Here is a 55543-nt window from a genome sequence, read left to right as displayed (position 1 = left end):
TTGGCGCCCATCATGCACTGGGCGCGCTTGCCGGCTTCGCTGGCGCGACGGTAGATATGGGTGCCGACATGGGTGGAACCGATGAAGGAGACCGCCTTGATATCCGGATGGTCGCAGATCATGTTGGCCACGTCCGGGCCGCCATGCACCACGTTGAGCACGCCCGGCGGCAGGCCGGCCTGGTTGGCCAGTTCGACCAGGAACAGCGACGAGGTGGGGTCCTGTTCGGAGGGCTTCAACACGAAGGTATTGCCGCAAGCCACGGCGATGGGGAACATGAAGCAAGGCAGCATCACCGGGAAGTTGAAGGCGGTGATGCCGGCCCCCACGCCCAGCGGCTGGTACAGGGTGTAGACGTCCACCCCGCCGGCCACGTTCTCGGCCAGTTCGCCAAGCTGCAGGGAGGTGATCGAGCAGGCGTGCTCCACCACTTCCAGGCCGCGCATGACTTCGCCTTCGGCGTCCGGCAGGGTCTTGCCGTGTTCACGGGTGATCAGTTCGGCCAGCGGGGCGATGTTCTCGCGCAGCAGTTGCTGGAACTTGAGCATGATGCGCATGCGCTGCGCCAGCGAGGTATTGCGCCAGGTCTTGAAGGTTTCCTTGGCATTGGCGACGGCGCGATCGACTTCTTCCTTGGTGGCGAAGGGCACGCGGGCCACCACTTCCTGGGTGGCCGGGTTCAGCACGTCGCGCCACTCCTTGGAGGTGGACTGCACCTTTTCACCGTTGAGGTAGAGGGGAACGTTGGGGATATTGGCTTGGCTCATTGCAGTTTCCAGTGTGAAGAGGTGGGAGAGGTGAGGAGAGCACGGCCGGGAGCAGCGCTCCCGGCTTGAACGATTACTGCTTGACCAGCGGGCAGGCCGCATCCATCGGACGGAAGGCCTGCTGCGCCGGGATCACCGACAGCAGTTTCAGGTAATCCCAGGCGCCCTTGGATTCGGCCGGGGTCTTGACCTGGTACAGGTACATGTCGTGGATCACGCGGCCATCGGGACGGATGGAGGCATTGCGCATGACGGCGTCGGAGATCGGGATCTCGCGCATCTTCTGCGAAACCACCTTCCAGTCGGAGGTCTTGGCGGCAGAGCGCGCCTTCAGGAACTGATAGACGCTGGAATAGACACCGGCCTGCACCATGGTCGGCTTGATGTTCTTGAACTGCGATTCGAAGCGTTTGGAGAAGGCGCGCGTCTGATCGTCGTAATCCCAGTAGAACCCATCGGTATAGACCAGCCCCTGTGCCGCCTCCAGGCCCAGCGCATGCACATCCGACAGGAACACCAGCAGCGCCACCAGACGCTGGTCCTTGCCGCCGATGGCGAACGAGCGCGCCTGCTTGATGGCGTTGACCACGTCGGTGCCACCATCGGCCAGGCCGATCACCTGTGCCTTGGACGCCTGCGCCTGCAGCAGGAAGGACGAGAAGTCCGAGGCGTTCAGCGGATGGCGCACCGAACCCACCACCGTGCCGCCATTGGCCTTGACCACGTCGGAGGCATCCTTCTCCAGCGAGTGGCCGAAGGCATAGTCCACCGTCACGAAGTACCAGGACTTGTTGCCCAGCTTGGTCAGCGCCGCCGCTGCACCAGCGGCCTGGGAGTAGGTGTCAAACATCCAGTGGAAGCCGTTGGGTGCACATTCGGCGGTGGTCAGCGCACCGGTGGCCGGGCCGCTGTACATGGCGATGCCGCCCTTGTCCTTGATCAGCTTCTGCACTGCCAGCGCGACCGAGGAATTGGTCAGGTCGGCGATGGCCTCGACCTTGTCGCGATCCAGCCATTCGCGGGCACGGGTCACGCCCACGTCGGGCTTGTTCTGGTTGTCAGCCGAGAGCACCTCGATCTTCATGCCCTTGCATTCGTTCTTGAGGCAATCCTCCACGGCCATCTTGGCCGCCACCACCGAGCCCTGGCCGCCCATGGCCGAATACGGGCCGGACATGTCGGTCAGGACACCGATCTTGACCGTGTTGGCATCCTGCGCCATGGCATTGGTGACGGGCGCCACGCTGGCCACCAGCGAAACGGTACAGGCCACCGCAGCGGCCGAGAGGGAACGGCCGAAAGCGTTCTTGCGCATCTTGTCTCCTTGATCTTGTGATTGTTGTCGGCCTGCCCGGTGGGTATCGATGCGCTCGATATCCCGATGCCGGACCTTGCCGTGATCCTCCTGCCGCCTGGCGACCTCTGCACCACTTGGGTGCCATTGCGGCCCCGCTATTCTGCATGTGCGTATTTATCGATACAATAACCACAAAGACAAAACGCTTTTGCATCAATGCAAATCCAAGATCAGGAAAAGCCATGGAGACGAGATGCTGGACTGGGACAATCTGAGGGTCTTCCTCGAACTCACGCGCAGCCAGGGGCTGGTGGATGCGGCCAAGAAATTGGGCATCGACCACTCCACCGTCTCGCGCCGGATGAAGCGCTTAGAGGAACAGGTCGGCAGCCAGCTGTTCGACCGCAACAACCACGGCTACAAGCTGACCGCCGACGGCTATCGGCTGGTGCAATACGCCGAACAGGTGGAAAGTACCCTCTACGCTGCCACCGAGGAACTGGGCGGCCACAACAGCAAGCTCTCCGGCCAGGTACGCCTGGGTGCCACCGAAGGTTTCGGCACCTACGTCCTGGCGCCGCACATTGCCCACTTCTGCGCCCGCAATCCGCATATCACGGTGGACATGCTGCCCATGCCGCGCTTCGTGAACCTGTCCAAGCACGAGGCCGACATCAGCGTCTCCATCGAGCGTCCCTTGTCGGGTAATTACGTGGTCACAAAACTGTCCGACTATGTCCTGAAGCTTTATGCTTCACGTGAGTACCTGGCCCAGCACCCGACCATTCACACCGTGTCTGATCTGGCGCAACATAACTTCATCGGCTACATCGACGATCTGGTCTTCAGTGAAGAATTGCGCTACAAGGATACGGTGGCGCCGGACGCCTTCCGCGCCTTCCGCAGCACCAGCGTGGTGGCGCAGTACACGGCGGCCTGCGCCGGGCGCGCGCTGGCGATCCTGCCCTGCTTCCTGGCCCAGCAATCCGAGCAACTGGTGCCGGTGCTGCCCGATGAGATCGCCATCACGCGCACCTTCTGGCTGGTGGCCTCCAGCGAGCAGCGGCATGTGGCGCGGGTCTCGGCGCTGTGGAGTTATCTGCGCGAATGCGTGGAGCTGAACCGCGACTTCCTGATGGGCCAGTCGCGGCAGATGCGCTGGCTGGACTCGCCGTAGATCGACAAGACATCCGTTCCAACCCGGCCGCTGCGCGCCCTCCCCGCGCCCGGCGGTCCTTCCCCCAAGGAGATGATGATGGCTGCAAAGAAGATCCTGCTGTTGACCGGCGATTTCGCCGAAGACTATGAAACCATGGTGCCCTTCCAGGCGCTGCAGATGGTGGGCCACACCGTGCATGCGGTCTGCCCCGGCAAGAAGGCCGGCGACAAGATCAAGACCGCCATCCACGACTTCGAAGGCGACCAGACCTATACCGAAAAGCCCGGCCACCAGTTCGCCCTCAACGCCAGCTTCGACGAGGTCAGCGCGGCCGGCTACGACGCCCTGGTGGTGGCCGGTGGCCGCGCCCCGGAATACCTGCGCCTGAATCCCAAGGTGATCGAACTGGTGCAAGCCTTCGCCAAGGCCGACAAGCCCATCGCCGCCGTCTGCCACGGCCCGCAGGTGCTGGCTGCCGCCGGCGTGCTGGAAGGCAAGAAGGTCTCGGCCTACCCGGCCTGCGCACCGGAGGTGAAACTGGCCGGTGGACACTTCGCCGACATCGCCGTAGATGCCGCCATCACGGATGGCAAGCTGGTCACCGCCCCGGCATGGCCCGCCCACCCGGCCTGGCTCGCACAATTCCTGCAGGTGCTGGGGACACGCATCGAACTCTGAAGACAGCTGTAGCCGTGACGAAAGCGCATCCCGCGGGCTGCGCTTTTTTCATGTCCAACGAAAGATCATTCGCATTTCCAGATGAGCAATTATGAGGAAGAAGATCGGTGATGAACAAGGCTTCATTCCACAGGGAAAGATTGCCAGAATGAATTTTACTCACGTTTTGACATATCGCAATCAGTCCCAGGCGGTGGGTGTCGCGTTCGCGTTATAAAGCTAGCCTTTCTCGTTGCACGGCGTGCAACCGGAAACGCGTCTGCAAGTTCGGCAGGCGACACCCACGCAGCTGGAGAACAAATCAGATGATCGTCGTGCACATCCTGGACGGCTGACCCGGCCACCCACCAGGCGTGTCCCTGCCTGATCCGACCCGACGGATCGCCGAAGCACCGGACCACTCATTCCCATTCACACCCACGCCGTCCACAGGCCCATCCGGCCCGCGGACCGGGCATCGCTTTGCCATTGCCATCGCCATTGCCATCGTCTTACGCCCATGAAGATCAACGACTTGCCCCAGGACCTGGTCCCTCGTGTCGACCAAGGTGCCTCCCCATCCCTCGATCCGTCCCACGATCTGCCCCACCACCGCATCAGCCAGGCCAAGCCGCCCGTCCTGCTCCATCCAAAGGCCGGCCTCATCGGCACGGCGGCCGATGACGAAGCCGGGTACCCCTTCCCGGCCCAGGCCACGCTCATGTCCAGTACCGACACCAGCAGCGTGCTGACCTATGCCAACTCCAGCTTCGTCGACATCAGCGGCTTTTCCCGCGACCAGTTGATTGGCCAGCCACACAATATCGTTCGCCATCCCGACATGCCGCGTGAAGCTTTCGCCGACATGTGGGCCACCCTGCGGCAGGGGCAGGCCTGGACCGCCGTGGTCAAGAACCGCCGCGCCGACGGCCATCATTACTGGGTCCGCGCCAACGTCGCGCCGATCCGCCGGGGTGGGCAGATCCGCGGCTTCCTGTCGGTGCGCACCCGTCCCTCGACTGCCGAAATCAGCGCGGCGGCGGCACTCTATCGCCGCTTCCGCGAGGGCCGCGCCCAGGGGCTGCACTTCTGCCAGGGCCTGGTGGTCCGCCGGGGATTATGGTCGTGGACGCGGCTGGGCCAGCTCATGCCGGTACGCTGGCGCATCCGGCTGGCCCTGGGCGCTGTTGCCGTGACGGCAATCGGGGCCCAGGGCCTGCTGAATGCACCGCTGCTGCCCCTGGCGGTGAGCCTGCTGCCCGCACTGGGCGTGGCCGGCTGGTGGCTGGAACGACGCCTGGCTGCGCCGCTGGCGCTGGTACTGCAACAGGCCAAGGCGGTCGCCTGCGGCCAGCCGGCCCAGACCCAGGGCCTGGACCGCATCGACGAGATCGGACAGCTGCTGCGCGCGGTCAACCAGGCCGGGCTGAACCTGCGCGCCCTGATCGACGACGTTTCCGCCCAGCTCGCCGGACTCGATCAAGCCAATCACCAGATCGCCGACGACAACGCCGACCTGCGCCAGCGGACCGCCGCCACCCATGCCCATCTGCAGCAGACCGCCGCGGCAGCCGAGCAGATGTCGGTGGCAGTACGGCATAGCGCCGATACGGCTCAGGCCGCCCATGCCCAGGCGCAACAGACCAGCGAGGCGGCCGCGCAGGGGCGCGAGATCGTGATGCAGGTGGTGCAGACCATGCACGAAATCGCCCAGTCCTCGACCCAGATCGGCGAGATCAATGGCCTCATCGATAGCATCGCCTTCCAGACCAACATCCTGGCCCTGAATGCGGCCGTCGAAGCCGCCCGCGCCGGTGAGGCCGGACGCGGCTTTGCCGTGGTGGCAGCCGAAGTGCGCACCCTGGCCCAGCGCAGCGCCAACGCCGCGCATGAGATCAAGGCCCTGATCAGCCAGAGCGTGGCCAAGAGCCAGGCCGGCGCCACCCGCGCCGAACAGGCAGGCGCCGCCATCGACGGCATCGTCAGCGAGGTGGATGGCATGCGCAGCCTGATCGGCGATATCTCCAGCAGCGCGATCGAACAAAGCCAGGGTGTGGCCCAGGTCAGCGAATCGGCCCTGATGCTGGACCGCATGACCCAGCAGAACGCCGACATGGTCGAGCACTCCGCCGCCGCCGTGGCCGCCATGCAGGAACGCATGGCCACCTTGCGCCAGGCGATCAAGGTGTTCGAGCACGACTGACTCCCCTCCCCGCCCCCTCTGCAGCCCTCCCCAGGCTGGCGGCGGAACCGCTAGAATCGCGGTTCCGCTGCGTTTTTCGCCGATGGCACAATATCTGCGGCGCTGGCCCGTCTTCAGGGCATGCAGCCCATTTCCCTACTCTCCCCGATGAGCGACCAGGACCGCGAGATCACCGCCACCGTCATGCGCGAGCGCAGCCGGCTGGGTGGTTTCATCCGCCGCCGGGTGGCCGACGCGGGCGAAGCCGAAGACATCCTGCAGGAAGTGTTCTATGAGTTCGTCCAGGCCTACCGCCTGCCGGAGCCTATCGAACAGGTCAGCGCCTGGCTGTTCCGGGTGGCGCGCAACCGCATCATCGACCGCTTCCGCAAGAAGAAGGAAGAACCGCTGCCCGAGTCCCGCGATGCCGAAGACCTCGACGGCGCCGACCAGGCCTGGCGACTGGACCTGCTGCTGCCGGCCAGCGAAGACGGACCGGAGGCGGCCTATGCCCGCGCCGCCCTGATCACTGCCCTGCAGGAAGCGCTGGAGGAATTGCCCGAGGCACAGCGCGAAGTCTTCATCGCGCACGAACTCGATGGCAAGAGTTTCAAGGAAATGGCTGCCGACAGTGGCACCAGCCTCAATACCCTGCTGGCGCGCAAGCGCTACGCCGTCCTGCACCTGCGTGAACGCCTGCAGGCGGTCTATGACGAATTGGAGATGTAATGGAACACATGGAAGACAAGCAGACCGATCAAGGACCGGATCACCGCCCCCGGCGTCACCGTGGCGGTCGTGGCTGGTGGCTGGGCAAGCTGGCGCTCTGCGTGCTGATCCTGCCGCTGCTGGGCGGGGTGGTGATGCTGCTCTGGAACTGGGTGATGCCGCCGATTTTCCCCGGGGTCAACCCGATCGGCTTCTGGCGCGCGCTGGGCCTGCTGGCCTTGTGCCGGATACTGTTCGGTGGTTTCCGGGGCCGCCACGGCGGCTGGCAGGAGAAGCGCCGCTTCATGCGCGCACACTGGGAAGCCATGACACCCGAAGAACGTGAACGCTGCGGACGTCGCGGCCGCATGTTCTGCCGTGGTCGCGACGAACGCTGAACCCGGCCGTAAAGGACAAACGACTAGCGATTACCAGCGACCCACGAAGGCGTCCCCTTCTCCAGGAAGGCCCGCAAACCCTCCCGTCCCTCGTCCGATGCGCGCAGGTCGGCGATGACTCCGGCGGTGTATTCCGACAGCGCCGGCGTGACCTGCAGGGGATTGGCCACCTGCACCAGTTGCTTGGCCGCGCGCATGGCCTGCGGCCCGTTGGCCAGCAAGGTATCGATCAATTGCAGCACCTTGCCGTCGAGCTCGGAGGCCAGCGTCACTTCGTGGACCAGGCCGATGGCAGCGGCGCGCACGGCGGAAAAACGCTCGCCCGAGACGAAGAAGCGCCTGGCCTGCGACACCCCCATCTTGGCGATCACATAGGGGCTGATGGCCGCTGGCGCCAGGCCCAGCTTGACCTCCGAGAGCGCGAAGAAGGCCGCTTCCGACGCCACCACGATATCGCAGCACGACACCAGCCCCACGCCCCCGCCCATGACCGCGCCCTGCACCTTGGCCAGGGTCGGCGCCGGGAAGCCGTTGAGGGTTTCCATCAACAGCGCCAGTTTGCGGGCGTCGCGCAGGTTGTCCTCGCGCGAAGCATCGGCCATGCGCCGCATCCAGGCCAGGTCGGCACCGGCCGAGAAGGATTTTCCGGTCGAGCTCAGCAACAGCAGTCGGGTGCGTGGATCATCGCGGGCCTGGGTGATCAGGTCGATCAGCAGCGCGATCAACTGGTCGTCGAAGGCGTTGTGCACGTCCGGCCGGTTCAGCGTGAGCGTGGCCAGGCCACGGGAATCGATGTCGAGATGGGCTGCGCTGCTCATGGGGGCTCCTGTGATCTGTCTGACCTTGCATTGGTGACGAAGGTCAGGGTGCGGGGAGGATAGCGCAAAAAAGGGAGAGTGAATGTTATGGCGGAGACAAATGCGTGCGGGCGGGGCTAGGGGGGTGGCGCGGGCTTTGGTTGACTGGGTTGGCCTGGATTGCTTTCGGTGCGCGTTCAGTCGTCGGCTAACGCTCGCTGCGCGAGCGAGGGATTCGCCCACGTGCCGCGGGCCCGGTTTCGCTTGCAAGCGAAACCCTTCGAATCCCCCCCGCGATGTGCTCAAGCACATCGCTAGGTGCCGCCAAACAAAAAAGCCCGCTTGCGCGGGCTTTAGTTGACTGGGTTGGCCTGGATTGCTTTCGGTGCGCGTTCAGTCGTCGGCTAACGCTCGCTGCGCGAGCGAGGGATTCGCCCACGTGCCGCGGGCCCGGTTTCGCTTGCAAGCGAAACCCTTCGAATCCCCCCCGCGATGTGCTCAAGCACATCGCTAGGTGCCGCCAAACAAAAAAGCCCGCTTGCGCGGGCTTTAGTTGACTGGGTTGGCCTGGATTGCTTTCGGTGCGCGTTCAGTCGTCGGCTAACGCTCGCTGCGCGAGCGAGGGATTCGCCCACGTGCCGCGGGCCCGGTTTCGCTTGCAAGCGAAACCCTTCGAATCCCCCCCGCGATGTGCTCAAGCACATCGCTAGGTGACGCCAAACAAAAAAGCCCGCTTGCGCGGGCTTTTCTATTTGGCGTCCCCTGGGGGATTCGAACCCCCGTACTCACCGTGAAAGGGTGATGTCCTAGGCCTCTAGACGAAGGGGACAAAACGGTACTGCAATTCACTCGACATCAGCTTCCACTAATTCACCCCACATATCTGTGGGTCGCTGGTGGAGGTAAGCGGGATCGAACCGCTGACCTCTTGCATGCCATGCAAGCGCTCTCCCAGCTGAGCTATACCCCCTGCGAAAGGAAAAGTCCCAAACTCCGGACTATCCAACCTCAAGGTAGACTGATCGGTCAGATCAGGCTACTTACTACCTGGCGTCCCCTGGGGGATTCGCCCACATTCTGCGGGCCGCGGAATCGCTTGCAAGCGATTCCCTTCGAATCCCCACGCGATGTGCTCAGCACATCGCTGGACTTCTATAGCCCGACGGCAATCGGACTATTTTTCTACCTGGCGTCCCCTGGGGGATTCGAACCCCCGTACTCACCGTGAAAGGGTGATGTCCTAGGCCTCTAGACGAAGGGGACAACGTACTGCTTCATACCTGTGCTGCTTGCTGGGTGACAGCACAGATATCAGAATCTGGCGTCCCCTGGGGGATTCGAACCCCCGTACTCACCGTGAAAGGGTGATGTCCTAGGCCTCTAGACGAAGGGGACAAGCAGGTACTTCAATTCACTTCTACATCTCAAGCTTCGCCTGAAATATCACCGCAAAACATCTGCGGGTCGCTGGTGGAGGTAAGCGGGATCGAACCGCTGACCTCTTGCATGCCATGCAAGCGCTCTCCCAGCTGAGCTATACCCCCGTTGCGAAGAAGCGAGATTATGCAATACCTATTTTCAAAAGACAACATCTTTTTGAAGAATTATTTCCTTTTCTCAAACATATGCCGCCAAACGTGCCTGAACAGCCTCACGGCCGAACAATTGCAGCACGGCGTCAATGGCCGGGGTCTGCAATTGACCGGCGACGATCAGGCGCAAGGGCATGGCCAGCTGCGGCATCTTGATGCCGTGGGCGGCCAGGACTTCCTTGATCATCGGGGCGATGGCTTCCTTGGTCCACTCCACCGTGGCGACACGCTGGGCGAAGTCGGCCAGGGCCGGCTTGATGGCATCGGTGATGTGCTGGGCCACCAGCGCTGCGTCGGGGGCCGGCTGGCGGTAGAACATCAGGGCCGCAGCGGCGATTTCGTTGACCGTATTGGCGCGATCCTTCAGCAAGCCGATCACGGCCGCCAGGTCGGGCGCGCCTTCGAAGACGGCGCCCTGCGCTTCCAGCAGCGGGCGCACCAGGCCGGCCAGGCGGGTGTTGTCGGCCAGCTTGATGTAATGGTTGTTGAGCCAGTTCAACTTTTCCGGGTTGAATTGCGCCGGGGCCTTGGTCAGGTGGTCCAGGTCGAACCATTCGCAGAACTGCTGCATCGAGAAAATCTCGTCGTCACCGTGGCTCCAGCCCAGGCGGGCCAGGTAGTTCAGCATGGCTTCGGGCAGGTAGCCCTGGGCCGGGTAGTCCATCACGCTGACCGCGCCGTGGCGCTTGGACAGCTTTTCACCATCGGCGCCCAGGATCATGGGGACATGGCCGTATTCAGGCAGCGTGCCACCCAGGGCCTTGAGGATGTTGATCTGGCGCGGCGTGTTGTTCACATGGTCGTCGCCACGGATGACGTGGGTGATCTTCATGTCCCAGTCGTCCACCACCACGCAGAAGTTGTAGGTCGGGGTGCCATCCGGGCGGGCGATCACCAGGTCGTCCAGCTCACGATTGGAGATGGTGATGGGGCCCTTGACCACGTCGTTCCAGCTGACCTCGCCGTCCTGCGGGTTCCTGAAGCGCACCACCGGCTTGCGCTCTGCGGGGATGGCCGGCAGGGTCTTGCCCGGCTCCGGGCGCCAGGTGCCGTCGTAACGCGGTTTTTCGCCGGCGGCGCGCTGGCGTTCGCGCATGGCTTCGACTTCCTCGGGGGTGCAATAGCAGTGGTAGGCCGTGCCCTGCGCCAGCATCTGGCCGATCACTTCGCGATAGCGATCCATGCGCTTCATCTGGTAGAACGGACCTTCGTCATGCTCCAGGCCCAGCCATTGCATGCCCTCGATGATGGCCTGCACCGCTTCCGGGGTGGAACGCTCGACGTCGGTATCCTCGATGCGCAACACGAAGGTACCGCCGAAGCGACGGGCATAGGCCCAGGAGAACAGCGCCGTGCGGGCGCCGCCCAGGTGCAGGTAGCCGGTGGGACTGGGAGCGAAACGGGTACGTACTTGAGTGGCAGTCATGATCGGGAATGAAAAACCAAAACGGCCTTGGCACGCCAAAGCCGTACAACGGTCAGGGATGGAATCGGAAAGGCGTCATTTTAACGCCTTTGCAGGCGGGCACGCCATGCCGGCGGCCCGCCCGGGAGGCTCAACCGGCAACGCTCAGTCGTTCTGCACCACGATGCTGGGGAACTTGCTGGACATGTCGCGCGCCTTCTCGGCCACCTTCACGGCCACCTTACGGGCGATGGCCTTGTAGATCTCGGCCACCTTGCCCTGCGGATCGGCCACCACGGTGGGGGTGCCGGAGTCGGTCTGCTGGCGGATTTCCATGGTCAGCGGCAAGGCGCCCAGGAAGTCCACACCGAAGTCGGCGCACATCTTCTCGCCGCCACCCACGCCAAAGATGGGCTCGGCATGGCCGCAGTTGGAGCAGACGTGCATGCTCATGTTTTCCACGATGCCCAGGATGGGGATGCCGACCTTCTCGAACATGCGCAAGCCCTTGCGCGCATCCAGCAAGGCGATGTCCTGGGGCGTGGTCACGATCACGGCGCCGGTGACCGGCACCTTCTGCGACAGCGTCAGCTGCACGTCGCCGGTGCCGGGGGGCATGTCAACGATCAGGTAGTCGAGGTCGCGCCAGTTGGTCTGGTCCAGCAGTTGCTGCAGGGCCTGGGTGACGATGGGGCCGCGCCAGACCATGGGTTCGTCGGGGTCGATCATGAAGCCGATGGAGGAAACCTGCAGGCCGTGGTTTTCCAGCGGCTCCATGGTCTTGCCATCCTTGGTTTCGGGCTGGCCGGAGATGCCCATCATCATGGGCTGGGAGGGGCCGTAGATATCGGCATCCAGGATGCCTACGCGCGCGCCCTCGGCCGACAGCGCCAGTGCCAGGTTCACGGCGGTGGTGGACTTGCCCACGCCGCCCTTGCCGGAAGCCACCGCAATGATGTTCTTGACGTTGCTCTTGAGCTTGATGCCGCGCTGCACCGCATGGGCCACGATCTTGAAATAGACGTTGGCTTCCACGCCGGTCACACCGGGCAGCTTGCCCAGCGCCTCTTCAACCCGCTGGCGCATCGGTGCGACCTGGCTGGCCGCCGGGTAACCCAGTTCCACGTCCAGCAGCACGCGGCCGCCCTCGACGCGGATGTTGCGGGCTTCCTTGCCCCGGATCAGGTCACGGCCGGTATTGGGGTCGATCACCTGCAACAGGGCCGCCTTGATCTCTTCCACGGTAATGCTCATTGTTTCTCCTTGCTCAGAACCCGCAAGTCTAAACCAATCGGGCCCGAGCCGCCCCGGCGCGGGATCAAACCGGGGGCCGCACCACTGCCCCCCAGGCAAGCCCAAGCCATTGCAATGGAGCAACTACTGCGCCCAAGGGCCGCTGGCTGATAGAATGCCCCTCTTTCATGGCAGTTTCCGGCTGCCTCAATCAACCCTCTTGCATCGTCCGTATCGCCAATGAGCACTTCAGCACCTCGCCAACTCTTCGTCACGACCGCACTCCCCTACGCCAACGGCGCTTTCCACATCGGCCACATCATGGAATACATCCAGGCCGACATCTGGGTCCGGTTCCAGCGAATGCAGGGCAATGAGGTGCATTTCGTCGGCGCCGACGATGCCCACGGTGCGCCCATCATGATCGCTGCCGAGAAGGCCGGCATCACGCCGCAGCAGTTCGTGGCCAACATCGCCGCCGGTCGCAAGCAGTATCTGGATGGCTTCCACATCGCCTTCGACAACTGGAGCTCCACCGACAGCCCCGAGAACCACGAACTGTCGCAGGAGATCTACCGCGCCCTGCGCGACCAAGCCCAGCTGATCTCGACCAAGACCATCGACCAGTTCTATGACCCGGTCAAGAACATGTTCCTGCCGGACCGCTACATCAAGGGCGAATGCCCCAAGTGTGGTACCAAGGACCAGTACGGCGACTCCTGCGAGAACTGCAGCGCCGTCTATGCACCGACCGACCTGAAGAACCCGTACTCGACGCTGTCCGGCGCGACCCCGGTGATGAAGTCCTCGGAACACTTCTTCTTCAGGCTGTCCGACCCGAAATGCGTGGAATTCCTGCGCGAATGGGCGCTCGACAGCAACCGTCTGCAACCGGAAGTGGCCAACAAGGCCCGCGAGTGGCTGGACGGCGAAGGCGGCCTGGGCGACTGGGACATCAGCCGCGACGCCCCCTACTTCGGCATCGAGATTCCCGATGCACCGGGCAAGTATTTCTACGTCTGGCTGGATGCGCCCATCGGCTACCTGGCCTCGCTGAAGAACTACTTCGTCAAGACCGGCCGTGATTTCGACGCCTTCATGGCCGATGACAAGACCGAGCAATACCACTTCATTGGCAAGGACATCACCTACTTCCACACCCTGTTCTGGCCCGCCATGCTCAAGTTCGCCGGCCGCAAGACGCCCAACAACGTCTTCGCGCACGGCTTCATCACCGTCAGCGGCGAAAAGATGTCGAAGTCGCGCGGCACCGGCATCTCGCCGCTGCGCTACCTGGACATCGGCATGAACCCGGAATGGCTGCGCTACTACATCGCCGCCAAGCTGAACGCCAAGGTCGAGGACGTGGATTTCAACCCGGATGACTTCGTCGCCCGCGTCAATGCCGACCTGATCGGCAAGTACGTCAACATCGCCAGCCGTGCTGCAGGCTTCATCGCCAAGCGCTTCGAAGGTCGCGTCTCCACGCAATGGGCGACCGCCGACGACGCCTTCCTGGGCAAGCTGCGCGGCGTGGCCGATGAAATCCGCAGCCTCTACGAACAGCGCGAATACGGCAAGGCCCTGCGCCTGGTGATGGAACAGGCCGACGCCATCAACGCCTATGTGGACGCCAACAAGCCCTGGGAGCTGGCCAAGGACAGCAGCAAGGACGCGCAACTGCACGAAGTCTGCAGCCGCCTGCTGGAAGCCTTCCGCATCCTGACCATCTACCTCAAGCCGGTGCTGCCGCAACTGGCCGCCCAGGTGGAAGCCTTCTTCAAGGTCCAGCCCTTCCAGTGGAGCGACGTGACCACGCCGCTGGCCGACGGCCACGTCATCAATGCCTACTCGCACCTGATGCAGCGCGTCGATCCCAAGATGCTGGATGCCCTGTTCGAGGCGCCGGAAGCCCCTGCGGCAGCGCCTGCAGTCGAAGAGAGCGCCATCGAAGAACTGGCCCCGGAAATCTCCATCGACGACTTCGCCAAGATCGATCTGCGCATCGCCAGGATCGTCAACTGCGAAGCCGTGGAAGGCTCCACCAAGCTGCTGCGCCTGACCCTGGATGCCGGCGAAGGCCGCACCCGCAATGTCTTCTCCGGCATCGCCTCGGCCTACAAGCCGGAAGAACTGGTCGGCAAGCTGACCGTGATGGTGGCCAACCTGGCGCCGCGCAAGATGAAGTTCGGCATTTCCGAAGGCATGGTACTGGCAGCCTCGGCCAAGGATGAAAAGGCCAAGCCGGGCATCTACGTGCTCAACCCGTGGCCGGGCGCCGAGCCGGGCATGCGGGTGCGCTGAGCATCAATCGCACCGGATCGCCCGCACTGGAGGAGACAGCCTATGGATTTCCTGATACGTGAAGCCACATCGGAAGACGCCACCCTGATCGCCGACCTGACCCGGCATAGCTGGGCCAACAAGGTGGCGCCCACTTCCTCCGGCCACCGCGAGGCGGCCGACCATGTGGTGGAAGACCTGCAGCACGGCGGCGCCTTCATCCTGCTGCGCGGCGAAACGCCGGCCGGTTCGGTGCGCTGGCTGCCGCTCGATACCGAGAGCGACGTCTGGGAAATCCGCCGCATGGGCATCGCCCCAGCCTTCCGCGGCGAGCGCCTGTCACAGCATCTGATGGAAGCCCTGATTCACCGCGCCCAGTCGGCCGACGTGCGCGAGCTGCGCCTGGCGGTGCGCACCGACCAGGCGCAACTGGTGGACCTGTATGCGGCCTTCGGTTTCGAGATCGCACCGGAACTGGAGTACACCCGCGCCAATCCGCACGAGGCAGCGCCGATCGTGATGCGCCGGGTGATGCGGCACTAGGGCCTCACCGAAGCACTCCCGCCCTCTCCTCCCGAACAAGCGACGCCCTGGTGCGTCGCTTTTCTTTTGCACTGCCCCTCCCTTATCCCTTCCCCCGGCTCCGCTCCACCAAACCCAGCCCGGAACAGATGTTCATCAAGCCGTAACAATCGCTCGCTACCATCGTGAAAACGTTGTCAGGCGGCCGTCCCGCCTGGCCTGCCGGGGGTGGGTCGGGTGCATGGTCCGTTTCTTCACTTTTTCGCATTTTCGCTCTCCAGAAAAGAACAATGGCCCAAGCGGATCGACAGGAAACCGCCTACATGGCGGTGCGCGTGGCGCGCCTCTACTATTTCCAGAACATGACCACGGCGGCCATTGCCGACGAGATCGGCACCTCGCGCGCGACCGTCTCACGCCTGCTGTCCTATGCGCTGGACCGGGGCCTGGTGGAAATCCGCGTGCACGACCCGCAGCAGGTCTCCGGCAGCCTGGAAGCCGCCCTCGCCCACCACTACCGCCTGCGCTCCATCCAGGTGGTACCGGTGGCCGCCGCCGCCACCGAGAAGGAGACCCTGCAGCGCGTGACCTGCCATGCCGCCGCCTACGTCAATTCGCTGGTGACGCCGGGCACCGTCATCGGCCTGGCCTGGGGCACCACGGTGGCGCAGATCGCCGACCAGTTGCTGCCGCGCCATGTGCATGATGTGGACGTGGTGGCGCTCAATGGCTCCGGCAGCGGCGCCAGCTTCATCAACAGCTTCAGCGAATCCATCGTCTCCCGCTTTGCCCAGAACTACGGCGCACGCGCCCATCACCTGCCGGTACCGGCCTTCTTCGACTATCCCGAGACGCGCAGCGCGCTGTGGCGCGAAAAGAGCATCAAGGCCATCCGCGACCTGCAGGAACGCGCCTCCATCCTGCTCTTTTCCATCGGCGCCGAAGCCACCGGCAGCTACATCCACACCGCCGGCTACCTGGGCGCGGACGAGCGCCGCATCCTGCGTGAAGACGGTCTGGTGGGCGACATCGCCACGGTCTTCTTCCGCGCCGACGGCAGCTGGCGCGACGTCGCCTTCAACGGCCGCAACAGCGGGCCGGACATGGACTGCTTCGCCCGCGCCGCCCATGCGCTGTGCGTGGTCTCCGGCACCGGCAAGCTGCCCGGCCTGAAGGCGGCACTGCGGGGCGGCTTCATCAACGAGCTGATCATCGACGAAACCAGCGCACGCCTGCTGGTCGATCAGATCCGCAGCGGCGCGGCGGCGGCCTGATCGCCCGGCCTGCATCTTTAGTCCATCACCAGGAACAGCACATGGCAGCGATTTCCCTGCGCGGCGTCGGCAAACACTGGGGCCAGGCCCAGGCAGTCAAGGACATCGATTTCGAGGTGAAGTCGGGCGACTTCACGGTCCTGCTGGGGCCGTCCGGTTGCGGCAAGTCCACCACCCTGCGCCTGATCGCCGGGCTGGACAAACCCAGCAGCGGCAGCATTCATATCGACGGCCAGGATGTGACGCAACTGGCACCGGCGCAGCGCAAGATTTCCATGGTGTTCCAGTCCTATGCGCTGTTCCCGCACCTGACGGTGCGCGACAACATCCTGTTCGGCGTGCGCGTGCGCAAGGAGCCGCGCAGCAACCATGCGGCGCGCCTGCAGCGCGTGGCCGACCTGCTCGGCCTGAGCCACCTGCTGGAACGCCGCCCGGCACAGCTGTCCGGCGGCCAGCAACAGCGTGTGGCACTGGGGCGGGCCATCATCGCCGATGCCCCGGTCTGCCTGATGGACGAGCCGCTGTCCAACCTCGACGCCCAGTTGCGCCAGGAAATGCGGCGCGAAATCCGCGCCCTGCAGCAGCAACTGCAGATGACCATGATCTACGTCACCCACGACCAGACCGAAGCCATGAGCATGGCCGACCAGGTGATCCTGCTGCGCGAAGGCCACATCGAACAGGACGCGCCCCCGGCCGAGCTGTATGCCCGGCCCGCGACCGCCTTCGCCGCCCGCTTCATCGGCACGCCGCCGATGAATCTGCTGGCGCTGGCGCCGCATCCCCAGGGCATGGCCATCAGCGGCAGCACGGTGCTCATCCCCGCCGCCGGCCAGTTGCCGCTGCAGCTGGGTCTGCGTCCCGAGCACATCCGCCTGGCCGACCAGGGCGTGCCGGCGCAGGTGGAGACGGTCGAGTATTTCGGTGCCGACACCATCGTGGGTGCGCGCATCGGCGCGGCCGCCCTGCTGGTGCGCGCCCCCGGCCAGCACCGGCTGGCCATTGGCGAGACCGTACACCTGGCCTGGGATGAACGTGACCAGACCTTCTTCGAAGGCGACAGCGGCCGACGCCGCCCCTGAACCAACGACCGATTTCCGCAGCAAGCCAACCTTCCACCTCATGGAGATGCATCATGCGTAGAACCTTCCTCAAGTCCCTGGCCGCACTGGCCGTCAGCGCCGCTTTCAGCGCCCCGGTCCTGGCCGCCAACCCGGTCGAGATCAGCTTCTATTACCCGGTCGCCGTCGGCGGCGCAGTGACCAAGACCATCGACAGCATGGTGGCCGACTTCGAAAAGGCCAACCCCGACATCAAGGTCAAGGCCATCTATGCCGGCACCTACCAGGAAAGCATCGTCAAGGCGCTGACCGCCTTCAAGGGCGGCACCCCGCCGACCCTGGCCGTGCTGCTCTCCACCGACCTCTTCACCCTGATCGACGAGAACGCCATCGTTCCCATCGACAGCCTGGCCAACAGCGCCGAAGACAAGAAGTGGATCGACGGCTTCTACAAGGGCTTCATGGAAAACAGCCAGACCGAAGGCAAGACCTGGGGCATTCCCTTCCAGCGCTCGACCATCGTGATGTACTACAACAAGACCCTGTTCAAGGAAGCCGGCCTGAACCCCGAGAAGGCACCCGCCACCTGGAATGAGATGGTGGACGCCGCCAAGAAACTGACCAAGCGCGACGCCGCCGGCAACGTCAGCCAGTGGGGTGTGAAGATTCCTTCCACCGGTTTCGGCTACTGGATGTTCCAGGCCATGACGGCCTCCAACGACACCATCCTCATGAACAGTGCCGGCACCAAGACCTATTTCGACAAGCCCGGCGCGGTGCAGGCCCTGCAGCACTGGGTTGACCTGGCCGCCCGCGACAAGGTGATGCCGGCCGGTGCCATCGAATGGGGCACCACCCCCAAGGACTTCCTGGAACAGAAGGCCGCCATGGTCTGGACCACCACCGGCAACCTGACCAATATCCGCACCAACGCCAGCTTCCCCTTCGGCGTGGCGATGCTGCCGGGCATCAAGCATCCGGGCAGCCCCACCGGTGGCGGCAACTTCTATGTCTTCAACAAGACCTCCCCGGCCGAGCAGCAGGCGGCGATGAAGTTCATCCGCTTCGCCACCGAACCGGCGCGCGCAGCCCAGTGGTCGATCGCCACCGGCTACGTGGCACCGCGCCAGGACGCCTGGGATACGCCGGAAATGAAGAAGTACCTGCAGGACGTCCCGGCCGCCGATGTCGCCCGCGAACAGATGAAATATGGCGTGGCCGAACTCTCCACCCACGACAACCAGCGCGTGACCAAGGCCCTGAACGACAACCTGCAGGCCGCGCTGTCCGGCACCAAGACCCCGGACGCGGCCCTGAAGGACGCCCAGCGCGAAGCCGAGCGCATCCTGCGCGCCTACGGTCGCTAAGCGCCGCCTGCACAAGGCCTGCCGATGAAACGCCTGCCCTCCTCCGTGCTGCCCTGGCTGCTGCTGTCGCCGGCGATGGTGCTGCTGATCGCCTTCACGCACTATCCGGCGCTGGCGACCCTTTGGCACAGCTTCTTTTCCACGCCCAAGGGAGCGCGACCGTCGGTCTTCGTCGGCCTGGACAACTACCGGCTCATGGTCGAGGACCCGGTGTTCTGGCAGGCCTTGTGCAACAACCTCTGGTTCGCCCTGGGGACCATCCCGGTGGCGATCGCCCTGGCCATCCTGATGGCGCTGTGGGTCAACGAGAAACTGGCCGGGCGCGGCGTGCTGCGCCTGGCCTATTTCACCCCCACGGTGTTGCCGATGATCGCCGTGGCCAATATCTGGCTGTTCTTCTACACGCCGCAGTACGGCCTGCTGGAGCAGATCACCGGCGCGCTCGGCCTGCCCTCGCACAACTGGCTGGGCAATCCGCATAGCGTGCTGGCTGCGCTGATGGTGGTGGCGATCTGGAAGGAAGCCGGCTTCTTCATGATCTTCTACCTGGCCGCGCTGCAACAGATTTCGCCGGTGCTGGCCGAGGCGGCCGCGCTGGAGGGGGCATCGCGCTGGCAATACTTCTGGCGGGTGCAATTCCCGCTGCTGATGCCGACCACCCTGTTCGTGCTGATCAACGCCCTGATCAATGCCTTCCGCCTGGTCGACCACATCGTGGTCATGACCCGCGGCGGCCCCGACAACGCCAGTTCGCTGCTGCTGTACTACATCTATGAAGTCGGCTTCGCCTTCTGGGATTCGTCCTACGCGGCGGCCCTGACGGTGGTGTTGCTGGCCTTGCTGGGCCTCATCGCGCTGGTGAAATTCCGCATTCTCGACCGGAGGACCCACTACCAATGAACGCACCCGGCTCCCCCTTCGGCCAGCACTACCGCGTGCTGGAAACCCTGTCCGCCTGGGTGCTGGCGCTGCTGTGGCTGTTGCCGCTGCTGTATGCGCTGTGGACCGCCTTCCACCCGGCTGCCTACGCCACCCGCTTCGTGCCGGACGCGCCGCTGACCTTGCAGAACTTCGTCAATGCCTGGCAATCAGCGCCGTTCCTGCGCTATTTCCTCAATACCTTCCTGCTGGTGACGATGATCCTGGCAGCCCAGGTAGTACTGGCCACGCTGGCCGCCTATGCCTTCGCGCGCTTCACTTTCCGTGGCAGTAATGTGATGTTCATGCTGGTCTTGCTGCAATTGATGGTGATGCCCGACATCCTCATCGTGGAGAACTACCAGACCATGAACCTGCTGGGCCTGCGCGACACCATCCTTTCCATCGGCCTGCCCTATTTCGCCTCGGCCTTCGGCATCTTCCTGCTGCGCCAGACCTTCAAGACGGTGCCCCGTGAACTGGATGAAGCGGCCACCGTGGAAGGCGCCTCGGCCTGGCAGATCCTGATGCAGGTCTATGTACCGCTGGCGCGGCCGATCTACATCGCCTTCGGGCTGGTATCGGTGAGCACGCACTGGAACAACTTCCTGTGGCCGCTGATCGTGACAAACTCGGTGCAGTCGCGGCCGCTGACGGTGGGCCTGCAGGTGTTTTCCTCCACCGACCAGGGGGTGGACTGGTCCATCATCACCGCCGCCACGCTGATGACCTCGGCACCGCTGCTGCTGGCCTTCCTGCTGTTCCAGCGGCAGTTCGTGCAGTCGTTCATGCGGGCGGGGATACGCTGATCGGCTTCAGTGGCCCGATATCTCCGAAATCGACATCCGCACCACCTTCCGGGTGGTCATGTCGAAATGGACGTTGAAGAGGCGATCCTCGTGGACGTAGTGGTACTTCCAGTCCCACACTTCCTCATTCTTGCGGGCAAACTGCACCACGCTGCGCGGGCGGCCGAACTGGCGGCGGATCTGCTCGGCGCTCATGCCCGGGCGGATGGTGTCGAAATGTTCCTGGGTCAAGACCTGGGTGTAATCGACCAGGGTGCCGGAGGCGCCGATGGCGAACATCCAGGTGCGGATGCCTTCCGGCCCCTTGGGATATTCCAGCGTGCGGGCGCCGTTGCCGTCGTCCCAGATGGTATCGGGCTGGCCCATGACGCCGCGCACGTCGGCCTCGCTGGAAATGCCCTTCTGCAGCTTGTCCAAACCGAACTCCTGGATGGGATTGCCGTTGCGGTCGCAGCCAAACATTGCCAAAGCAGCAAGAAAAGCACCAAATTTGCCGGCATGGCGACGCAAGCGTATGAATAAGGGTTCACGCATAGGTATTTGATTATCCCTGATGAAGACAAGGTAAAATACGGCCTCTGTGTAACATTTGGCCTGAAAATATCATGCTCTTCGGAAAAAAGACCACCTACGTATCTGAGATCACCCAGTTCATCGACGAACTGAAGACGAAGAACCCGAAGCTGGAAGAATCGCAGCGCGACGGCCGCGCCCTGCTGTGGGACAAGGAACCGCTGGACCTGGACAAGTCCGCCCGTGAGAAGGCCTCGCGCGTGGCGCAACAGCCCTACGTCTACCAGAGCCACTAAGCTTTTCGCATGACGGCTCAAGCAGGTGGCGCCGAATCCGCCGGCCAGGCCGGCGCGGAACCCAGCGCCGACGCCATCGACATCACCCCCGCAGGACAACAGGACAGCACGCCCGATGTGATCGACGGCGTGGCATTGGCACGTCTGTATGGCGAACCGCTGTTCCAGCTGCCCAATGACCTCTACATCCCGCCAGATGCGCTGGAGGTGTTCCTGGAAGCCTTCCAGGGGCCGCTGGACCTGCTGCTGTACCTGATCCGCAAGCAGAATTTCAACATCCTCGACATCCCGCTGGCGCAGGTCACTGCCCAGTACCTGGAATACGTCGAACAGATCCGCAAGCAGAACCTGGAACTGGCCGCCGAATACCTGCTGATGGCGGCCATGCTGATCGAAATCAAGTCGCGCATGCTGCTGCCGGCCAAGAAGGCCGAGCCCGGCGAGGAACCCGAAGACCCGCGCGCCGAGCTGGTGCGCCGCCTGCTGGAATACGAGCAGATCAAGCTGGCCGCCCAGGAACTGGACCAGTTGCCGCAGGTCGGCCGCGATTACGTACGCACCCAGGTGCATATCGAGCAGACCGTGGTCACCCGCTGGCCCGAGGTCAACATGGACGACCTCAAGGCGGTCTGGGCCGATATCCTCAAGCGCGCCAAGCTGACCCAGCACCACCACATCAGCCGCGAGGAACTGTCGGTGCGCGAGCACATGACCGGCATCCTGCGCCGCCTGCAGACGGCGCGCTTCGTCGAGTTCTCGGACCTGTTCGATCCTTCGCGCGGCGTCCCGGTGGTGGTGGTCAACTTCATCGCCCTGCTCGAGCTGGCCAAGGAGACGCTGATCGAAATCACCCAGGCCGAAGCCTTCGCCCCCATCTATGTCAGACTGTCGTACTCGCCCAGCTAGGCTGGCGAGGATCACTGACATCCCCGGGCAGCGCACACATGGCAGCCGCGCCGTCCGCCCCGCAACCAGAGACTCCGCATGAAAATCATTTCCTCCATCGAAGAACTCCGTGACCACCTGCGCGGCCAGTTGCGCACCGCCTTCGTGGCGACCATGGGCAACCTGCACGAAGGCCACCTCTCGCTGATGCGCCTGGCGCGCACCCATGGCGACCCGGTGGTGGCATCGATCTTCGTCAATCGCCTGCAGTTCGGCCCCAACGAGGACTTCGACAAGTATCCGCGCACCTTCCAGGCCGACGTCGAGAAGCTGGAGAAGGAAGGCGTCTACGTGCTCTTCGCGCCGACCGAAAAGGACATGTATCCGGAGCCGCAGGAATACCGCGTGCAGCCGCCCAACGACCTGGGCAACATCCTGGAGGGCGAGTTCCGTCCCGGTTTCTTCACCGGCGTATCGACCGTGGTGATGAAGCTGTTCTCCTGTGTGCAGCCACGCGTGGCGGTGTTCGGGAAGAAGGATTACCAGCAGCTGATGATCGTGCGCAACATGGCGCGCCAGTTCGCCCTGCCCACCGAGATCGTCGGCGCCGAGACCTATCGTGCCGAGGACGGCCTGGCGCTGTCGTCGCGCAATGGCTACCTGTCGCCGGCCGAACGCGCCGAGGCGCCGCTGCTCTACAAGGTCTTGAACGACGTCGCCAATGAAGTGCGCGGTGGTCAGCACAATGTGGCGCTGGTGGAGCAACTGGCCATGGAACGCCTGGCCGGTCGCGGCTGGCAGCCTGACTACGTGGCCGTGCGCAAGCGCATCGACCTGCAACCGCCGACAGCTGCCGACATGGAACAGGGTACGCCGCTGGTGGTGCTGTCCGCTGCCAAGCTGGGCGCGACCCGTCTGATCGACAACCTCGAAGTCTGACGCATGCGGGCGGCCGCGTCATTCGGACTGGCCGTCCTGGCCCTGTTCAGCAGCGCTGCTGCCCATGCGGCAATCACCGTGCAGGACGACCTGGGCCAGAGCGTGACCCTGGCGCAACCGGCACAGCGCATCGTCAGCCTGGCGCCGCACGTGACCGAACTGCTTTATGCGGCCGGTGCCGGCGCCAGACTGGTTGGCGTGAGCAACCATAGCGACTACCCCCCGCCAGCGACCAGCCTGCCCACCCTGGGCGGCTACAACGCGCTCGACATGGAGCGCATCCTCAGCCTGAAACCGGACCTGATCGTGGCCTGGCACAGCGGCAACAAGCCGCTCCAGATTGCGCGCCTGCGCAGCTTCGGCATCCCCGTCTATGAGAGCCAGCCGGCCGACTTCGGCATGGTGGCAAGCTCTCTGGAAAAGCTGGGTCACCTGGCGGGCAGCGATGCCGCCGCACAAGCTGCGGCTGCGAGCTTCCGCGCCCGTTGGCAAGAACTGGCCACGCACTACCAGGGCCGTGCGCCGGTAAGCGTGTTCTACCAGATCTGGAGCCAGCCGTTGATGACGCTCAACGGCCAGCACATGGCCTCGGCAGTGCTGCGCCTGTGCGGTGGTCGCAATCTCTTCGCCGATCTGCCGCAACTGGCACCCACCATCAGCGTGGAAGCCGTGCTGGCAGCCGATCCCCAGGTCATCCTCACCCCCGGTGACGCTCGTGACCAGCCGCTGGAACGCTGGAAGCAGTTCCCGCGCCTGCGCGCAGTGCGCGACGGGCAGCTTTACACGATCAATGCGGACTGGATGAACCGGGCCGGGCCGAGAGTGCTGGAGGCCGCCGAAGAGGTCTGCGGGAAGCTGGAGCAGGCGCGCCGGATGGCGCCTGCTCCATAAAAAACATCCCTCGCCAGGAGGGATGTCGAGGATAAGGGAGTGATCTTCAGAAGCGGTATTTCAGGCCGGCTGCGAAGAGATTGACGTCGACTTTGGATTGGCCACCCAGACCTTCATAACGGGTGTAGCCGCCGTTGATGCTGAAGCTCTTGGTCAGATCGTATTCATAGCCCAGACCCAGCAGGTAGCCGGTCCCCGACTTGGACGCCCGCTCGCTGACGCTGCCGGAAAATCCAAAACCACTATACTCATAGCGAACATCTTCGGTGAACTTGGCCTGGGTGATCCCCGCCTTGAAATAGACGCCCGGCAGAACGTTGGAGAATTTGTAGGCGGCCGTCAGATCGAAACCGCTGACGCGCACCTTCGCGGTGTCGCGCGAGAAGCGGTCGCTGTCTTCAATACTGGCTTCGCCAATACGGAAGTAGCCCATCTCGACAGAGAAATTGGGCGTGAACTGATACCCGCCCCCAAAGCGAAACATGCCAGCATCGTTTTTCTCGATGGTGCCTGGCGAATGCTCGACATCAATATCGTAGTGCGCTGCGCCGCCTTCTAGACCGACATAAAAGCCTGGCCCGGACTTCACGGCCTGTGCCGCCACGGTGGCACAGGCGACCGACAGCAAGCCGGCAGCCATTAGGTGCATTTTCTTCATCTGTTCCTCTTGTCATGATGTGAAAGAAACTTCCCGGCAGACTGGATGGACTGGCCGGGCGGGGCTACCGGAAACACGAAGTACGTGGACCGGATAGCGGGCAGCGATGATAGAAGTGGGGCAATGCAGGGAAAAGCGCGAAGAAAAAAGGCGACCAAAATCTCGCAGTTTCACGACATCAAAATCGTTAGATCTTGAGATTGAAGTGAATTTCGTGACGTGGATGTAGCGCGCAAGCGACGTGGTATTCAGCCGGGCGGCAAGGGCAGGAACTGCAGCATCCCGTCTGTCTCAACCTGCACGAAGCGGCAGCCAAAGGCTGCCTCCAGCGCCGCAGGCCGGCATATCTCTTGTGCCGGCCCTGCCCAGCGCTGCCCCTCGGCCAGCAACAGCACATGCGTCGCAAAACGACTGGCAAGGTTGATATCGTGGCAGCTTGCCACCACGCCCTTGCCCCCTGCGGCGAGGTCGTGCAGCAAGGTCATGAGCTGCAGTTGCGCGGCGACGTCCTGGTGCGAGGTCGGTTCATCCAGCAGATACAGCTCGGGGTCCTGTGCCAGCAAGGTCGCCAGTCCGACACGCTGGCGCTCGCCACCGGAGAGCTGCAGCAAGTCCGCCGCAGCCAGCGACGACAGACCTACGCGCTCCAGCGACTCCAGCGACAGGGCCTCATCCTCGGCAGTCGCCTGCCAGCCGCCGTGATGCACGAAGCGTCCGGCCAGCACCGCCTCGATCACCGGCATGGAAAAAGCGTCGTGCTGCTGTTGCAGCAGCAGGCCACGATGGCGCGCCATCTCCGCCGGCGACAGGCCTTGCAGTGGCTGCCCCAGCAGTTGCCACTGCCCGGCATGGGTCGGCTGCAAGCCGGCGGCGGCGTGCAGCAATGTGCTCTTGCCGATGCCGTTGCGCCCCAGCACACACCAGAATTCCCCGGGTCGCACCTGCCAGTCCAAACCTTCCAGCAGGATACGGGAGCCCACCTGCAGCGACACCTGCTGTGCCTGCAGTATGAAAGAAGCTGGCGCGCTCATGAACGCCCCCGCGCCAGCAACCACAAGAAGCAAGGTACCCCGATCAGCGCCGTGATCACGCCCACCGGCAACTGCACCGGGGCGACCACGGTGCGCGCCAGCAGGTCGGCCAGGGTCAGCGCCGCGCCGCCGCCCAGCATGGCTCCGGGCAACAGCAGTCGCTGGTCGTTGCCGATCAACAGGCGCAGGCCATGCGGCACCACCAGTCCGACAAACCCGATGGTGCCGGCCATGGCCACCGCCATGGCGGTACAGGCCGCTGCCGTGCACAGCACCATCACCCGCAGCCGCAGCACCGGTACGCCCAGCAACTGGGCAAAGGCATCGCCTCGCGCCAGCAGGTTCAGCGCCGGTGCGTAACGCAGGGCCCACAGCAAGGCCAGTATCAATACCGCTGCCGTCACCGGCAGCAAGCGGGCATCGTCAAGATCGCCGATCAGCCAGAACACCATGCCACGCAATTGCGCGTCAGGGGCCACCGACAAGGCCAGCGAAATCAGCGCGCCAAATCCCGCCGCCAGCATCACCCCGGTCAGCAACAGGCGCTGGCTGGACAGCAGGGGCGAAATGGCCAGATGCCGCAGCGACTGGCGCACCAGGCCGAACAACAGCAGCATGGCCACGGCCGCGCCCAGCAGCGCCCCCGGGGCGGTCGCCAACTGCACCGGCCAGCCCAGATGCAGCGCCGCCAACATGGCCAGCAATGCGCCCGCTGCCGAACCACCGGAGAGGCCCAATACATAAGGGTCAGCCAGTGGATTGCGCAACAGCACCTGCATCAATGCGCCCGACAAGGCCAGTGCCGCGCCTACCGCAAAGGCCGTGAACGCACGCGGCACGCGCAGGGACAGCAGCAGCGAGACCGAGTCGGCCGAGGCCGAGGGACGCAGGCAACCCGTGCTGCCGCACAAGGCCGCTGCCGTCAGCGAAAGCAGGGACAGCAGCAGCAAGGTGCACAGCACGGGGAGGAAGCGTCGCATCGGCGGCAGGCCAGGATCAGGAAGGAAAATTCATGAAGTCCGCATCAAAAGTCATAGCGGGCCGTGAATTTTACCGCCCGGCCGTCTTCCGGGTAGATGCCCGAGACCGAACCCCCGCTGCAGTCATAGGCCTGGGAGTAATACTTGCGGTCGGCCAGGTTGGTTCCGGTCAGGGCAAATTCCCAGGCGCTCACGCGCAGCGCGTAACGGGCGTCGAAGGTGGTGAAGGAAGGCATCTTGGCGCAGGTGTTGGCGAAATCGTTGCCCATGCGCTGGCGGTCCACCCAGCGCGCCCCGACATCGGCGCTGTGCTGGCCGGACTTCCAGTTGAGCCGGGTGGTGAAGGTATTGGCCGGCACCAGCGCCAGTTGATTGCCACTGTTGGCCCCCTCCTCGAAGCGGGCGTCAATGTGCTGGTAGGTGGCGTTCACGCCCAGGGTTTCGGTCAGCTGCAGGCGCCCCTCCACTTCCACGCCCTGGTGGCGGGTGGGCGCCAGGTTGCTGTTGGCACCGAAGCCGCCATTGGCGGTGGGATCGTAATAGAGCTCGTCACGCAGACGGTGGCGGAACCAGCGCAGTGTCAGCTGCTGCCCGGTCTTGCCCAGGGTGGCCCCCAGCTCCAGGTCGTGCGACACCTGGGGCTTGAGCACGGCACCGGTGGGCAGCGCGGTGTAGCCGTTTTCGTCCGGCGTGGCCAGGCGATAGCTCTGGCCGGTCTTGGCAAAGGCGCGCAGCAGTGGCAGCGGCGCATAGCTAGCCTGCAGGTCCCAGGCATTGACGGCGCTGTTGCGGTCGTACAGGCCGGAATCGCTCTGCTGGTTGAACACTTCGCGCCTTACACCTGCGGCCAGGCGGGCGTTGCGGGCGAATTCGATTTCGTCGCGCAGGTAGAGTGCCTTGGAGCGCTGGGCGGCATCGCTGTTGCCGTAGCTGGCGTTGTTATAGGCCGTCCATTCGGCCAGGTCGATGCCGGCGATGGCTTCGTTCTTCCACGCCCCCTGATCGATCACATGACGCAGGCGCGGCGAGAATTGCGTGCCGCGGATATTGACCTGGGTAGTTGACCCGCTGCTGACATAGCTGGAGCGGGAGATCTTTTCGCGGTGGGCCAGCTCGGCGGCGACATCGAAGGCGCCGAAACGGCGTTCCAGGAAGGCCGTCACACTGTCGTTGTCGTAGGAGCCGCGGTCCAGCGGCTTGCTGGTCTGGCGGGCATTGGCCTCGTACTGTGCCTGGGTCAGGCTGCCGGGCAGGCCGTAATCGGCACGCGACAGGGTGGCACGCAGGCCGAAGCGCCAGTCGCTGGCGAACCACTGCACGGTGGAGCTGAGGTTTTCCTGGCTGGACTGGGCGTTGTCGCGCCAGTTGTCGCTGCGCGACTTGGCATAGCTGGCGTCGATGGAAAAGTTGTCCCAGCCGCGCGAGACCAGTGCCCGCCCGCCGCGCAGCCCCTGGCTGCCGACCTCGCCCACCACAGTGCCGTGGCCGCTGTTGGCCTGCGGTCGGCGCGTGATGATCTGGATGGTGCCGCCGGTGGCGCCGCTGCCGTACAGCACGCTGCTGCCGCCACGCACGATCTCGATGCGTTCGATGTTCTCGATGGGGATGGAGGACAGCAGCGGTGTGCTCAGTTCGTTTTCGGAAATGCGCACGCCGTCCAGCAGCACCACCATGTTCTGGTCGCCATTGGTGCCGAAGCCGCGCAGGTCCAGCGGGAAGTCCTTGGGCCCGGCCAGGCTCTGGCGGCCATACACCCCACCCAGCTTGCGGATGGCTTCATTGGCATTGTCGATGCCGGCTTCGCGGATCTGCTCGGCAGTGATGACGGTGGCCGCCACCGGCGGGAAGGTCGGGTCATTGGGAAAACGTGAGGCCGACACCACCACCGGCGCGAGTGCCGCCGCCGGCTCGATAGCCGGGGTGCCGGTCGCGGCCAGGGATGCCTGCGCCAGGGCCGACAGGATCAGGGTGCTGCCCAGGCTGAGGGCAAAAAGGGGACGCTGGCCGCCGTGGCTGGCCGGGGAATTGACGTTATGCATGGAAAAGACTCGGTGAAGTGGTCCGGCCTGCTTCCCCGCGGGCCGGAATCAACGGAAGCCGCACCGGCATCGCCACGCGCAGTTTCCTCCCGTTCTGGCCGGTCTCCGGGCTGCAGGCATGACCATCGGCCTTCCCATGCAGCGCCGTGTACGTCAGCCGGCCAGCGCTGGCCGATTGAACCGGACACGGAACCTGCACAGTGGCATGGGGGATGGTGTTGCCGGCAACACGTGACGTCTCGTCATGGTGTCACTGTATCGCCGGCGCCTGGTTACCGTTGCGGGGGCAGCACACCTTGACCAGCCCCGCCCGCGTGCCGCGAACCGAACTGGTGCGTGTTTCCCGTTTAACTGCCGGCAAGAACGCGCCGGCGGGCACCAAAACGGCGCCATTGTAGGCGTGCCAGGCGGGCATCACAAGTCGCTACAGGCCGGCGCCTGCCAAATACAAGGCAAAAATCGGCCAAATTTAAGACCACAGGCCATCCTGATGTAAATCAGCACAAGCCCGGCATGCGTATTGCTTTAAAGAAAAAGCCAGATAGAATTCGAACTTATATCGAAAAAATTCGATTTTTTACGAATTTATTTCGGAGAGACGCCCCGAGCCGGCTTGCCACAAGGGGCGAAAAAACGAAACAAATGGGGGGATTTCACTCGCTGTTTGGCCGATGAGATGGCTGTACCCGGCCCTATACTCGGCGCCATGGCATCGTCGACCCGCTGACCGTCTGGTCCGCTGGCCTCACCTGTCATCCCTGAATCGTTGTCGTGGTCTGCGAGCCTTCAGACTCCGCCCTTGCCTGCCGATATCTATTGGATATCCCGGATGGGACGGTTGCTGTGCCTCCCGGAACGACGCATTTGATCCGCCTACGGGCAACTTTGCATAGCAGTGCGCCGCCGAGCGCACCACATTTGTTGGGAGAATCAGTAATCATGAGCGACGACGTTGATCTGGAAGCATTGTTTGACGAAATTTCCTCGCAGACCTTACCGGGCATGACCGCCGGCGAGGCTGGCGCGGCTGCCGGTGCCGCTGGTGGGGCAGCCGGTGCGGGCGACGATGCCCAGCAGGCGCAGGAAGATCAGAGCGACAAGCCCATGTATGAACGCCTGGGTGGCATCGTCCGTCTGCTGCATGATTCGATGCGCGAACTGGGCTACGACCGCTCCCTGACCGATGTGGCCGAGCAGATCGGCGACGCCCAGAACCGCCTGGAACACATCGCCACCCTGACCGAGCAGGCCGCCAACAAGGTGCTCAATGCGCTGGACTCCGGCATGCCCGCGCAGGACCGCCTGCAGGAGCAGGCCAAGGACATCAACGAACGCTGGGCCAAGCTCTATGCCGGTCAGCTGAACATCGAAGAATTCAAGAAACTGGCGGGCGACTCGCAGAAGTTCTCGACCTCGGTGATCGAATCGACCGAAGCGGAAAAGGCCCGCATGCTGGAAATCATGATGGCCCAGGACTTCCAGGACATCACCGGCCAGCTGATCAAGAAGATCGTGGGCATCACCACCACCGCCGAACGCGAACTGGCGCAATTGCTGCGCGACAATGCGCCGGCTGAAGTGCGCGCCCAGATCGAGGCAGAAAAGCCGGTTACCCTGATGAACGGCCCCGCCTCGCCGGGTACCGCCATGGGCCAGACCGATGTGGACGACTTACTCGACAGCCTGGGGTTCTAATGGATGACGAAATGCTCAAGGATTTTGTCGTTGAAGCGTTGGAGTTGGCGACCAACGTGGAAGAGCATCTGCTGACGCTCGAACGACATCCTGATGACCTTGAAATCCTCAATGCGGTCTTCCGCGCCTTCCACACCATCAAGGGCGGCGCCGGGTTCGTGAACCTGCCGGCCATGGTGTCGGCCTGCCACCTGACCGAAAACCTGTTCGACGCCCTGCGTACCGGCAAGGCGCCGGTGACGCCGCTGGCGATCGAAGCGGCGCTGCAGGCCAGCGGCTTCGTGGCCGACCAGTTGAACGAACTGTCCAATGGCGCCGCGCCCGACAGCCTGGCTTCGATGCCGGCCGAACTGAAGGACATCCTGACCCAGGCCATCGAAGGCAAGAGCGATGCGGCCCCGGCCGCCGCCCCTGCTGCTGCGGCACCGGTTGCGGCCGCGGTCGCGCCGGTGGCTGCGGCCGCCGCCAGCGCCCCGGCGGCCAGCGTCGATGGCAGCGCCAGCGTGATGAAGAATGGCGAACTGGACTGGCCCGCGCTGTACCAGGCCCTGGTGCCAGGCGCCGCAGTGGCCGCACCTGCGGCTGAGGCTGCGACCGACGCCGCGCCGGCAGCAGCCCCTGTGGCCGCCGCAGCAGCGGCTGCTCCGGCCGCCGCCCCGGCTGCCGATGGCGAACCGAAGGCCGCAGCACCCGCCCAGCACAACCGTCGCGCCAGTGACACGGGCGGCAGTGCCAAGGAAGAAAGCATCCGTATCGATGCCGGCAAGCTCGACGCCCTGCTGGAAGTGGCCGGCGAATCGGTGCAGGCCGCCAACCAGGCCGCCGTGCTGCTGGAAAAGCTGCAACAGTTCAAGTTCGAAGGCACGGCTGCCGCGCTGATGTCGACCCTGGCCGAAACCCTGGGCCGCGCCTCGCGTTATTCCAGCGAACTGCAACGTGCCACCCTGTCCACCCGCATGCAGCCGGTGGGCCGACTGTTCCAGAAATTCCCGCGACTGGTGCGCGAACTGGCCAAGGACCTGGGCAAGGACGTGGACCTGGTCATCACTGGTGCCGATACCGAAGTCGACCGCGTGGTGGTGGACAGCCTCTACGACCCGCTGGTGCACATGCTGCGCAACTCGCTGGACCACGGCATCGAAGTGGACCGCGCCGCCGCCGGCAAGTCCAACAAGGCGACCATCTCGCTGCACGCCTGGCAGGCCGGCAGCAGCGTCATGATCGAAGTGTTCGACGACGGCAAGGGCATGGACCCGGACATGCTGCGCAACAAGGCGCTGGCCAAGGGCCTGATCACCGAACACCAGGCGCTGACCTCGGACGAGGCGCTGCAACTGGTGTTCCTGCCCGGTTTCTCGACCAAGGAAGTGGCCTCCAGCGTCTCCGGACGCGGCGTGGGCATGGACGTGGTCAAGACCGCCGTGGAAAAGCATCGCGGCACCATCCGCATCGACTCCACCATCGGCAAGGGCACCAAGTTCTCGATCCGCCTGCCGATCGAACTGTCGATCATCCCGACCATGCTGGTGCGCTGCGCCGGCGCCCCGCTGGCCCTGCCGATGGCGGTGGTCGAACGCGTGGTGGAACTGCCGGAGACCTTCGACGAGGTCGGCGGTGCCCCGGTGCTGCGCGACCAGGGTCGTCCGCTGCCGGTCAATTCGCTGGCCGGTGTCCTGGGCTACGAGCCGGGCAATGAGCGCGTGGGCATCGTCATGGCGGTACCGCATCCCTACATCCTGGGGGTGGAATCGGTGGAAGGCACGGCCGACCTGGTGATCAAGCCGCTGACCGCGATCCACACTGCCGGCATCACCGGTACGGCCCGCTCGGCCGAGGGCGAACTGGTGCTGGTGGTGGGCCTGTCCTTCCTGCTGGACGGCTGCCGCGACATGGAACGCACTGCCGTGGCATAAGCCGCACTGCAGTACGGACAAGGCAAAACGGCCGGATCGTCATCGATCCGGCCGTTTTGTCTTGTCATCACCCCCTTGGCGGGCTCAGAGCTCGTACATGTCCTTCTCTCCCTCCATCACCTGGGCGATCAGCTTGCGGTTCAGGGTCGGTGCCAGCAATTCGATGAAGGTATAGACATAGCCGCGCAGGTAGGCACCCTGCTTCAAGGCCACGCGCGAGACATTGGTACCGAACAGGTGGCCCGCAGGAATCGCCCGCAGGCCACGGTCGCGCTCGGCATCGAAGGCGATGCCGGCGATGATGCCCACGCCCATGCCCAGTTCCACATAGGTCTTGATGACGTCGGCATCGATGGCTTCCAGCACCACGTCGGGCTTCAACTGGCGCAGCGAGAAGGCGTGATCGATCTTGCTGCGGCCACTGAAGGCCGAGTCATAGGTGATCAGCGGATTGCCCGCGATCTCTTCCAGCGTCAGGCTCCTGGACTGCAGCAGCGGGTGCTCCGGTGGCACCACCACCACGTGCTCCCATTGATAGCAGGGCAGTGACACCAGACCCTCGCCGGAGGCCAGGGCTTCGGTGGCGATGGCGATGTCGGCCTGGTCGTTGCGGACCATCTCGGTGATCTGCTTGGGATTGCCCTGCAGCAATGAAAGATGCACTTTCGGATACTTCTGGGTGAAGGCCTGCACCACCTTGGGCAAGGCATAACGCGCCTGGGTATGGGTGGTGGCGATGGTAAAGCTGCCGCTGTCATGCGCGGCGAACTCCTTGCCGATGCGTTTCAGGCCATCCACCTCCTGCATGATCAGCTCCACCGAGCGCAGCACTGCCCGGCCCGGCTCGGTCAGGCCACGGATGCGCTTGCCGTGGCGGGTGAAGATATCCACACCCAACTCTTCTTCCAGCTCGATGATGGCCTTGGAGACGCCCGGCTGCGAGGTGTAGAGCGCCTTGGCGGCCTCGGTGAGGTTGAAGTTCTGCCTTACCGCTTCACGTACGAAACGGAACTGATGAAGATTCATGTGGAAATTCCTTCGCTTCTACCTTGCGCGGCGTCCGCATGTGCGTTTGCGTTTGTATTTGCGACGTCCGCCTGCCTCATTTGCCGCATTTCCATATGCCAAAGGCGTATATAAGCAAATAAATACTATGTAGTTTGGTTTGAAACATAAGTTTATTACGATTCGCAGACTAATGGGCGAGGTGTTATGACTGTTTCTTATGTAGTAAGCGGATTTGCCGTAGGACTGCTGGTCGGCCTGACCGGGGTCGGCGGCGGCTCGCTCATGACGCCCCTGCTGACCTTGCTGTTCGGCATCCACCCTTCCGTGGCGGTCGGTACCGACCTGGCCTTTGCCTCGGCCACCAAGACCGCCGGCACCCTGGCCCACCGTTTCAAGGGGACAGTGCGCTGGGACGTAGTACGTCGCCTCTCCTATGGCGCCCTGCCCGCTGCGCTGGTGACTACGCTGCTGCTGAAGCATTTCGGCGCCGTCAGCGAGGGCATCGCCCTGACCATCCGTTATTCGATCGCCATCTCGGTGTTCCTGACCGTGATCGCGCTGCTGTTCCGTTCGCGCATGCAGGCCTGGCTCAATGCCAACCCGCAACGCCAGCTGCAAGGCGCTACCCTGTCCAACGCCACCATTGCCGCCGGCGTCCTGCTGGGCACGCTGGTGACCATCTCCTCCATCGGCGCCGGTGCGGTGGGCGCGACCTTGCTGGTCTTGCTGTATCCTCGCCTGACGCCGGCCGAGATCGCCGGCACCGACATTGCCTATGCCGTCCCGCTGACCGCCATTGCCGCACTGGGTCACTGGTGGCTGGGGTCGATCAACTGGGAATTGCTGGCCACCCTGCTGCTGGGGTCGGTACCGGGCATCACCATCGGTTCGCTCGCGGCGCGGGCGGTGCCGGAGAAATTCTTGCGTGGCCTGCTGGCCATTACGCTGACGAGCGTTGCAGTCAAGCTGATTTGGTAGGCTGATTTTCAATCGGGCGCACCTTGCTTCACGGGTCGCCCATCAAGACGTTAACAGGGAAAACAAGATGTACCGCTATGACCAATACGATCACCTGATCGTCAAAGAGCGAGTCGCACAATACCGGGACCAGGTGCGTCGGCGCCTGTCGGATGAGCTGGCCGAAGACGAATTCCGCATCCTGCGCCTGCAAAATGGCCTGTACCTGCAACGCCATGCCTACATGCTGCGCATCGCCATCCCCTACGGCATGCTGGCTTCCAACCAACTGCGCAAGTTCGCCGAGATCGCCGTCAAGTACGACCGCGGCTATGGCCACTTCACTACCCGCCAGAACATCCAGTTCAACTGGATCAAGCTGGAAGAATCCCCGGAAATCCTGGAGCAGCTGGCCAGCGTGGAAATGCATGCCATCCAGACCTCCGGCAACTGCATCCGCAACACCACCTCGGACGAGCTGGCCGGCGTGGCCGCCGACGAGATCGTGGACCCGCGCCCGTATGCCGAACTGATCCGCGAGTGGAGCACCTTCCACCCCGAGTTCGCCTACCTGCCGCGCAAGTTCAAGATCGCCATCAGCGGCGCGGCCGAAGACCGTGCCGCCACCGCCGTGCACGACATCGGCCTGCACGTGCTCAGGAACGAGGCCGGCGAAGTGGGCTTCCGCGTGCTGGTCGGCGGCGGCATGGGCCGCACCCCCATCCTGGGCAGCGTCATCCGCGACTTCCTGCCCTGGAAGCACGCCATGTCCTACCTGGAAGCCATCCTGCGCGTCTACAACCAGCATGGCCGCCGCGACAACATGTACAAGGCCCGCATCAAGATCCTGGTCAAGGCCATCGGCCCCGAGGAATTTGCGCGCCAGGTCGAGGCCGAATGGGCCGACATCAAGGACGGCCCCTCCACCCTGACCGAGGAAGAACTGCAGCGCGTGGCCAAGTTCTTCACCGACCCGGCCTACGAAAACCTTCCTGCCGTGGACGCGGAATATGAACGTCTGAAGGCAGAAGACCGTGGCTTTGCCAACTGGATCAAGCGCAACGTCAAGGCGCACAAGAAGCCCGGTTATGCCGCCGTGCTGCTGTCGCTGAAGAAGCCGGGCGTACCCCCGGGCGACATCACGGCTGACCAGATGAACTTCGCCGCCGACCTGGCCGACCAGTACAGCTTCGGCGAACTGCGCGTGACCCACGAACAGAACCTGGTGCTGGCCGACGTCAAGCAGTCCGAACTGTACGCGCTGTGGAAAGCCGCCAAGTCGCACGGCCTGGCCACGCCCAACATCGGCCTGTTGACCGACATCATCTGCTGCCCCGGTGGCGATTTCTGCTCGCTGGCCAATGCCAAGTCGATCCCGATCGCCCAGGCCATCGCCGAGAAGTTCGAGAACATCGATTTCCAGCATGACATCGGCGACATCGAACTCAACATCTCCGGCTGCATCAACGCCTGCGGTCACCACCACGTGGGCAACATCGGCATCCTGGGCGTGGACAAGGACGGTTCCGAGTGGTACCAGGTCTCGCTGGGCGGTGCCCAGGGCAACGAGTCCTCGATCGGCAAGATCATCGGCCCCTCGTTCTCCGCCACCCAGATGCCCACCGTGATCGACCGCCTGCTGCAGGTCTACGTGCAGCAGCGCAATGAGGAAGAACGCTTCATCGATACGGTGCGCCGCATCGGTGTGACCCCGTTCAAGGAATTCGTATACGCAACGCCGATCCGTTCGGCCGAATATGTCGCAGGAGAAGACGCCAATGCCTGAAATCATCAAGAACAAGACCGTCGTCAGTGACGACTGGAGCGTGCTGCGCCTGGCTGAAGGCGAGAGCGCAGAGAGCGTGACCATCCCCGAAGGCCGCGTGATCGTGCCGCTGAAGGTCTGGCAGGCACAGGGCGAGGCACTCAAGTCGCGCCCCGAGATCGGCGTCTGGCTGGCCAGCGACGAGCGTGCCGAAGAGCTGAAGGGCCAGCTGGAGAATTTCCGGGTGGTCGCCGTGGACTTCCCCAAGTTTGCTGACGGCCGTGGCTATTCCATCGCCTACAACCTGCGCGCCCGCCTGAGCTACACCGGCGAGCTGCGCGCCATCGGCGACGTGCTGCGCGACCAGCTGTTCTACATGCAGCGCGTGGGCTTCGATGCCTTTGCCGTGCGCGCCGACAAGAATATCCATGACGCCGTCAAGGGCCTGACCGACTTCTCCGAGAAGTACCAGACCTCCTGGGACGAGAAGAATCCGCTGTTCCGCCGCGTCAAGCGCGAAGCGGTGCAAACGGCGGATTGAACCAAGCCGGAACCATCTCTCCCCGTTCGGGCCGAGTAGCGGCGCAGTCGCGTATCGAAACCTGTCGAAGTGACGCACCGACACAGCGCCTTCGATACGGCCCTTGCAGGGCCTACTCAGTCCGAACGGTGGAAGGAAGAGCAAAGATGACGAACCAAGCCTTGCAAGAACTGATCGCCAAGACCCAGGCCACGCTGGAACGCATCGCCGCCGAATACGCCCCGGCGGCGCTGGCCTCCAGCCTGGCGGCCGAAGACATGGTGCTGACCGACCTGATCCTGCGCGGCAAGCTGCAGGACAAGATCAGCATCTTCACCCTGGAAACCGGCCGCCTGCACAAGGAAACCGTGGGCATGCTGGACCGCATCCGCGAGACCTACGATTACCAGGTCGCACCCTACCGTCCTCAGCCCGAGGCGGTCGACGCCTATGTGCAGAAGAACGGCGCCAATGCCTTCTACGACAGCGTGGAACTGCGCAAGGAATGCTGCCACATCCGCAAGATGGAGCCGCTGACCCGCGCCCTCACCGGCAAGGCCTCCTGGGTGACCGGCCAGCGTCGTGCACAGTCGGTCACGCGTGCCGAACTGCACGTGCAGGAACGCGATGACGCCCACGGCATGGAGAAATTCAATCCCCTGGCGGACTGGTCGGAACAGGACGTCTGGGACTACATCCGCGCCAACGACGTGCCCTACAACCCGCTGCACGACCAGGGTTACCCGTCCATCGGCTGCGAGCCCTGTACCCGCGCCATCCAGCCGGGCGAGGATATCCGCGCCGGCCGCTGGTGGTGGGAGAACCCGGACTCCAAGGAATGCGGCCTGCACGTGGTCGATGGCAAGCTGGTGCGTATCAAGGCGCACGCGGCGGGCTGAACCAGAATTCAAGCAGAGCCACAAACAGAAACAATCAAAGCCACAACAAGCAAAGCATCGGAAGGCCCGGCATGAACACTGCGGTAGACAAACTCTTTTTGGACAACGCCAGCAACCGTCACCTCGACTGGCTGGAATCGGAAGCCATCCACATCATGCGCGAGGTCGCGGCCGAGTGCAGCAACCCGGCGCTGCTGTTCTCGGGCGGCAAGGACTCGGTGGTGCTGCTGCGCATCGCCGAGAAGGCCTTCCGCCCGGGCAAGTTCCCGTTTCCGCTGGTCCACATCGACACCGGCCATAACTTCCCGGAGGTCATCGAGTTCCGTGACCGCCGTGCTGCTGAACTGGGGGAGCGCCTGGTGGTGCGTTCGGTGGAAGATTCGATCAAGCGCGGCACCGTGCGCCTGCGCAATCCGCTGACCGATTCGCGCAACGCGGCCCAGGCGGTGACGCTGCTGGAAACCATCGAGGAATTCAAGTTCGACGCCTGTATCGGCGGCGCGCGCCGCGACGAGGAAAAGGCCCGTGCCAAGGAACGCATCTTCTCCTTCCGCGACGAATTCGGCCAATGGAACCCCAAGGCCCAGCGCCCCGAACTGTGGGACCTGTATAACACCCGCGTTCATCCGGGCGAGAACATGCGCGTCTTCCCCATCTCCAACTGGACCGAATTGGACGTGTGGCAATACATCGCCCGCGAGAAGCTGGCCCTGCCCTCGATCTACTTCGCCCACGAGCGGGAAGTGATCCCGCGCAATGGCCTGCTGGTGCCACTGACTGACCTGACCCCGGCGCGCGACGGCGAGACCGTGGAAAAACAGGTGGTGCGCTTCCGTACCGTGGGCGACATCTCCTGCACCTGCCCGGTCTCCTCTGACGCCGCTTCCGTGGAAGCCATCATCGCCGAGACCGCAGTGACCCAGATTACCGAGCGCGGCGCCACCCGCATGGACGACCAGACGTCCGAAGCCTCGATGGAAAAACGCAAGAAGGAAGGATATTTCTGATGAACGCCGCCGCAACCCAAGAACAACTGGCCAACGCCGCCGCGCCCGCGCACGAACGCGGCCTGCTGCGCTTCATCACCGCCGGCTCCGTGGACGATGGCAAGAGCACCCTGATCGGCCGCCTGCTGTTCGACAGCAAGGGCATCTTCGCCGACCAGCTCGACGCCATCTCGCGCGCCAAGCACAAGCGCACCGTGGGTGACACGGTGGACCTGTCGCTGCTCACCGATGGCCTGGAAGCCGAGCGCGAACAGGGCATCACCATCGACGTGGCCTACCGCTACTTCGCCACGCCCAAGCGCAAGTTCATCATCGCCGATACCCCGGGCCACGAGCAGTACACCCGCAACATGGTCACCGGCGCCTCCACGGCCGACGCGGTGATCATCCTGGTGGACGTGTCCAAGGTGAAGCTGGGCGACGATGGCAGCGTGGAACTGCTGACCCAGACCAAGCGCCACTCCACCATCGCCCACCTGCTGCAGATCCAGCACGTGATCGTGGCCGTCAACAAGATGGACCTGGTGGACTACGACCAGACCGTCTACGACCGCATCGTCGGCGCCTACCAGCAGTTCGCGCAGCAACTGGGCCTGAAGGATGTGCATGCCATTCCGCTGTCGGCCCTGGCCGGGGACAACGTGGTCACCGCCAGCGAGCGCCTGTCCTGGTACCAGGGTCCGACCCTGATCACCCTGCTGGAGTCGCTCTCGGTCTACGAAGATGCGCACGAAGAAGCCTTCCGCTTCCCGGTGCAGCTGGTGGCGCGCCACAACGGTCACGAAGCCAATGATTTCCGCGGCTACATGGGCCGCATCGAAGCCGGCAAGGTCGCCCGTGGTGACAAGCTGGTGGTGCTGCCCAGCGGCCAGAGCGCGACCGTCAAGGACATCCAGACCCTGGATGGTTCCCTGGAGTCGGCCACGGCCGGCCAGTCGGTGACCATCCTGCTGGACGAATACCTGGACATCTCGCGCGGCGACCTGCTGGCCGCCGCCGCCCAGCCCTCGACCATCCTCAAGACCGTCAACGCCGACGTCTGCTGGCTCTCCGAGGAACCGCTGGACCTGCGCCGCAAGTACTGGCTCAAGCACACCACCAAGCAGGTGGCCGCGCGCGTGGCCAAAGTCGATACGCTCCTGGACATCAATACCCAGGAACGCCGCCCGGCCGAGACCCTGAAGCTCAACGACATCGCCCGCATCAGCGTCAACGTGCAGCAGCCCATCGCCGCCGATGCCTACCAGGATATCCGCGCCACCGGCGCCTTCATCCTGATCGACGAAGTGAGCCACCAGACGGTCGCCGCTGGTATGATTCGGATCGACTGATTTTCCTTCGATCCGCAATCGTACCTTGTACCAAGGCCATGGCCACCGAACAGGCAGCAAACTCATCCTCTTCCGACACTCCCGCACCCAGCCCGGACCATCCGGGCCAGGTGTGGCTGATCGGCTCCGGCCCCGGTGCGGCTGACCTCTTGACGGTGCGCGCCGCGCACCTGCTGGCGCAGGCCGACATCGTGCTGCACGACGCCCTGGTCACCGAAGAAATCCTGGCCCTCTGTCCGCAGGCGGTGCAGGTGTCGGTGGGCAAGCGCAGTGGCCAGCGCTCCACCGCCCAGCCGGTCATCAACCAGAAACTGGTGGAAGCCGCCCAGCAATACCGCCGTGTGGTGCGTCTCAAGGGTGGGGACCCCATGCTCTTCGGCCGCGCCGACGAGGAAATGCGGGCCCTGGAAGAACACCATATCCCCTACGAGATCGTCCCCGGCATCACCGCCGCCCTGGCCGCCGCCTCGGCCGCCAAGCGCCCGCTGACCCGGCGCGGCATCGCGCGTAGCGTGTCGCTGTTCACCTCCAGCACGGGCGTGGATGAGCCGGACGAAGTGCGTATGCCCAACGGGGATACGCTGGTGCAATACATGGGCGGGCGCGAAGCCACGGCCACCGCGCAGCGCCTGCTGGCACTGGGTCACGCGCCCGAGACCCCGGTGGTGGTAGTGGAAAACTGCAGCCGCCCCGACCAGCACATCTACCACCTGCAACTGGCCGGCCTGGAAGCCGGGCTGCAAGCCTGCAGCGGACCGGTGCTGGTGATGATCGGTCCGGCATTGGCAGACAGGGAGTAAGGAACTGCCCCCATTGATGGGCTCACCACTGACCGTTCGACCTGAGTAGCGGCAACGCCGCGTACGGCCCTGAAGGGCCGACTCAGTACGAACGGTTGTCGACTTGATTTACTACTGTTGCTGAGATCACTGTCCCATGCACCTCCTGCACGACACCAACGCCCCCGCCGCCGAAGCCATCGATTTCGACGCCTTCCTGAAGGTCGATATCCGCATCGGCACCATCATTGCGGCCGAGGCCTTCCCCGAAGCCCGCAAGCCGGCCGTCAAGCTGAAGATCGACTTCGGTCCCGGCATCGGCGTGCGCCAGAGCAGCGCCCAGATCACCGCGCATTACACGCTGGACCAGCTGGTGGGCCGGCAGGTGGCGGCGGTGGTGAATTTCCCGCCGCGCCAGATCGGCAAGTTCATGTCGGAAGTATTGACGCTGGGCTTCCCCGATGCCCAGGGCGAGGTCGTCCTCTTCAAGCCCGACCAGGCAGTGCCGAACGGCGCGCGCCTGTTCTGATCCGGCCACCGCCAGGTCAGCTGCCCCAAAAGAAGATGGCCCGTCATCATGACGGGCCATCTTCTTTTTGTACTGCCGGGGGGCGAACTGCTCAGCTCTGCAAGGTCCCGATGCAATAGGCGGCAATCGCCTGCAACACGGCCTCATCCTCACCCACCGCCGGCACGGTGCGAATCTCCACCTCCGGGTGGGCCTGGCGCAACTGCTCCAGCAATTGCGGCAGGTCGCGACGTACATGACCGCCCTGCCCCAGGAATACCGGAATCACCGTCACGCGCCGGCTGCCGGCCGCCACCTGCTGCGCCACCACGCTGGGCAGGTCGGGCTGCATCAGTTCCAGGAAGGCCAGCTCCACGCCGACGGCCGGCATGGCGGCGCGGGTCAGCGCGCGCAGACGTTCGAAGGGTGCGGCCCAGGCCGGGTCGCGAGCGCCATGGGCGAAGAGGATCAGGCTTTGTTGCATAAGGACATCGGTTCAGGTTGGGACAGGATCAGCTGGGTTCAACTGAGATCAGGTGCGTTCCACCCACCACAGTGCGCCGATCGCCAGCGCCATGAACAGCAGACTGGGGAGCGCCGCCGTGACGAAGGCCGGCCAGGTATTGAGCAGGCCCAGGTGCGAAAAGAGGCTGTTGATCAACTGGAAGCACACCCCGATCATGATGCCGGTGAATATCTTCAGGCTCACGCCACCAGCGCGGAAGTGCAGATAGGCGAAGGGCAGCGCCAGCGCCATCATCACGAAGATGGACAGCGGGTAGACGATCTTCTTCCAGAAGGCGATTTCATAGCGGTCGGTGCGCTGGTTGTTGGCTTCCAGGTGCTTGGTGTAGGCCAGCAGGTCATAGGCCGACATGCGGTCCGGGTCGGCGAACAGCACCGACAGGATTTCCGGCGTCACCTCCGAGACCAGCTTCATCTGCGCCGTCTTCACGGTCTTGACCGGCTCGGTGATCTTGCGGTCACGGCCGCCGGTGAAATCGGATTGCACCACCTCATTGAGCACCCACTGGTGATTGCCCTCGTACAGGCCGGACTTGGCGGTGATCATGCGGGCCATGTGGAAGTCGGTATCGAGCTCGTAGAGCTTGACGCCCTCGATGCGGCCATCCGGCTGCACGGTCTGGATGTTGATGAAGCGGCTGCCAGTAACATTGCCTTCCAGGCCCTTGTCCTTGATCACGTCCTTGGCCCACATGCCCGAGCGGAACTGCGAGGACATCGACGCCCCCTGCGCCTGCAACTTGAGCTTCTCGGCCCACTCGCTGGCCTTGGGCGCAATCAGCTCGCCGAAGACGATGGTCAGCACCGCAAAACCGACGCCGATGCGCAGCAGCACCTTGGCCGCCATGCCGGTGGACATGCTGGAGACCCGCATGATGGTGAATTCGGAGCGCGCCGCCAGTTGCGACAAGGTATAGATGGTGCCGATCAGCACGGCCGTGGGCATCAGTTCATAGACGTTGCCGGGCAAGCCCATGAGCACGTAGAACACCGCCTCCTGCAGCTTGTAGCCATTGCGGCCGACCTGCTCCAGCTGGCCCATCATTTCGAAGAAGGCGAACAGCGCCAGGAAGGCCGCCAGGGCGAACAGCACCGAGCGCGTGATCTCGGAGGTGAAGTAACGTTGGATGACTCTCATCTCAGGCCTCGCGCTGGAACGTCATGGCGCGGCGTATACGGCTCCACAACCGGGATGGGTGACAGGGGTGGTTGATGTTGAGTCGCAGCACGAACATGCCCACGATCAGTGCCGCCACGATCACGTGCACCGGCCACCAGGCCATCATGAAACTGGTGCGCTGCTGCGCCACCGAGGCCTGGAACACGCTCACCGTATTGCTGTACACCACGAACAGCAGCAACGCCACCAGCAGCCCCAGGGAACGGCCGGCACGCGGGTTCACGAAGGACAGCGGAATGGCCAGCAGCATCAGGGCCAGTGCCATCAGCGGCAAGGCGATACGCCACAGCAGTTCGCCGCGCGCATAGCCGTCGCTCTTGGCTACCAGTTCCCCCATCTGCAGCGCCCGGGCCGAACGCTCACCGGCGGCCGCCTGCGACTGGTTGCCGATCAGCAGGCCATAGCGTTCGAAGTCGACGATCTGGAAATCCGGCAGGCTGGGCGAACCGTCATAGCGGCGGCCCTTGTTCATGACCACGAACTTCTCGCCATCGGGATCGATGACGGTCTCGCCTTCCTTGGCCACCACCACGCTGTTCTTGCCGTCGGCATTGATGGTGTTGACGAAGATGTTGCGCACCTTGGAGGCATCGCCGGAAATGCCTTCGACGAAGAAGATGCGGTTGGCCGCGGCCGATTCCTGGAACTTGCCGGGGGAGACGCGGGCGATGTCCTCGCGCTGCTCGAAGCGGCTGCGGTATTCGCTGCTCTGTTCATTGGCCCAGGGCGTGACCACGAAGGACAGCGTCGCCACCAGGGCCACGATGGGCCAGCCGAATTTCAGTATCGGCACGATCCAGCGCGTGAGCGACAGACCGCAGGCGAACCAGACAACGATCTCGGAATCCTGGTAGCTGCGCGTCATCACCAGCAAGACCGAGATGAAGCCGGTCAGGATGAGGATGATGGGCATGTAATTCAGGGACTGGAAGCCGATCAGGGCGATCACGTCCTGCGAAGCCACCTGGCCGCCGGCCGCCTGGCCGAGGATCTTGATCAGCATCACGGTCAGCGTGATGGTAAACAGCGTCGTGAAGACCCCACCTGCGGTGCTGGTCAGTTCGCGACGCAGAGCGCGCTGGAAAATCATGGGAATGCTGGAATTGTCTCTGGTATCGGGGTCAATGAATCGGTGGCCTGGCCCTGCGACGCATCCGGCACTGGCCGGGCTGGCGCGAACTCACGCGCGCGTGGCGTCGAAATGGGCTCTATAATCGCCAGGTAATTCATACAAAGGACGAACGATGGACTTTAGCACAAAAACATTGGACGCAAAAAACGCCGTGACCGCCGTCAAGACCGGCGCGCTGGTCGTTGGCATCTATGAAAACCGCAAGCTGTCCAAGGCAGCCGGGGCGCTGGACAAGCTGGGCGCGATCAGCGCCGCGCTGAAGTCGGGCGACATTTCCGGCAAGCCGGGCTCGACCCTGCTGCTGCGCGGCGTCACCGGCATCGCCGCCGAACGCATCGTGCTGCTGGGCCTGGGCGCCGAGGAAGAGATCGCCGACAAGAGCTTTGCCGCCGCCAGCGCCGGCCTGGTGCGCTGCCTGGCCACCCTGGGCTGCGACGACGCTGCCCTGGCCCTGCCCTTCGATGGCATCAAGGGCCGCGACCTGGCCTGGGCCATCCGCAACGTGGTGCTGGCCGGCCGCGATGCGATCTATCGTTCCGACACCCTGAAGAGCAAGAAGGACCCCGCTCCCACCGGCGTCAAGAAGATCACCCTGCTGGTGAACGCCGCCGACGGCGTGACCGCCAAGACCGCCCTGGGCGAAGCCGTGGCCCTGGCCAACGGTATGGCGCTGACCAAGGAACTGGGCAACCTGCCCGGCAACGTCTGCACCCCGACCTACCTGGCCAATACCGCCAAGAAGCTGGCCAAGGAATTCAAGCTGGGCGTGGAAGTGCTGGATCGCAAGCAGCTGGAAGCCCTCAAGATGGGCAGCTTCCTGTCGGTCACCAACGGCAGCGACCAGCCGCCCAAGTTCATCGTATTGAAGCACCTGGGCGGCAAGTCCAAGGACGCCCCGGTGGTGCTGGTGGGCAAGGGCATCACCTTCGACACCGGCGGCATTTCGCTCAAGCCGGGCCTGAACATGGACGAGATGAAGTACGACATGTGCGGCGCCGCCTCCGTACTGGGAACCTTCCGCACCATCGCCGAACTGGGCTTGAAGCTCAATGTCATCGGCGTCATCCCGACCTGCGAAAACATGCCCTCCGGCCGCGCCACCAAGCCGGGCGACATCGTCACCTCGATGTCCGGCCAGACCATCGAAGTGCTCAACACCGACGCCGAAGGCCGCCTGATCCTGTGCGACGCCCTGACCTACGTGGAACGCTTCAAGCCGGCCGCCGTGATCGACATCGCCACCCTGACCGGCGCCTGCGTGGTCGCCCTGGGCCATCACAACACGGGCCTGTTCACCCGTGAAGACGAGGCCCACGACCAGCTGGCCAACGGCCTGCTGGCCGCCGGCCGCGACAGCGGCGACACCGCCTGGCGCATGCCGATCCAGGACGTCTACCAGGAGCAGTTGAAGTCCAACTTCGCCGATATCGCCAACATCGGCGGCCAGCCCGCCGGCAGCGTCACCGCCGCCTGCTTCCTGGAGCGCTTCACCCGCAAGTACACCTGGGCGCACCTGGACATCGCCGGCACCGCCTGGAAGAGCGGCGCCGCCAAGGGTGCCACCGGCCGCCCGGTGCCGCTGCTGACCACCTGGCTGCTCGGCCAGGCGCGCGCCCGCTCGGCACGCGGCTAAGGCACACCGCTCAGGCACACCGCTCAGGCAGGGCCAAGGCAGGAGCTGGCCCCTGCTCGCGCAGCAACCGCAGTACCCGCCACCGCGCAAGCGGTGGTTTTTTTTCGTCCCCGCATCGCGAATTGCCACCCGACAAGATCCAGGCAGATGCCCGACCGGCAGCAAGCAAAGCGCTTCCCGTCTAGACTGTTGATCCATTTCCGGAACGCCGCCGATCCGCCGTGGTCGGTAACAGGGTCGACCACTGTCGCCCCCTTCAATGCCAACAAGAAAGGAACAGCATGACCAACGCCAATACCAGTGCCAATGCCAATGCCAACGTCCACGCCAGCAGTGACCTCTTCAAGCCCATGCAGCTGGGCGCGGTGCAACTACAGAACCGCATCGTCATGGCCCCGCTCACACGCAGCCGCGCCCAGGCTGGCGATGTCCCCACGCCACTGGCGGCCGAATACTACGCCCAGCGCGCCAGCGCCGGCCTGATCATCGCCGAGGCCACGCAGATCTCGCCGCAGGGCAAGGGCTACGCCTGGACCCCTGGCATCTACGATCAGGCCCAGGTAGCCGGCTGGAAGAAGATCACCGATGCCGTGCACGCCAAGGGCGGCCGCATCTTCCTGCAGCTGTGGCACGTGGGCCGCATCTCCCACCCCGACCTGCAACCGGGCCATGCCCTGCCGGTAGCCCCCTCGGCCGTCAAGCCCGAAGGCAATGCCTTCACCGAAACCGGCTTCAAGCCCTTCGTCGAACCGCGCGCGCTGGAACTCTCTGAATTGCCCGCCCTCGTCGAGCAATACAAGACCGCCGCCCAGCTCTCCATGCAGGCCGGCTTTGACGGCGTGGAAATCCACGCGGCCAACGGCTACCTGCTGGACCAGTTCCTGCGCGACAAGACCAACCAGCGCACCGACGCCTATGGCGGCAGCATCGAAAACCGCGCCCGCCTGCTGCTGGAAGTGGTGGCCGCCGTCACCTCGGTGGTGCCCAGCGAACGCGTGGGCATCCGCCTGTCCCCGATCAGCCCGGCCAACGACATTGCCGACAGCGATCCCAAGGCCCTCTTCAGCTACGTGGTGCAGCAGCTGAACCGCTACAAGCTGGTCTACCTGCACGTGGTGGAGGGCGCGACCGGCGGCCCGCGCGAAGTGGCCGGCGGCTTCGACCTGCAGGTACTGCGCGACCTCTTCCAGGGCATCTACATCGCCAACAACGGCTATGACCTGGAAATGGCCGCCAAGGCGCGCCAAGGCAACCGGGCCGACCTGGTGGCCTTCGGCCGCCCCTTCATCGCCAACCCCGACCTGGTGGAACGCTTCAAGGCCGGGGCTGCACTGGCCGACTTCAACCAGGCCACGCTGTATGGTGGCGGCGCCGAAGGCTATACGGACTATCCGACCTTGCAAGCGTCCTGAGGCTTCGTCGCTGACGAAGGCTGAAGAAGGCTCAACACGCGCCGACAATGGCCTGCCGCAATGGCAGGCCATTGTTCGTCGTTGTTCATCGTTGTTCATTGCCACGTTGCCCCGGCTGTGGCTGACCGACCGCATCCGGCCAGCGCCATGGCACACAAGCCGGCGCAGCGCCCTGGCGACCGCTACAATGCCATCTGCCCCCATCACCACTGCCCATCATGAAAACAATATTCGCCACCCTCACCCTGGCCTGCTGCGCCCTGCCCGCCCTGGCCCAGCAAGCCGATACCGGCAACGGCAACGCCGATCCACTGCAACTGCACGACCGCATCACCGGTGACCTCGGTGCCGGCGTCTACCGGCTCGAACGCAACGGCCTCGACCGCAGTGCCCGCAACACGGTCCTGCCCTACGCCTACTTCGACTATGGGCGCTTCTTCGCCCGGCTCGATACCTTCGGCATCAAGACCGCGCGCATGGGCTACGGCTACCTGGAGCTGGCCGGACGCGTGGACCTGCAAGGCTTCGATGCCGACCGCGGCCTGCAACGTCGTTCCGATCCCATCCCTCTGGGCCTGGGCACCTACCAGGAAACCCCGTTCGGGGCCTTCTTCCTCAACGTCTTCCGTGACTTCAACAAGTCTCATGGCACCCTGGCGGAAGCCATCTATGCCGCCCAGTTCGATATCGGACCGGTGAGCTTCTACCCGCAGCTCGGCGTCGAATATCGCAGCGCCAGCTACAACGATTACTTCTTCGGCGTCTCCGCCAGCGAATCCGCCGCCAGCGGCGTGCGTCAGTACCGTGCCGGCGCGTCCACCAGTCCCACCCTGGGACTGGCAGCCGATGTACCCCTCACCGGCGACTGGCACCTGAACCTCCACTGGCGTCGCAAGTGGCTCGACAACAGCGTCAGCGACAGCCCGCTGGTACGCCGCCACACCGACGACACCGCCATCGTGGCGGTGAGCTACCGCTTCAAGTAATTCAAGTAATCCCTCCTCCTCTGGCTCTGCAGGATCGCGACGACCACTGCAGAGCTTGCCTCTACGGATGAGCTTCATCGAGCTCATCCGCATCGACAAGTCAGATTTCCTGACGCATTCCCACCGTAAATTTCCAGCCCACGGGAATGCCTTGGTGCTCGAGAAAAACTTAGTTTCCGCATCCAAACAAATCCGTACGGAAATTTAAGCTCATCGTCGGAAACCCTTTACCAGAGCGACTTCCAGGATTCCTACAGCGCAACACCGGTTACCGGTAAAACGTAATATTTAGTTGTAATAGTTAGTAATTTTCTATTATTCTCTGCACGTCCCGTCGAACAAAAATCACAAACTGGGACGCCCCCGCGTCGACCTCGCCAACATCAACAATAAAACCCGTCGACGTAAAAATCCCCCTTGCAGTGCTTTCAAAATCAACCAATCAATCGAACCCGAAAGAGGTATCCCAATGAAAAAGCTGTTGAGCAGTTTCCTGATCGCGTCCGCCTTCGTCGCCATGGCATCCTCGGCCAGCGCCGCCGATCTGGAACGCACGCGCGAACTGGTCTGGACCGACGCCACGTCGACCTTCAGCGCCCGCTATGGCGATGGCACCACCGGCCAGAGCTTCCTGGAAAACTTCACCTTCAACGTCGGCGGTGCTGGCACTGCGGTGTCGTCGGCCCTGGTCTCGATCGCACTGGATGGCCTCTCCCGCGTGGGCATCAGCAGCTTTACGCTCAGCGGCAACGGCCAGACCTACACCGGCACCCAGCTCTCCAGCGGTGACCTGCAGACCTTCAGCCTGCGCACCAACGGCCTGACCAGCGGCCTGTACACCCTGTCGGTGGCCGGCACCGTGCTGGGTTCGGCTGGCGGCAGCTTCGCCGGCAACATCAGCGTGGCACCGGTACCGGAAGCCTCCACCACCGCCATGATGATCGGCGGCCTGGGCCTGGTCGGCTTCGCCGCCTATCGTCGCCGCCGCAAAGCCGGTGACGACGGCGCGCAGATGACCAGCGCGCAGATGATGCCGGCTTGATCGTCGCCTCATTCTGATCGTTGAAAAGTGCAAGGGGAACGGCCGCGAGGCCGTTCCCCTTATCATGTCGTCCTGTAGGGACGTTCTGCCACTTGCCCACTTGCACGTCTGCTCAGTAGGCAATTCGGCCATTGGGTGAAACGTCGCCAACTGCCCTGATTTGTGGTTTTATTCAGATCCATGTACACATTCTGCGTACGTAATTAAAAAACCTAATTACCACTGAGATGGAAACATCATGAATGCACCAGTCAACGGAATGCGCCCCATCCATCCGGGCGAAATACTGCGGGAAGAATTTTTAGCTGAACTGAACATGAGCGGCAACGCGCTGGCCAAAGCACTGCGCGTTGATGCGCCTCGTATTTCTGCGATCCTGCGGGAGGAGCGCGCTGTAACTGTTGATACAGCATTGCGCCTGGCCCGTTTCTTTGGCGGAGATGCCCAGTCCTGGCTCAATCTACAATTGGCTTACGATCTCAAGATGGCTGAAATTGAGCTTGCCGGACGTATTGCCGAAGAGGTTAAGCCATTCGCTCACGTCGCGTGAGCGACGTCGCAATATCACTCCATCCGGGGCATTATTTCGACAATGCTGTGAAATCTTGTGGCATGAATGCAGGGTTAATTGCATTCGACTGGAGACTCGATTCGCAATGCCTCGCTCAATTGCGTAAAACGCAGCAATTCGACGCGCCGGTGCGCTCACCATTTTTTTAACGATATTTCCTTCATTACCTCGATCTCCAGGTCACGTTCAGCCAGTAGCTTCTTCAGCCGGGCGTTCTCCTGCTCCAAGGTCTTCAGGTTCTTTACATCGCTCACATCCATTTCACCAAATCGCTTGCGCCAGCCATAAATGCTTTGCTCGCTCACTCCGTGGCGTTTGGCCACCTCCGCGACTGGCGCCTTATCGGCTTCACGCAGTATCCGCACAATTTGCTCATCGCTGTATCGACTCTTTTTCATGGCTTCCTTTCTGATTGGAAGCTATCTTCTCAAATTTTCAGCGGTCCGAAAATTCCGGGGCAGGTCACTAGGACAACGCCGCCATGGAGAGTCTCTTCTCCACGCTCAAGACTGAGCGCCTGAGCAAAAAACATTACCGCACAAGAGATGACTTACGTGCTGATGTGTTCGACTACACAGAGAGGTTTTACCATCCACGTCGGCGCCATTTCACCCTCGGCTATCTCAGCCCAGCACAGTTTGAAAATCTAAAAAGCGCCTAGCTGAAGTGTCCGTGACACTGGGGGAAGGTCATTCAGAGTCGGCGGCTCCTTCTGCGGAAGAGGCTTTCCCCAAGGTATTTGTTGGTCCATTATCTATTTCTCTTCATTCGGATAACCAAATGACTGTACTGGCAGGTAATCTAGCGTTTGAGTGTCGTATTTCCTCGGACTTGTTGTGCCGGTTCGCAAATGACCCCTGGAGGTTTTAGCGTGGAGCTGATGACGGCTGCCGATATCGAAGCGACTGCGGCCAGAACGGCAATCGTGATTGGGATAATAACTGTCTTCCAAGATTCGTTTCTCTGCATCTCCTTGGCGTGAAGGTCAATGGCCAGTTGCATTAGTTGGGCTGTATTTTCGGTGGATAAAAGTGGACGAACTTCATCACCATCTTCGCGTTCAACTATCTCTTGGACGTTTCTCGCAACAAGTGAAACATGTGCTTGCTTCCGCTCCGCCAGTCTTACTCGAAAAAACTCGCGGTGCTGACTGCCTACTTCAACCCAGCTCGCCGCACTGGTTGGGGCGCCTTGCAGTTCGCTAATGAGACCGTCTTCGCTTCGCCGCGTTTTTGGTGATAGCGCAAGAACCTGAATTAGCGCTAAAACATCGGGAAGTCGCCCATCAATCAAGTAACGTTGTTTGTTATTTTTCATAATTGCCGTCAAGTCTAAGAGGCCTAGCGCCCGGTCGTGGATATCATCTGCTTGGTTGTTGGATCGGCCAGTTCTTTGCTTAGGCGCTCTCTGGGACTCCTTGGTCTGGGTCGGGAGAGCGTATCCGTTTCGCCTCATTACTTTTCTGCGCCTGCTCTTTTGCTTCAGCCGTACTGCCATTTGACCATGTGGAGTTCAGTGATATTGGATCCAAAACTGATTTGATAGTCGCACATTCGTAATCAAGGAGCGGTCGGCCGGCCATGAACAACCTCCCCTCATCGATGTTAGGCCAGAAGATGCCGACGTCCGCCGAGTTCATGAACTGGTAGATCTTAACGGCTTGCGGAGCACCACCGATGCTTTCATTGGAATCTGCATTCTGAAGCAAATCGCGGATCACTTCAAACGGCTCTAGATTGAACTTTGCAGAAGGAGGCTGGCGCATATCTAGGCCATATCGTTGTTGAACGAGCGTTTTTAGGTTCGCACGCATAGTGGTAATCCATTCCGTATCGCCTGCGATTTCTACTTTTCCTAGTCCTCCTAATTTGTTACTTCCCACACGCTCGTCTGATCTAAATGTGTTTGATGTTTCGTCAAATTCAATGCGCCAGATCCTAAATTCCTTATTCCACCAGTCATAACCACCGAACAGGAAAGTGACGTCTGGAACGTTCTCTCCATGGACGAAGTTGTGTACCTCGCGCTGCATTTGGTTCAGGATGTTCACTATATGCGACTTGAATTTTGATAATCCTAAAGCTCGCGTTTGTGATGGCAAATGAAGGTCCGCTGCATTGATCGCAGCTACTATCATCGGATAGGCCCAATCAGTTCCACCTGCAAAGCAAATCGCGGCGTCCGAACGTGCGAAGCGAAAAGTCTTTTGGCAATGGTCGAATCGTTTTCCGTTGCTTAAGCGGCTATCAGAGCAAAAGACCAATTCTTCTGCGCCGCTCTCGAGCGTACGCACCCATGCGGCTGCAATCGTCATTTGGATGTCTCGTTCTCTTCGGAAGGAAATATGGCCGGCGAATTTTTTCGCCAGACTTCTGCACGAACACGGTTCGTAGGACCTACTTGTACCACTCAGCCTTGATCGCCTCGAAGTCCATTTCCTTCCATTCCTCTTTCCATAGCTGCCAGTACGGGATGTCGTTAGAGGATGGGGCATCAGTGCATGGATCGATCTGAACGATTGACGGCAGGATGATGGATTCTCCGACTAACAAGGCTTCACCTTGCCGGAATGACGTCATCTTGTCGATTAGAGAGCCGAGCGAGTCAGGAAGAAGCTTCTTCACATAACCTTGGTCGGTCGGATTAGTGAGGCGCATTGCAATGAAGTTGCTGCATTGGGAAAAGATCGTTTCAGATATCTCGGATGGCCGCTGGCTCGCCAGCAACAAAGTGACACCATACTTCCGGCCTTCCTTCGCGATCCGTTCAATGGAGGCTTTGGACGAGCGGTACTTAGACAGCTCACTGTTTGGAACATACTTGTGTGCCTCTTCATAGACCAGCAGGATTGGGACGTCGTTATTGATTTTTTCGTTAGGATCCTTGGCGCAGCGCATGCGTTTATAGATGTATCCATGTTCGAAAACGAGGCGCGAAATGAGCGAGACTGTGATGCTTAGTACCTCGAACGGAACCCCGCTCAGATCAATGACAGTTACATTTGACCTGCCTTTCGGTGGATATGCGATTTTCCGGAGCCGGTAGAACCGACCACTGCGATGTGCTTGTTAAAGAACTTGTTTCCATTGACAGGCACCGGAACACCCTTGTTCGACGTCAGCGTTGCAAAGCGAAATCTCTCCGCCTCAAGGACAGAGTCGTCATAAATTTTTTTGATGTCTGCGATCGTTGCGGGCTGAACTTCCTTCGGGGGAATCGCGAGTGAGTCTCCGCCGCGTTCGAATTTTCCGTCCCTTAGTATGCCCAGCGGGAAGGCTTCGATGATGTGCTCTCGCTTTCCGTCCGCGCTGACGGCGATTTGAAAGTTTTCGATAATGGCTATGAGGACCGCATTCTCATTGTCAGCTATCTTCACATATGAGCCGACCTTCAGCGATTCTTCCGCTATCTTGAAGTCTTCGAGGTCTTCCACGACAATACGCACCTTGTCGGGGAAGACCGCGATTACCTGGGCGTTGATTTGTTCTTCTTCCTTTTCGTGTGCCATGCTAATGCGCCTATGGTTAGATTATTGATTTGACGTCCGAGAGTCGTTCAATCTGAATTTTGATGTGTCGAACTTCCGGCTTGTCGTAGGCGTAGTAGCTATCGCCCAGATAGAACTGGTAAATGCGCCGGGTCTTGGTAACCGCATCCACGGTTTGCTCTACGTTGGGAAGCGTATTGAGGAATTTGATTTTTATCCCGTTGCCATGTGTGGCTTTTTGCATGACAGAATGGAGACTGAAGTCTGCACCCTGGAATTCGTGGCCATCTATGAGCTTAAACCCTTCGGTGCTGAGCTCCCTCTTCAGCGCGAGAAGTTCACTGTCAGGTACCCCGTGGACATAAATATATGGGCAGAAGGGAGAGGGCTCTCGAGCGGACAGTTTTGCCCATTTCTTGGATATCTCGAAGACTAGGTCCTTGAGGTCGCTTCGATCGTAGGAGTTCGCGTCTGCTTCTACTAGAAAGAAACGTTCGAACGGAGACACATTTAGCTCCGTGAAATATTCTTTGCGAAGTGCGGCCAGATGGACCTTCTTGCCCTTCTTCTCGACGAACCACTCGTTAAACAGAACGGCGGATGTATTGATCCTCGCCAGGAAATCCTTCTTCGTGATTGTCCGTTCCGTTGGATCCGCTTTGATTGAGAGCGTGCGAATAAGCGCTAGCGCGTTGTTATAGTAGAAGTATTCGGCAGAGAATTGAGTACCTCCAAATATAGCTCGGAGGGCTCCGACTATGTCGCGAAACTGTTCATCGAATGCCTGCGATCTAACGTTGACAGTTAGGCGCTTCAAAAACTCCTCAAGTTCGCCATCGGAAAGACCTAAGTCTAAGTGATGGTAGTGGGTGATTTTTTCCTTCGTGTAAGTCAAGAAGTGCTTCTTCAGGAAATCAACGTCGATACCACCATCCAGTTTTTCCTGACCAGAGGCATAGTGGCCCTTTATGGAATACGAGACTTTTGGCTTCGTTCCTGTCAAGTTTTCCTTGAAATGAGACACCATGTGTTTTATAGCGTCTTTGATGACGGAGTGGTTGTATTCGGTCTTCGCGTAATACTTGCACTGCGTGGCCGTAAGTTCAGTTGCAGTCCGAATATCCACATCCTCGATGCACTCTATCTCAACAGTGTCGTTCGGCGACGTCAGTCGCAAAATACTGAGAATTGATAGATCGAATTGGTAGAAATAACCTCTTATAGTGTCAACTGCACTTCTGTCTGTCATGGCATGTCCAGTTATATATTTTCTTGATTTGCATGCATCTGCAATTAGCCGCCATTTCCCTATGGCCTTTGGGTTATCACTAACAGTTTGTCGACAATTCTACTTGTAAATAGCTTAACTAAAAAGTAAGTAGCTCATCTACGAAGAGACGATGTGAGCACTTAAGGGTGCTAGAGCCTAGACGCACAGCCTGAACACACTTTAATCGAGAAAATTAGGTTGTATTCAGAAATCTATTGATCGCCAATGTATTGCAACAAACGTTGTGTCGGACCATGTCTATAAGCGGGGTCTTGTATTGAAGCTGCGATGGTAGATTTGCCGCCGGACAAGATGCGACGTGACGCTAGCGCGATATATTCAGGCCCGTTGCAAGAAATGAAAATTCTCGGTCACAAACAACGAAGTTGAATGCTCGCTAGTATTTGCGGGGCTTCACAGGATATTTGCAAAGAGTTATCATCTTGTCGCCTTGTAGACAGAGTTTGTGCCACGTATCGTGGCATTTGGAAGTAATGTTAGGACCTATGCTCCCTCCATATAGCCCCATGAAGTCGACTAGGAGGGTATGCCGTAATCGCAATAGAGTGTCTACAAGGCTCTCTTCGAGCGTTGCCTAAAAAAATGACAATACCTGATTCCACGCTCCCCCTTCTTAAAGCAGCAAATTCTCGCGCCGACTTGGCCAGAATTCTGGAAATTAAGCATAAAGATTTAACTTATCTTCTTTATGTGAAAGGGGAGGCGAGCAACTACAAGAGTTTTTTAATCCCTAAAAAGCGTGGTGGGACAAGGGCAATTCATGCGCCAATTGACGAGGTGCGATCGTTGCAGCGCAAGTTAGCTGATACGCTGGAAAAATGCATGGTGGAAATAGCCCTAAGCAATAAGGCTAAGGCAAACTCAGCTTCACATGGGTTCCGTGTCGGCAAAAGCATTTTGACAAACGCTGCAGTTCACCGAAATAGGCTTTATGTTTTAAATATCGACTTGAAAGATTTCTTCCCGAGCATAACGGGAAGGCGAATTCGAGGTTTCCTAATCAAAGACCGCGACTTCAATCTGCATAAAGATGTCGCTACAGCCATCGCTCATATCGCATGCTTTGATAACTGTCTCCCCCAAGGCAGCCCCTGTTCACCAGTTCTTTCGAATTTAATTGCCGGCGTTCTTGATTTGCATTTAGCGCTTCTGGCCAAGCGATGTGGCTTGGAATAGCCCCTTGAATCTCAGGACACGAAGACTCTCTTAAAATAGAGGATAGTCTTATGACCAGTTTTACG

Annotated in this window: 51 protein-coding genes, 5 tRNA genes, 2 pseudogenes and 1 riboswitch (1 of these 59 cut by a window edge); of the genes and pseudogenes, 33 read left to right on the top strand and 25 right to left on the bottom strand. The window is 62.2% G+C overall.

The window, feature by feature from the left end:
- Both BTM36_RS23550 and BTM36_RS23545 read right to left on the bottom strand, forming a co-directional pair.
- Positions 1-767, bottom strand: partial view of a CoA-acylating methylmalonate-semialdehyde dehydrogenase gene (locus tag BTM36_RS23550; RefSeq protein ID WP_077238188.1) — the 5' portion only. It extends 742 nt beyond the left edge of the window; the window shows 767 of its 1509 coding nt (coding positions 1-767); it begins with the start codon at positions 765-767; the stop codon falls past the left edge of the window.
- A 73-nt stretch (positions 768-840) separates the two neighbouring features.
- Positions 841-2082 carry an ABC transporter substrate-binding protein gene (locus tag BTM36_RS23545; RefSeq protein WP_077238187.1) on the bottom strand — a complete coding sequence of 414 codons (1242 nt, stop codon included), beginning with the start codon at positions 2080-2082 and terminating at the stop codon, positions 841-843.
- A 235-nt stretch (positions 2083-2317) separates the two neighbouring features.
- On the opposite strand from BTM36_RS23545, the gene BTM36_RS23540 reads away from it, so the two are divergent.
- The 5 genes from BTM36_RS23540 to BTM36_RS23520 all read left to right on the top strand — a co-directional run bounded on the left by BTM36_RS23540 (position 2318) and on the right by BTM36_RS23520 (position 7168).
- Positions 2318-3241 (top strand): LysR family transcriptional regulator, encoded by a 924-nt coding sequence (locus tag BTM36_RS23540; RefSeq protein ID WP_077238186.1) that lies wholly within the window; start codon positions 2318-2320, stop codon positions 3239-3241.
- A 78-nt stretch (positions 3242-3319) separates the two neighbouring features.
- Positions 3320-3901: a DJ-1/PfpI family protein gene (locus tag BTM36_RS23535; RefSeq protein WP_077238185.1), complete on the top strand. Its 582-nt coding sequence runs from the start codon at positions 3320-3322 to the stop codon at positions 3899-3901.
- A 499-nt stretch (positions 3902-4400) separates the two neighbouring features.
- Positions 4401-6083 carry a methyl-accepting chemotaxis protein gene (locus BTM36_RS23530; RefSeq protein ID WP_077238184.1) on the top strand — a complete coding sequence of 561 codons (1683 nt, stop codon included), beginning with the start codon at positions 4401-4403 and terminating at the stop codon, positions 6081-6083.
- Between the two features lie 120 nt (positions 6084-6203).
- Positions 6204-6791 carry an RNA polymerase sigma factor gene (locus tag BTM36_RS23525; protein WP_077238183.1) on the top strand — a complete coding sequence of 196 codons (588 nt, stop codon included), beginning with the start codon at positions 6204-6206 and terminating at the stop codon, positions 6789-6791.
- Positions 6791-7168: a hypothetical protein gene (locus BTM36_RS23520; RefSeq protein ID WP_077238182.1), complete on the top strand. Its 378-nt coding sequence runs from the start codon at positions 6791-6793 to the stop codon at positions 7166-7168. The genes BTM36_RS23525 and BTM36_RS23520 overlap by 1 nt, the downstream gene beginning before the upstream one ends.
- A gap of 23 nt (positions 7169-7191) precedes the next feature.
- Here the strand turns inward: BTM36_RS23520 and BTM36_RS23515 are convergent, their stop codons facing one another.
- From BTM36_RS23515 to apbC, 8 genes are all read right to left on the bottom strand, one after another.
- On the bottom strand, positions 7192-7986 hold the full coding sequence (locus tag BTM36_RS23515; RefSeq protein ID WP_077238181.1) for an enoyl-CoA hydratase-related protein: 795 nt from the start codon (positions 7984-7986) through the stop codon (positions 7192-7194).
- 732 nt (positions 7987-8718) lie between these two features.
- Positions 8719-8794: transfer RNA gene (locus BTM36_RS23510), tRNA-Glu, on the bottom strand.
- Between the two features lie 65 nt (positions 8795-8859).
- Positions 8860-8935 (bottom strand) — tRNA-Ala (locus BTM36_RS23505).
- Between the two features lie 217 nt (positions 8936-9152).
- Positions 9153-9228 (bottom strand) — tRNA-Glu (locus BTM36_RS23500).
- Positions 9229-9284: 56 nt separating this feature from the next.
- Positions 9285-9360 (bottom strand) — tRNA-Glu (locus BTM36_RS23495).
- Between the two features lie 73 nt (positions 9361-9433).
- A tRNA-Ala gene (locus tag BTM36_RS23490) sits at positions 9434-9509 on the bottom strand.
- A gap of 73 nt (positions 9510-9582) precedes the next feature.
- Positions 9583-10983, bottom strand: coding sequence for a glutamate--tRNA ligase (gene gltX, locus BTM36_RS23485; protein WP_077238180.1), 1401 nt, complete (start codon positions 10981-10983; stop codon positions 9583-9585).
- 144 nt (positions 10984-11127) lie between these two features.
- Positions 11128-12216 carry an iron-sulfur cluster carrier protein ApbC gene (apbC, locus tag BTM36_RS23480; protein WP_006465465.1) on the bottom strand — a complete coding sequence of 363 codons (1089 nt, stop codon included), beginning with the start codon at positions 12214-12216 and terminating at the stop codon, positions 11128-11130.
- 219 nt (positions 12217-12435) lie between these two features.
- Between apbC and metG the strand changes: the two genes are divergently transcribed.
- The 7 genes from metG to BTM36_RS23445 all read left to right on the top strand — a co-directional run bounded on the left by metG (position 12436) and on the right by BTM36_RS23445 (position 20429).
- Positions 12436-14499: a methionine--tRNA ligase gene (metG, locus tag BTM36_RS23475; protein ID WP_039877121.1), complete on the top strand. Its 2064-nt coding sequence runs from the start codon at positions 12436-12438 to the stop codon at positions 14497-14499.
- 42 nt (positions 14500-14541) lie between these two features.
- Positions 14542-15021: a GNAT family N-acetyltransferase gene (locus BTM36_RS23470; protein WP_006465467.1), complete on the top strand. Its 480-nt coding sequence runs from the start codon at positions 14542-14544 to the stop codon at positions 15019-15021.
- Between the two features lie 269 nt (positions 15022-15290).
- On the top strand, positions 15291-16274 hold the full coding sequence (locus BTM36_RS23465; protein ID WP_077238179.1) for a sugar-binding transcriptional regulator: 984 nt from the start codon (positions 15291-15293) through the stop codon (positions 16272-16274).
- Positions 16275-16315: 41 nt separating this feature from the next.
- Positions 16316-17356: an ABC transporter ATP-binding protein gene (locus tag BTM36_RS23460; RefSeq protein WP_077238178.1), complete on the top strand. Its 1041-nt coding sequence runs from the start codon at positions 16316-16318 to the stop codon at positions 17354-17356.
- A 53-nt stretch (positions 17357-17409) separates the two neighbouring features.
- The gene (locus tag BTM36_RS23455; RefSeq protein ID WP_077238177.1) at positions 17410-18702 is read left to right on the top strand and encodes an ABC transporter substrate-binding protein; all 1293 of its coding nucleotides are present in this window, start codon (positions 17410-17412) and stop codon (positions 18700-18702) included.
- A gap of 24 nt (positions 18703-18726) precedes the next feature.
- On the top strand, positions 18727-19602 hold the full coding sequence (locus BTM36_RS23450; RefSeq protein WP_077238176.1) for a carbohydrate ABC transporter permease: 876 nt from the start codon (positions 18727-18729) through the stop codon (positions 19600-19602).
- A complete protein-coding gene (locus tag BTM36_RS23445; RefSeq protein ID WP_077238175.1) occupies positions 19599-20429 on the top strand; it encodes a carbohydrate ABC transporter permease in 831 nt (276 codons plus the stop codon). The genes BTM36_RS23450 and BTM36_RS23445 overlap by 4 nt, the downstream gene beginning before the upstream one ends.
- 6 nt (positions 20430-20435) lie before the next feature.
- On the opposite strand, the gene bamE is transcribed toward BTM36_RS23445, so the two are convergent.
- A complete protein-coding gene (gene bamE / locus BTM36_RS23440) occupies positions 20436-20963 on the bottom strand; it encodes an outer membrane protein assembly factor BamE (protein WP_006465473.1) in 528 nt (175 codons plus the stop codon).
- Between the two features lie 71 nt (positions 20964-21034).
- On the opposite strand from bamE, the gene BTM36_RS23435 reads away from it, so the two are divergent.
- The 4 genes from BTM36_RS23435 to BTM36_RS23420 all read left to right on the top strand — a co-directional run bounded on the left by BTM36_RS23435 (position 21035) and on the right by BTM36_RS23420 (position 23953).
- Positions 21035-21238 carry a DUF3460 family protein gene (locus BTM36_RS23435; protein ID WP_077238174.1) on the top strand — a complete coding sequence of 68 codons (204 nt, stop codon included), beginning with the start codon at positions 21035-21037 and terminating at the stop codon, positions 21236-21238.
- Between the two features lie 9 nt (positions 21239-21247).
- Positions 21248-22144, top strand: coding sequence for a ScpA family protein (locus tag BTM36_RS23430; protein WP_077238173.1), 897 nt, complete (start codon positions 21248-21250; stop codon positions 22142-22144).
- A gap of 78 nt (positions 22145-22222) precedes the next feature.
- On the top strand, positions 22223-23062 hold the full coding sequence (gene panC / locus BTM36_RS23425; RefSeq protein WP_077238172.1) for a pantoate--beta-alanine ligase: 840 nt from the start codon (positions 22223-22225) through the stop codon (positions 23060-23062).
- A 3-nt stretch (positions 23063-23065) separates the two neighbouring features.
- Complete coding sequence (locus tag BTM36_RS23420; protein WP_077238171.1) at positions 23066-23953, top strand: cobalamin-binding protein; 888 nt, start codon at positions 23066-23068, stop codon at positions 23951-23953.
- A 46-nt stretch (positions 23954-23999) separates the two neighbouring features.
- On the opposite strand, the gene BTM36_RS23415 is transcribed toward BTM36_RS23420, so the two are convergent.
- From BTM36_RS23415 to BTM36_RS23400, 4 genes are all read right to left on the bottom strand, one after another.
- Positions 24000-24611, bottom strand: a complete 612-nt coding sequence (locus BTM36_RS23415; protein ID WP_077238170.1) for a porin family protein — start codon at positions 24609-24611, stop codon at positions 24000-24002.
- 248 nt (positions 24612-24859) lie between these two features.
- Complete coding sequence (locus BTM36_RS23410; RefSeq protein WP_077238169.1) at positions 24860-25642, bottom strand: ABC transporter ATP-binding protein; 783 nt, start codon at positions 25640-25642, stop codon at positions 24860-24862.
- Complete coding sequence (locus BTM36_RS23405; RefSeq protein ID WP_174616904.1) at positions 25639-26622, bottom strand: iron ABC transporter permease; 984 nt, start codon at positions 26620-26622, stop codon at positions 25639-25641. The genes BTM36_RS23410 and BTM36_RS23405 overlap by 4 nt, the downstream gene beginning before the upstream one ends.
- A 44-nt stretch (positions 26623-26666) precedes the next feature.
- A complete protein-coding gene (locus BTM36_RS23400) occupies positions 26667-28661 on the bottom strand; it encodes a TonB-dependent receptor (protein WP_077238168.1) in 1995 nt (664 codons plus the stop codon).
- Between the two features lie 78 nt (positions 28662-28739).
- Positions 28740-29059: riboswitch (cobalamin riboswitch) on the bottom strand.
- Positions 29060-29600: 541 nt separating this feature from the next.
- On the opposite strand from BTM36_RS23400, the gene BTM36_RS23395 reads away from it, so the two are divergent.
- Together BTM36_RS23395 and BTM36_RS23390 are read left to right on the top strand one after the other, a co-directional pair.
- Positions 29601-30356 (top strand): protein phosphatase CheZ, encoded by a 756-nt coding sequence (locus BTM36_RS23395; protein ID WP_077238167.1) that lies wholly within the window; start codon positions 29601-29603, stop codon positions 30354-30356.
- Positions 30356-32269, top strand: a complete 1914-nt coding sequence (locus BTM36_RS23390) for a chemotaxis protein CheA (RefSeq protein WP_077238166.1) — start codon at positions 30356-30358, stop codon at positions 32267-32269. The genes BTM36_RS23395 and BTM36_RS23390 overlap by 1 nt, the downstream gene beginning before the upstream one ends.
- An 84-nt stretch (positions 32270-32353) precedes the next feature.
- Here the strand turns inward: BTM36_RS23390 and BTM36_RS23385 are convergent, their stop codons facing one another.
- Positions 32354-33295, bottom strand: coding sequence for a CysB family HTH-type transcriptional regulator (locus BTM36_RS23385; protein WP_077238165.1), 942 nt, complete (start codon positions 33293-33295; stop codon positions 32354-32356).
- Between the two features lie 186 nt (positions 33296-33481).
- Here BTM36_RS23385 and BTM36_RS23380 point away from each other — a divergent pair, with 186 nt between their 5' ends.
- The 8 genes from BTM36_RS23380 to BTM36_RS23345 all read left to right on the top strand — a co-directional run bounded on the left by BTM36_RS23380 (position 33482) and on the right by BTM36_RS23345 (position 41064).
- Positions 33482-34255 (top strand): sulfite exporter TauE/SafE family protein, encoded by a 774-nt coding sequence (locus BTM36_RS23380; RefSeq protein WP_006465658.1) that lies wholly within the window; start codon positions 33482-33484, stop codon positions 34253-34255.
- Between the two features lie 67 nt (positions 34256-34322).
- A complete protein-coding gene (locus BTM36_RS23375; protein ID WP_077238164.1) occupies positions 34323-36020 on the top strand; it encodes a nitrite/sulfite reductase in 1698 nt (565 codons plus the stop codon).
- The gene (locus BTM36_RS23370; protein ID WP_077238163.1) at positions 36013-36540 is read left to right on the top strand and encodes a DUF934 domain-containing protein; all 528 of its coding nucleotides are present in this window, start codon (positions 36013-36015) and stop codon (positions 36538-36540) included. Before BTM36_RS23375 ends, BTM36_RS23370 begins: the two co-directional genes overlap by 8 nt.
- 146 nt (positions 36541-36686) lie before the next feature.
- The gene (locus BTM36_RS23365) at positions 36687-37418 is read left to right on the top strand and encodes a phosphoadenylyl-sulfate reductase (protein WP_077238162.1); all 732 of its coding nucleotides are present in this window, start codon (positions 36687-36689) and stop codon (positions 37416-37418) included.
- A 71-nt stretch (positions 37419-37489) separates the two neighbouring features.
- Positions 37490-38425 (top strand): sulfate adenylyltransferase subunit CysD, encoded by a 936-nt coding sequence (gene cysD, locus BTM36_RS23360; RefSeq protein ID WP_077238161.1) that lies wholly within the window; start codon positions 37490-37492, stop codon positions 38423-38425.
- Positions 38425-39756: a sulfate adenylyltransferase subunit 1 gene (locus BTM36_RS23355; RefSeq protein WP_077238160.1), complete on the top strand. Its 1332-nt coding sequence runs from the start codon at positions 38425-38427 to the stop codon at positions 39754-39756. Before cysD ends, BTM36_RS23355 begins: the two co-directional genes overlap by 1 nt.
- 38 nt (positions 39757-39794) lie before the next feature.
- The gene (gene cobA / locus BTM36_RS23350; RefSeq protein WP_077238159.1) at positions 39795-40556 is read left to right on the top strand and encodes a uroporphyrinogen-III C-methyltransferase; all 762 of its coding nucleotides are present in this window, start codon (positions 39795-39797) and stop codon (positions 40554-40556) included.
- Between the two features lie 136 nt (positions 40557-40692).
- A complete protein-coding gene (locus BTM36_RS23345) occupies positions 40693-41064 on the top strand; it encodes a tRNA-binding protein (RefSeq protein ID WP_077238158.1) in 372 nt (123 codons plus the stop codon).
- A 91-nt stretch (positions 41065-41155) separates the two neighbouring features.
- Here BTM36_RS23345 and BTM36_RS23340 read toward each other — a convergent pair whose 3' ends face one another.
- From BTM36_RS23340 to lptF, 3 genes are read right to left on the bottom strand one after another with little or no spacing between them, the layout of a single operon-like run.
- Complete coding sequence (locus BTM36_RS23340) at positions 41156-41527, bottom strand: sirohydrochlorin chelatase (RefSeq protein WP_077238157.1); 372 nt, start codon at positions 41525-41527, stop codon at positions 41156-41158.
- A gap of 48 nt (positions 41528-41575) precedes the next feature.
- A complete protein-coding gene (gene lptG, locus BTM36_RS23335) occupies positions 41576-42706 on the bottom strand; it encodes an LPS export ABC transporter permease LptG (RefSeq protein WP_006712775.1) in 1131 nt (376 codons plus the stop codon).
- A 1-nt stretch (position 42707) separates the two neighbouring features.
- Positions 42708-43838 carry an LPS export ABC transporter permease LptF gene (gene lptF / locus BTM36_RS23330; RefSeq protein ID WP_077238156.1) on the bottom strand — a complete coding sequence of 377 codons (1131 nt, stop codon included), beginning with the start codon at positions 43836-43838 and terminating at the stop codon, positions 42708-42710.
- 154 nt (positions 43839-43992) lie between these two features.
- Here lptF and BTM36_RS23325 point away from each other — a divergent pair, with 154 nt between their 5' ends.
- From BTM36_RS23325 to BTM36_RS23305, 5 genes are all read left to right on the top strand, one after another.
- Positions 43993-45513 (top strand): leucyl aminopeptidase, encoded by a 1521-nt coding sequence (locus BTM36_RS23325; RefSeq protein WP_077238155.1) that lies wholly within the window; start codon positions 43993-43995, stop codon positions 45511-45513.
- A gap of 281 nt (positions 45514-45794) precedes the next feature.
- Positions 45795-46925: an alkene reductase gene (locus BTM36_RS23320; protein ID WP_077238154.1), complete on the top strand. Its 1131-nt coding sequence runs from the start codon at positions 45795-45797 to the stop codon at positions 46923-46925.
- Positions 46926-47143: 218 nt separating this feature from the next.
- Positions 47144-47911 carry a MipA/OmpV family protein gene (locus tag BTM36_RS23315; RefSeq protein ID WP_077238153.1) on the top strand — a complete coding sequence of 256 codons (768 nt, stop codon included), beginning with the start codon at positions 47144-47146 and terminating at the stop codon, positions 47909-47911.
- Positions 47912-48380: 469 nt separating this feature from the next.
- Positions 48381-48953 carry an FxDxF family PEP-CTERM protein gene (locus BTM36_RS23310; protein ID WP_006712785.1) on the top strand — a complete coding sequence of 191 codons (573 nt, stop codon included), beginning with the start codon at positions 48381-48383 and terminating at the stop codon, positions 48951-48953.
- A gap of 238 nt (positions 48954-49191) precedes the next feature.
- Positions 49192-49503, top strand: coding sequence for a HigA family addiction module antitoxin (locus BTM36_RS23305; protein ID WP_077238152.1), 312 nt, complete (start codon positions 49192-49194; stop codon positions 49501-49503).
- A 96-nt stretch (positions 49504-49599) separates the two neighbouring features.
- Here the strand turns inward: BTM36_RS23305 and BTM36_RS23300 are convergent.
- A pseudogene (locus BTM36_RS23300) lies at positions 49600-49922 on the bottom strand (transposase); the annotation flags it as partial.
- Positions 49923-49993: 71 nt separating this feature from the next.
- Between BTM36_RS23300 and BTM36_RS23295 the strand changes: the two are divergent.
- Positions 49994-50185: pseudogene (locus BTM36_RS23295) on the top strand (IS3 family transposase); the annotation flags it as partial.
- 140 nt (positions 50186-50325) lie between these two features.
- Here the strand turns inward: BTM36_RS23295 and BTM36_RS28065 are convergent.
- From BTM36_RS28065 to BTM36_RS23280, 5 genes are all read right to left on the bottom strand, one after another.
- The gene (locus BTM36_RS28065; RefSeq protein ID WP_139347260.1) at positions 50326-50841 is read right to left on the bottom strand and encodes a hypothetical protein; all 516 of its coding nucleotides are present in this window, start codon (positions 50839-50841) and stop codon (positions 50326-50328) included.
- Positions 50842-50920: 79 nt separating this feature from the next.
- A complete protein-coding gene (locus tag BTM36_RS23290; RefSeq protein ID WP_139347259.1) occupies positions 50921-51838 on the bottom strand; it encodes a hypothetical protein in 918 nt (305 codons plus the stop codon).
- Between the two features lie 82 nt (positions 51839-51920).
- Entirely contained in the window at positions 51921-52421 is a 501-nt protein-coding gene (locus tag BTM36_RS29140; protein WP_254427078.1) for an ATP-binding protein, read from the bottom strand.
- A gap of 98 nt (positions 52422-52519) precedes the next feature.
- A complete protein-coding gene (locus BTM36_RS29135; protein ID WP_254427077.1) occupies positions 52520-53032 on the bottom strand; it encodes a DUF87 domain-containing protein in 513 nt (170 codons plus the stop codon).
- Between the two features lie 16 nt (positions 53033-53048).
- Entirely contained in the window at positions 53049-54260 is a 1212-nt protein-coding gene (locus BTM36_RS23280) for a DUF4297 family anti-phage-associated protein (protein WP_077238149.1), read from the bottom strand.
- 624 nt (positions 54261-54884) lie between these two features.
- Here BTM36_RS23280 and BTM36_RS23275 point away from each other — a divergent pair.
- Complete coding sequence (locus tag BTM36_RS23275; protein ID WP_077238148.1) at positions 54885-55478, top strand: reverse transcriptase domain-containing protein; 594 nt, start codon at positions 54885-54887, stop codon at positions 55476-55478.
- Positions 55479-55543 lie beyond the last annotated feature (65 nt).

This window comes from Herbaspirillum sp. VT-16-41 (assembly GCF_001994935.1).
GTDB lineage: Bacteria > Pseudomonadota > Gammaproteobacteria > Burkholderiales > Burkholderiaceae_D > Herbaspirillum > Herbaspirillum frisingense.
The sequence above is the reverse complement of the archived record's forward strand: the minus strand, read 5'-3'. Positions and strand labels throughout refer to the sequence as shown.

What these genes read in the sequence shown, in the direction of transcription:
- BTM36_RS23545 (WP_077238187.1), bottom strand. Translation starts at nt 2,082, where the DNA reads ATGCGCAAGAACGCTTTCGGCCGTTCCCTCTCGGCCGCTGCGGTGGCC.
- BTM36_RS23540 (WP_077238186.1), top strand. Translation starts at nt 2,318, where the DNA reads ATGCTGGACTGGGACAATCTGAGGGTCTTCCTCGAACTCACGCGCAGC.
- BTM36_RS23535 (WP_077238185.1), top strand. Translation starts at nt 3,320, where the DNA reads ATGGCTGCAAAGAAGATCCTGCTGTTGACCGGCGATTTCGCCGAAGAC.
- BTM36_RS23530 (WP_077238184.1), top strand. Translation starts at nt 4,401, where the DNA reads ATGAAGATCAACGACTTGCCCCAGGACCTGGTCCCTCGTGTCGACCAA.
- BTM36_RS23525 (WP_077238183.1), top strand. Translation starts at nt 6,204, where the DNA reads ATGCAGCCCATTTCCCTACTCTCCCCGATGAGCGACCAGGACCGCGAG.
- BTM36_RS23520 (WP_077238182.1), top strand. Translation starts at nt 6,791, where the DNA reads ATGGAACACATGGAAGACAAGCAGACCGATCAAGGACCGGATCACCGC.
- BTM36_RS23515 (WP_077238181.1), bottom strand. Translation starts at nt 7,986, where the DNA reads ATGAGCAGCGCAGCCCATCTCGACATCGATTCCCGTGGCCTGGCCACG.
- gltX (WP_077238180.1), bottom strand. Translation starts at nt 10,983, where the DNA reads ATGACTGCCACTCAAGTACGTACCCGTTTCGCTCCCAGTCCCACCGGC.
- apbC (WP_006465465.1), bottom strand. Translation starts at nt 12,216, where the DNA reads ATGAGCATTACCGTGGAAGAGATCAAGGCGGCCCTGTTGCAGGTGATC.
- metG (WP_039877121.1), top strand. Translation starts at nt 12,436, where the DNA reads ATGAGCACTTCAGCACCTCGCCAACTCTTCGTCACGACCGCACTCCCC.
- BTM36_RS23470 (WP_006465467.1), top strand. Translation starts at nt 14,542, where the DNA reads ATGGATTTCCTGATACGTGAAGCCACATCGGAAGACGCCACCCTGATC.
- BTM36_RS23465 (WP_077238179.1), top strand. Translation starts at nt 15,291, where the DNA reads ATGGCCCAAGCGGATCGACAGGAAACCGCCTACATGGCGGTGCGCGTG.
- BTM36_RS23460 (WP_077238178.1), top strand. Translation starts at nt 16,316, where the DNA reads ATGGCAGCGATTTCCCTGCGCGGCGTCGGCAAACACTGGGGCCAGGCC.
- BTM36_RS23455 (WP_077238177.1), top strand. Translation starts at nt 17,410, where the DNA reads ATGCGTAGAACCTTCCTCAAGTCCCTGGCCGCACTGGCCGTCAGCGCC.
- BTM36_RS23450 (WP_077238176.1), top strand. Translation starts at nt 18,727, where the DNA reads ATGAAACGCCTGCCCTCCTCCGTGCTGCCCTGGCTGCTGCTGTCGCCG.
- BTM36_RS23445 (WP_077238175.1), top strand. Translation starts at nt 19,599, where the DNA reads ATGAACGCACCCGGCTCCCCCTTCGGCCAGCACTACCGCGTGCTGGAA.
- bamE (WP_006465473.1), bottom strand. Translation starts at nt 20,963, where the DNA reads ATGCGTGAACCCTTATTCATACGCTTGCGTCGCCATGCCGGCAAATTT.
- BTM36_RS23435 (WP_077238174.1), top strand. Translation starts at nt 21,035, where the DNA reads ATGCTCTTCGGAAAAAAGACCACCTACGTATCTGAGATCACCCAGTTC.
- BTM36_RS23430 (WP_077238173.1), top strand. Translation starts at nt 21,248, where the DNA reads ATGACGGCTCAAGCAGGTGGCGCCGAATCCGCCGGCCAGGCCGGCGCG.
- panC (WP_077238172.1), top strand. Translation starts at nt 22,223, where the DNA reads ATGAAAATCATTTCCTCCATCGAAGAACTCCGTGACCACCTGCGCGGC.
- BTM36_RS23420 (WP_077238171.1), top strand. Translation starts at nt 23,066, where the DNA reads ATGCGGGCGGCCGCGTCATTCGGACTGGCCGTCCTGGCCCTGTTCAGC.
- BTM36_RS23415 (WP_077238170.1), bottom strand. Translation starts at nt 24,611, where the DNA reads ATGAAGAAAATGCACCTAATGGCTGCCGGCTTGCTGTCGGTCGCCTGT.
- BTM36_RS23410 (WP_077238169.1), bottom strand. Translation starts at nt 25,642, where the DNA reads ATGAGCGCGCCAGCTTCTTTCATACTGCAGGCACAGCAGGTGTCGCTG.
- BTM36_RS23405 (WP_174616904.1), bottom strand. Translation starts at nt 26,622, where the DNA reads ATGCGACGCTTCCTCCCCGTGCTGTGCACCTTGCTGCTGCTGTCCCTG.
- BTM36_RS23400 (WP_077238168.1), bottom strand. Translation starts at nt 28,661, where the DNA reads ATGCATAACGTCAATTCCCCGGCCAGCCACGGCGGCCAGCGTCCCCTT.
- BTM36_RS23395 (WP_077238167.1), top strand. Translation starts at nt 29,601, where the DNA reads ATGAGCGACGACGTTGATCTGGAAGCATTGTTTGACGAAATTTCCTCG.
- BTM36_RS23390 (WP_077238166.1), top strand. Translation starts at nt 30,356, where the DNA reads ATGGATGACGAAATGCTCAAGGATTTTGTCGTTGAAGCGTTGGAGTTG.
- BTM36_RS23385 (WP_077238165.1), bottom strand. Translation starts at nt 33,295, where the DNA reads ATGAATCTTCATCAGTTCCGTTTCGTACGTGAAGCGGTAAGGCAGAAC.
- BTM36_RS23380 (WP_006465658.1), top strand. Translation starts at nt 33,482, where the DNA reads ATGACTGTTTCTTATGTAGTAAGCGGATTTGCCGTAGGACTGCTGGTC.
- BTM36_RS23375 (WP_077238164.1), top strand. Translation starts at nt 34,323, where the DNA reads ATGTACCGCTATGACCAATACGATCACCTGATCGTCAAAGAGCGAGTC.
- BTM36_RS23370 (WP_077238163.1), top strand. Translation starts at nt 36,013, where the DNA reads ATGCCTGAAATCATCAAGAACAAGACCGTCGTCAGTGACGACTGGAGC.
- BTM36_RS23365 (WP_077238162.1), top strand. Translation starts at nt 36,687, where the DNA reads ATGACGAACCAAGCCTTGCAAGAACTGATCGCCAAGACCCAGGCCACG.
- cysD (WP_077238161.1), top strand. Translation starts at nt 37,490, where the DNA reads ATGAACACTGCGGTAGACAAACTCTTTTTGGACAACGCCAGCAACCGT.
- BTM36_RS23355 (WP_077238160.1), top strand. Translation starts at nt 38,425, where the DNA reads ATGAACGCCGCCGCAACCCAAGAACAACTGGCCAACGCCGCCGCGCCC.
- cobA (WP_077238159.1), top strand. Translation starts at nt 39,795, where the DNA reads ATGGCCACCGAACAGGCAGCAAACTCATCCTCTTCCGACACTCCCGCA.
- BTM36_RS23345 (WP_077238158.1), top strand. Translation starts at nt 40,693, where the DNA reads ATGCACCTCCTGCACGACACCAACGCCCCCGCCGCCGAAGCCATCGAT.
- BTM36_RS23340 (WP_077238157.1), bottom strand. Translation starts at nt 41,527, where the DNA reads ATGCAACAAAGCCTGATCCTCTTCGCCCATGGCGCTCGCGACCCGGCC.
- lptG (WP_006712775.1), bottom strand. Translation starts at nt 42,706, where the DNA reads ATGAGAGTCATCCAACGTTACTTCACCTCCGAGATCACGCGCTCGGTG.
- lptF (WP_077238156.1), bottom strand. Translation starts at nt 43,838, where the DNA reads ATGATTTTCCAGCGCGCTCTGCGTCGCGAACTGACCAGCACCGCAGGT.
- BTM36_RS23325 (WP_077238155.1), top strand. Translation starts at nt 43,993, where the DNA reads ATGGACTTTAGCACAAAAACATTGGACGCAAAAAACGCCGTGACCGCC.
- BTM36_RS23320 (WP_077238154.1), top strand. Translation starts at nt 45,795, where the DNA reads ATGACCAACGCCAATACCAGTGCCAATGCCAATGCCAACGTCCACGCC.
- BTM36_RS23315 (WP_077238153.1), top strand. Translation starts at nt 47,144, where the DNA reads ATGAAAACAATATTCGCCACCCTCACCCTGGCCTGCTGCGCCCTGCCC.
- BTM36_RS23310 (WP_006712785.1), top strand. Translation starts at nt 48,381, where the DNA reads ATGAAAAAGCTGTTGAGCAGTTTCCTGATCGCGTCCGCCTTCGTCGCC.
- BTM36_RS23305 (WP_077238152.1), top strand. Translation starts at nt 49,192, where the DNA reads ATGAATGCACCAGTCAACGGAATGCGCCCCATCCATCCGGGCGAAATA.
- BTM36_RS28065 (WP_139347260.1), bottom strand. Translation starts at nt 50,841, where the DNA reads ATGAAAAATAACAAACAACGTTACTTGATTGATGGGCGACTTCCCGAT.
- BTM36_RS23290 (WP_139347259.1), bottom strand. Translation starts at nt 51,838, where the DNA reads ATGACGATTGCAGCCGCATGGGTGCGTACGCTCGAGAGCGGCGCAGAA.
- BTM36_RS29140 (WP_254427078.1), bottom strand. Translation starts at nt 52,421, where the DNA reads ATGCGCTGCGCCAAGGATCCTAACGAAAAAATCAATAACGACGTCCCA.
- BTM36_RS29135 (WP_254427077.1), bottom strand. Translation starts at nt 53,032, where the DNA reads ATGGCACACGAAAAGGAAGAAGAACAAATCAACGCCCAGGTAATCGCG.
- BTM36_RS23280 (WP_077238149.1), bottom strand. Translation starts at nt 54,260, where the DNA reads ATGACAGACAGAAGTGCAGTTGACACTATAAGAGGTTATTTCTACCAA.
- BTM36_RS23275 (WP_077238148.1), top strand. Translation starts at nt 54,885, where the DNA reads ATGACAATACCTGATTCCACGCTCCCCCTTCTTAAAGCAGCAAATTCT.